The organism is Ruegeria sp. D6 (assembly GCF_056534365.1).
In genome coordinates this window covers 1-57,671 of sequence record NZ_JBQFPH010000009.1, presented here as the reverse complement: position 1 = coordinate 57,671, position 57,671 = coordinate 1, and the positions used below count along the sequence as shown (strand labels likewise).

Sequence of the window (57,671 nt, the reverse complement as noted above, 5' to 3'; positions counted from 1 at the left end):
GCTTGGCAGGCCCATATGGCGGGTCGACCCTTTGCGATCTGGACCGACCGGGTGGAATCTGAGGTAACCCGCCGCACAGCGTCTAGTAACCCGCTCTGGCATCGCCGGATCAGAGCGCGGTTAGAACATCGGCCCATGTGGGAATGGGAAAAATTTATCATCCGACGCGCGGCTCTGGGCCTGTTTCACGGCAAGGAAACCTATGAGACCTATGCCCCCTATTGCCGCCAACCACAACTCGTGCACGACATCCACATCAAGGCCTCGGAGCATCTCCCTCCCGAAGCTCTGAAAGCTAAGGTTGTCGCTGCGAACAATGGGCCCCTGAAGATCGTCTATACAGGAAGGGCGAGCGCGATGAAGGGTCCGCAAGACTGGGTGGAGGTTCTTGAGACACTTGCCAAGCGACAAGTGGATTTCCAAGCCACATGGCTGGGTGATGGACCGGATCTAGCAGACATGAGGGCGCGCGTCGCCAACGCAGGCCTTGAGAGCCACGTCACCTTCACAGGTTTCGTGAATGACCGCGCTGCGGTTTTCGACCACTTGCGACAGGCCCATATTTTCCTTTTCTGCCACAAGACGCCGGAATCCCCGCGATGCCTAATCGAAGCGCTGGTCTCTGGCACGCCGATCGTCGGCTATAGCAGCGCCTATCCCGAGGATCTGATTTCGACTCATGGTGGAGGACAACTCGTTTCACTGAACAATGTCGCTGCCCTGAGTGAAACAGTGCAGTCGATTGCTGGAGATCGGTTACTCCTCGGAGACATGATGGCCCGAGCCTTGCGGGATGGAGAGGGTTATACCGACGATGCGGTCTTCCAGCACCGCTGCGAGATCATTAAGAAGTATCTTTAAACAACGGATTGCCCGGGAAGGTCGTCTTGTGGTGACCTTCCCCCGCAGCCCGGATCAATGGGTAGCTTCACCGGGTTTGTGCGACAAAGCCACGAACATGTTTCATGCAAACATATCATAAGGGTTCGATATGAAGTATCTTTTATTCAATACGTTGATGAGTATGAAGAAGCCATTTTCCGATGCGGCTCGCGAACGTCGCCAAGCTCAGTTTTTGAAGCGTATGAAAATTAAAGGCGGCGAACGCATCATCGACTTAGGGGGAACGGTAGAATTTTGGAGAGGTTTCCCTGTCCCTCTGAAACTGACAATCGTAAATCTGCCAGATCCTGAGAAGACGGTTGATGCAAGTCACGAGTTGCATGAGATTGAAATTTTGGACGGAGACGCATGTGACGTAAACTTTGCCAATGACTTGTCTTATGACATAGTTTTTTCCAATAGTGTGATTGAGCATGTTGGTGCGATCGACAAGCGTAGAGCGATGGCTGAAGAGGTCTTGAGACTGGCGCCAAGCTACTGGGTTCAAACTCCTTCTATTTGGTTTCCAATTGAAGCTCATTGCAACATGCCGTTTTGGTGGGCCTATCCTGAGTGGTTAAAACGCCGATTAATTTCTCGTTGGTATAAGAAATTGCCTGCTTGGACGGACATGGTGGCCGGGACAACTGTCTTACTGAGAGCTGAAATTTTGTCTTTGTTCCCTAATTGCATACTGTGGACGGAATGGAAGTTTGGGTTCCCCAAGAGTTACGTGGCCTACAAACCTCCGTCTAACAGCAAGGGCCGGGTTTCAGAGCAGATGTAGGCGCCGAAAGCCAGTCCATTCATTGCAGCCTAGCTTGAGCTCGTACCGAGACGGAACTCAAATGGTGAAAAACGCGCTTTGGGTTAGAGTTGTGCTGGGGAAAAAGCCCGTTCGCTTAGTCGTAGTCGCCTTGGCAATCAAAATTGCTCGAACCGTTTGGGCTATATTGGCGCACGGGCGAACTTATCATCCATATCGTTCAGAATCGAACTAAATCCAGAAATTTAGAATGACAAAATAGGATTTGAGACGATGCGTCCAAAACCCGGAACATCCCTCGTTGTTCATTTCACTCCGGGGTGCGTCAAGAGTTTAGACCCAGTTTATCCCGCCGGTGCAAACCGAGGCAATGGCGGTTCAATCGCCATCAGCGCATCCAGCAGCCTTTCTTCCGCTGCTGCATCACTTTCACCTGGTCTAATCGGCGTGCTCAACCGGATGAGTGCCCCATCTGTCCGCCCTTCTCGGATGCCGTCCACCATCAGCCAGAACTTTGCTGCTAGATCCCATGCTACCTTTCGGCCTTTTTGGTCGAACCAGTAGAAAACCATCATCCGCGCCTCGCCGTGCTGAACGATCGCGCGATTGATCATGAAGGGCGTCGCGCTGCCGACTTCTGCAGCGATGTCGGTTCGTTCCAGCCAGGCGATCTCCCAGCCGCTACCGGGCAGGCATATCTCAGGCGAATGAACGCCACCCCGACCCTGATCGGCATACCAGGCCATGAAAAGTCCGACCTCAGCGCCATCCGCTCGGGTCATATTGACCTGGCGGTAGTCGTCGGCGCCAAGCGTCTCCTCCACAACTGGGTCAAGCCGCTGATGGGGGGTTGTGCGCCAGTCGCCGAGGGTTCGGGGAAAAAGTGCAAAGCGTTCACGGGCCACTTCGATCTGGCCGCGTTCGGGGATCATCTGCCATGTTGCGACGGCCCCGACGGCCAGAATGGCGGCCGTGATTAGTGCGGCTGAAGGCTGAACCAAACGTATGCGTTTGGCTTGAGTCCAAAGCCCGTCCGTTTCCAGATCCAGAGCCTCGGCAAGGCTCATCTTCACGGGGTTAAAGAACAGCATGATCCGGGCAAGCACAAACAGAAGCAACACACAGGCAACAAAGATCACCCATCCTTCGAAGAAATGGGTAAACCCGTCCAACCAGTCGAGCCCGTAGTAGTTGACGACGGTTCCCGCGATGGCGATGCGGACCGAGTTCATGATGACGGTGATCGGCGCGGCCGCGATCAACAGTATAGCTTTGTGCCACATCGGGCCCTTGTAAAGGATGGCAAAGATGTAGCTGAAGCTGAGGATCGGAAAGAGGTATCTGAGCCCAGAGCAGGCCTCGGCCACATGCAGTTTGGTGACGCCCAAATCAATGATGTTGCCGTCAAGAAAGACCGGTACGGACAGAAGCCCTAGCATCCATACGCCCAATTCGGATGAGATCAGTTGCAGCCAGGTAGACATCTTGTAATAGAGCGTGTCGGGCAGCGGTAGCATGTAGACAAGATGCAGTACCGGCGGCCAGAAGTGTTTTCCGGTGGACCAGCCAAAGCTGATCAAAAGAATGCCGCCGACCCAAAGGATCAGCGCATAGGCGGCCATGTCGTCGATATTAGCCAGCCGTGCCAACGCACCAAAAACGAGTGCCAATGCCACGACTGCCACTCCGACCCAACGATCACCAATGGGTCCGGGCCGTTCGGGGTAGTCTTTGAGTTGGCGGAGGAAAAGAAGCCCGGACAGAACCGGGATCAACGGAGCGTGTGAGTACTCTGGCAGGCCCCAGGCAATGCGCAGCGCATCAAGTCCTGGTGATAGAAATATGAACGCCCCCACCGTCGCCACCAAAAGCCATAAAAGGCCCAAGTGCAGGCTTTTACCTACACGGTGGTTCAGAACGGTTTGGGCTGCGGATTCAGTCATGAGGATCTGTTTATCTGGTCGGGCCGGGTTGCCGTATCTTGCGGAAGCTATGTCATCCTAAGCGTAGTCATTAAAGCTTTTCAAACGCCCACCAGACAAAATCATGTCATAGATCTTCATCGTCTAGGCGGCTTTTGTGTTAGAAGTACATAGATTGACAGTATAGCCTTCGCGGCGGTGGAGAAATGTTTCAATGGCCTTGAGCTTGGTTCGAGGCTACGATTTACTCAGCACATGGCGAAATTTGTTCCTCATTGCCGGAGAGGTCACCATTGCGCGCGAGTATTTGTATCCGACCGCCGGTAATGAAGGCCATATAAAGTTACAGTCTCCTGCAAGGATCAGAACACGGGGGCGAGATATAAAAGATTTAATAAACCTATATACCTCACACATTATGGATAGGCCGGACAAAACGCTGAAAGATTTTGCAAACTGCCTGATTGTTTATGACTGACCGCACCTATGTCCTGATCTCTCCATGCCGGAACGAAGCGGCCTATATGCGGCGCACGCTCGACAGTGTGGTGGCGCAAACCGAGACGCCGTCGCTCTGGGTGATCGTCGATGACGGCTCAACCGATGGGTCGATGGATATTCTTACCGAATATGCCGCAAAGCATGACTGGATACGCATCGTCTCCGCGTCCGACCGCGGGCATCGGGCCGTTGGTCCTGGTGTGATTGACGCGTTTTATGCAGGGTTAGACACTGTTTCGCTGGAAAATTATGCCTATCTTTGCAAGCTCGACGTCGATCTGGACCTGCCGCCGCGCTATTTCGAATTGCTGATCGAACGGATGGAGACTGACCCGCGGCTCGGCACCTGTTCGGGCAAGCCCTATATTCGTCAGGATGGCAAGCTGATCTCGGAGCGCCGTGGTGACGAGATGAGTGTCGGTATGACCAAGTTCTACCGCCGTGAATGCTTCTCCGATATCGGCGGCTTCGTACGCGAGGTCATGTGGGACGCCATCGACTGTCATAAGGCGCGCCAGTTGGGTTGGATTGCGCGTTCGTGGGATGACCCCGACCTGAGGTTTGAACATCTGAGGCCCATGGGGTCGAGCCAAACCTCAATCTATACCGGTCGCCGCCGCCACGGGTTCGGGCAGTATTTCATGGGGTCCGACCCGCTTTTCTTTTTGGCGACGGCAATCTTTCGGATGACCGACAGGCCATATGTGCTGGGCGGGTTAGCCACAGTGCGGGGTTATCTGGGGGCCTGGTTTCGGGGGGAAAAGCAGCTCGATGACCCCGAGCTGCGCGCTTTCATTCGGGCCTATCAGCGTCGGGCGTTGTTCAAAGGCAAAGCTCGGGCGATTGCAGAGCAGGAGGCCGCAAAAGCCCGGGCGTGGTCGCTCGGCTCAACTTAGTCCGCATACATCTCCAGCCAGCTCTGGAACATCAGCACATTCCACAGCTGATGACCCCAATTGTGGGTCCCAGCTTGGTGTTGGGACCAAAGCTGCCCGACCAGGACGGGGTCCAGGTATCCTTCTCGGGCCAAGCGCTCGGGGGCCAGCAGGGCAGCGGCCCAGTCCTTGAGCCCTCCGCGCAACCATAGGCCGATGGGAACTTCGAAACCCATCTTCGGGCGCTCGATCAATTCTCGGGGGACGTATCGGTGGAGCACCTGTCTGAGCAGCCATTTCGATTGGCCGCCGCGGACCTTCATGTGAAGGGGCAGCCCCCAGGCAAACTCGGCCACTCGATGATCGAGCAGGGGCGCGCGGCTTTCCAGTGCCACAGCCATGGTCGCCCGATCGACCTTGGTCAGGATGTCGTCAGGCATATAGGCCAACATATCCAACTGCATCATCCGTTCGATCACACCCAGATCGCCACGCGGAGGGAGATGATCAGCCAGGATCGAAGGCGGGTTGGAACCGCCAATGACTGCGGCCTCTGGGAAGCGCCAAACCGATACCATCTTGCGGTGCAGTTCATCTACGTTGTGGCTCGCGGCATAATTGGCCAAGCGATGCAGACGCTGACCGTTGGGTTCCTTGCCTTGCGGAGTTGCGCGGATGGGCTCGATCAACTGGTTCAGAAGCGTTGCGGGGAGAGCGCGAACGGCCCCCGCCCCAAGACGACGTAATTGGGAGGGCATCAATGCCAGCTTTCTGAGCAGCGCCGCGCCTTGCTGATAGCGGTCGTAACCGCCGAAAAGCTCATCTCCACCGTCGCCAGAAAGCGCCACCGTAACGTGTTGGCGCGCCAGTTCGGCAATTAGGAACGTCGGAATTTGAGAACTGTCGGCGAAAGGTTCGTCATAGATAGTAGGCAATCGAGGGATCACGTCGCGCAGGTCTGTGTCGCCTACATAAAGTTCTGTGTGGTGCGTGCCTAGATGTTTCGCCACATCGGCGGCGAATACGGCCTCATTATAGCGGGCTTCGTGGAAACCGATGGAAAAGGTATGTACCGGCTTGTTTGATAGGTGCTGCATCAGCGCCACGATGGTCGAACTGTCGATGCCGCCCGACAAGAAGGCTCCAAGCGGCACGTCTGACATCATCTCGTTGCCGACAGCATCCAGCAGGAGTGCTTCAAGCTGGTTGATGGCCTCAGCATCAGTTGGCACCGGGCCGCGGGGAGCGGCAGCAATGGCACCCCCGTTCCAGTAAAACTTGCGGGCGAAGCCGGGGGCTGTCAGCGAGACTTCGGCCATCTCGCCCGGACGCAGCTTCATCAGCCCTTCATAGATCGTCAGGTCTTCGGGGACATGACCGTGGCGCAGCATCGCCACCAGCGCGTCGCGGCGCACTTCGGCGCGGAACGCGGGATGCGTGCGCAGTGCTTTGAGTTCTGACCCGAACAGGAATAGTGCGTCTTTTCCAGTGCCCTGCCAGCCATAGTAAAGCGGTTTTTCCCCCAAACGGTCGCGCGCCAGCAGAAGCTTCCTCTCCTCGCGGTCCCACAGCGCGATGGCAAACATGCCTTGGGTACGCCGGATCGTTTCTTCGAACCCCCAGACCTCGAAGCCACGCAGCATGACTTCGGTATCGGATGTACCGCGCCATTCCGGCGCCTTACCTGTGTCTTCCAATTCGGTTCGCAGGGCTCGGTGGTTGTAGATCTCGCCATTGTAGACCAGTTGGTAACGCCCGGTTGACGACACCATCGGTTGGTGTCCCGCAGGTGACAGATCGACGATGGCCAGTCGCAGATGGCCCAGGGCAACGCCTACCTCCTCATCGACCCAATGGCCCTGGCTGTCAGGACCGCGATGAGCAATGGCACTCATCATCGCCTGAACGCAGGTCGGAGCGTCCTGTACCTGAGGGCGACCCGGAGGCCAGAGAAAACCGGTGATACCGCACATAACGTGGTCTTAATACCTTAACAAATTTCCCTAGTCTTAATGCCGGGGCGGAGAACATGAGGCAAGCGTACAGTCTCTTGCGCGGAAAAACTGTTTTTATGATGCTTCTTGCGCGCCGCGAGACGGGTATTGTGGTCGCTGGTTGCCAAAAAAATCATCATAAGCGATAGGTTGGGTTTCATCGGCGTCACCAAGCGCCGAGGAGCCGGGCAGGGGGGCATAAGTATCAAACATACCGGGGGTATTTAGTGTGGCTGTTTGTGCGCGAAGATCGACTGTAGATGACTGATAGCCTCTCTCGCGGGGAGTGAAGAAAACATTGACAGAACTGGAAAGTGGGGCGTCACCGATCATTGGGTCATCAGTTCCCGTTTGATAGACAACATTGTTGGCGACCGTGATGTTATTGAAATGGTCCTGCCAGTTCACAAATATTGCCATATTGTCAGCAACATCCCATTGATATGCGTCTCGTCGGAGCCGGTTCACGAACGTATTATTTAAAATAGAAATCGGAGCGGAGTTGTTGTCTGGGGATGTGGAAGAACCGCCATTATGTCCGTCCAATAAAATAAATGCATGAGGGTTCGTGGTTCCAAGAGATTGTTCAGAATCCGGCAGAACAAAAACGTTGTTTCGGATGGTGGTGCCCCCAAAACCGAAATTTACGAGATTGGCAGTTTGATACCCTCCAACCACGTAATTTTTTTCAAACAAAGCATTTATGGGACGCTTTTTCTGACCTTCACCCGGCCCCATTGTCACAACATTGTAACCTCCCTCAAAGGCATTCGCCTGGCAGTTGATTTTGGCGCCTTCGAAAGAGCTTGCATTCAATCGTAAGCACGGCTGCGTCGCAATAATTTTGCCATTTCCAGACCATCCTTGTCGAATAAAGAAATCAGAATTTTGAATGATCGAAACAACAGCATTTCCCGCCAATCGAGCCCCCCATCCTCCATTGCCGGTTGAATCGATCAGAGCATTGACATCAGATATGATTGAAGAGCCGGTGATGGCAAACCCTTCAAAGCTGGCGTCTAGAACCGCCGTACCAAAGTTGGTGACAACCGTATCGTTCAAAACGACAGAATGACCACCTTCGGTTTGGCCTACAATAATTGCAGCCAGAAGACCTGAAACGGAGCACCCATCCAACAATGCCAAATGCGGTGGGTTATTAAACCAAGTGAACAGGATGGGGTGCTCTCCGCCCAGAACCGAGGTTGAATCAAACCCGGACTCAAGAACCACATTTTGCCAAACCATATCTTTGGAAGGGTTTGGGATTCTTGGGGCGATGTCGTTCCAGAAAACCCCTCCTGTACAAAAAACCAGCGGCCTGTCAGCATTGCCGTCTCCTGCGACAATATGGAAGGATGGGGTATGTCCGCCAAACCCAGGCGAAATGCCGGAGAAGGTATATTCTTCGCCCCGATTTAACACGATCCTTTTGGGTGCCGCTTCTTGCCCTGCAATATTGTCGTTAAAAACGCTGCTGATATCGCCAGTTTTAAGGCGCCGAGCCCGAGGCGGAGAATGTTCGAAATTACCGGAGGGGCTGAGAAAAAGCGTGTTTCGGGCTGGAAATACGGCGCCAGGGTCTTCGATCACGATATCGGTTGATGCTGTGGCTGTCTTTCCCGAAGCTGGTTCGATGACGAAAACCGAAACGCGATAGCTGCCCGGAGTGCGAAACGTATGTGAGACCCAAGGGCCATATGCGACACCGGCGTTTAGGTGTTTACCAGGCAGGTTCTCTGGCGCCTGGAAATCGTATGGATCATCAAAGTCCCAAAAATAGTATAAGTCATGAAACCGGCTGTCATAGATTTGACCAGCGGTTGGCGCCACAGCGTCAAAGCCATCGACCGTCACTTCAAAAAAGACGGCATCGGGGGACACCTGCCAAACTGAGCGGCGCATAACGGTAATTTCAGCTGTAGCACCTTCAGACATGTAGGGGACTCCCGGCTGGAAATTTTACCTTGTTAGCAAGCGTTAATCTGATGAGAAACACAACCCTATTTAAGTTGCGGGCTCGTATGAAGCATTTTAAGTGATCGTGTTTCTTGACGGCGCCAGTGCCTGAAATTGTGTCACAAGTTGGATTGGTGACAGACAGGATTGGTGACAGTGTCAAAATCTTCGTGTACCCACTGGGCGTTGCTTTTGAATGCTGGGCGCGGGGCGGCTCCAAAATGTTCGGATATATCGTCCTGTATACTTGGCCGCTAGTCGTATTCGCCTTTTTCCGCGTCTGGTCTCCGGCCGTCGCGTTATTGGCGGCAATCATCGGGGGATATCTGTTCCTACCGACGGGATTGTCTCTTGACTTGCCCGGCTTACCAGCCCTGAACAAAGATACGATACCAGCAACTGCGGCTTTTATAGCTGCAATGATAACTTCAGGAACGACTACACCAACGAGCCTGCCGGGCTGGCTCCCCAAAAAACGTTTGCCAATACTTTTGATCGTTATTCTGATTTTGGGTACATGCTTGACAGTTTTAGCCAACAGACACCCATTGTTCTATGGGCCTCTCGTCTTTCCGGCTCTCCGAGTCTGGGACATTCTTTCGACATTGCTTTCAGCTGTAATGATGCTTCTACCTTTCATTCTCGGACGGAAATACTTAGCACATCCGGAGAAGCAATGGCTTTTTCTGAAGGCGCTTGTCATTGCTGGAACTGGATATTCGCTACTGGCTCTATATGAAATTCGGATGTCGCCGCAGCTTAATTTCATGATTTATGGGTATTTCCCGCACGCATGGGAACAACATATTCGCCCGGGCGGTTATCGCCCACTTGTTTTCGTGCAGCACGGCCTTTGGTTGGCGATGTTCTTCGCTATGTGTGTCTTGGCTGCCGGCGGACTTGCCAAATACGTCAAAGAGAAAAGAGGGCGTGTCTACCTCCTGCTTTGCGTTTGGTTATTGATGACGTTGTTTCTATCAAATTCTCTTGGGGCGTTTTTAATCGCAGCGATCCTGATAGTTGTGATGTTTGTTCTGAACGTCAGATTGCACTTTGCGATTGCTGCAGTGTTTTCTGGCATTGCTCTGCTTTATCCGATGCTTCGTGGTGCTGATCTTGTACCTGTCAATACTATCATTGAATGGGTTACAACCTTGAGCGTTGATCGAGCAGATTCCTTGGAATTTCGGGTAGTTAACGAAAATTATCTGTTGGAGAAGGCGCGCGAACGACCGCTGTTTGGATGGGGCGGGTGGGGTCGCAGTTTTGTGTATGATCCAGCCACCGGTGAAGGCATCAGTCTAATTGCTGATGGGTATTGGGTGGGGGTAATTGGTGTAGGTGGATGGGCGCGATACTTATCCGAGTTTGGATTGCTTTGTCTCCCGGCCCTAGTACTTTTTTTCAGAGCCCGGAGATTGGGTCTGGGACCAGAGACGGCTATTCTTTCGTTGGTTTTGGTCGCAAATGTGATCGACTTGCTTCCCAATGCGACAGTAACGCCAATTACCTGGCTTATAACCGGGGCGCTGTGGGGTAGACTAGAACTCGGCCGTGTCGCAACATCCGACACTGAAATGGCACCAGTAGCTGAGCCCAAGCATGCCCTTGCCCGTGCCCGCCCACGGGCACCCCTGCCGCCATCATCACCTGTGCCGGGACCGTCGGCCATGAAATCACGACCTACCAGCCGCTACACCCGGCAAACCAACCGGATCATCCGGAACGGTCGCGGAAGGAAAGGAACTGACGCATGACAGGGCAACCGACGGTTGGGGCCGTCGTCATAGGCCGTAATGAAGGGGATCGATTGGTGCGGTGCCTGGCCTCAGCCACTGAACAAGCAGATAGGGTTGTTTATGTGGACAGCGGTTCAACTGATGGCAGTCAACAGGCCGCGAAAGCCGTAGGCGCAACATGTGTCGAATTGGACCAAAGCCAACCCTTCACAGCGGCGCGCGCACGTAATGCCGGGTTCGATATCTTGCAAAAAGACCCGGTGCCGGTGCAATTTGTGCAATTCATCGACGGAGATTGCGAATTGCAACCAAGTTGGATCGAAGCCGCACGATCCTTTCTGGCGGAAACGCCGACTGCGGCCGTCGCCTGTGGTCGCCGCCGTGAACGCTTTCCCGAAGCGTCGGTTTACAATCGACTTATTGACCAGGAGTGGGATACGCCGGTGGGACAGACCAGAGCCTGTGGTGGAGATGCGCTGATGCGCAGCAAAGCCTTGTCGGCTGTTGGCGGTTTTGATCCGGCCCTCATAGCGGGGGAAGAGCCTGAATTATGTGTCCGCCTGCGCGCAGCGGGTTGGTCGATCTGGCGGCTTGATGAGGAAATGACGTTGCACGACGCGGCTCTGACCCGGTTTGCGCAATGGTGGAATCGGAACCGGCGTGCGGGCCACGCATATGGGGAAGGGGCGGCCATGCACGGGTCTCCGCCCGAACGCCACTGTGTGCGGGAGACCCGATCAGCTCTCGCCTGGGGGGCTGTGTTTCCCCTGCTTGTTGTGACGGGTACACTTGTGACATCTTGGTCGCTCGCGTTACTTTTAGTCTGGCCCGCTCAGGTGCTGCGCCTGGTATCGCGTGGTATGGACCCGACCCGTGCCCTGTTTATAACACTGGGTAAGATCCCTGAGGCACAAGGTGTCCTGGGCTATTGGTGGGACCGGTTCCGCGGACGCCGGGCAAAGTTGATAGAGTACAAATAGGATCTTACCGCCCGGCAAAGGGCAGAATGTCAAAAACGCTTGGGTTCATCCAGATTGTAGCCATTACAATTCCACAGGAAGCAATCAGAAAAGCGAGGTCTTGTTTGGGGTACCACCCACTGTAAGGCCGGATAAAATAGACCAGAAATGGATAGGAAAAAATATCAACGATAACAGGAGCCAAAGCTGCACCGATCAGACCAAACTTGCTGACCATAGGCAACAACACCAAGATACGAGCAATTGCGGTGCCTGTTGTGAATATGGTGAAATCGCGCGAGTTTCCATTCGCCAATAGTATCTTATCGTAGCTCATGATGACCTGCCTTGGGATCATCGCCAGACTAAGAAGCACCAGAATTGGCCCTGCAGCGTGGTAACGGGGATCATAGAGAAAAGTTACAGCTAAAACGCCAACCATAGCCAAGACTGCAGCCATTCCAAGTGTTCCCATGGTCAGTAGCATTCGCGCACGTCCGATACTCTTTCGGTTTGCGTCATTGTCTGCGGGCGGTCGGGTACGATAAAGCGGGAACAATATCCGCTCTAGCAATTGCGTGCTGAGTGTGAGCGGGACAGCGGCAAGCATGAAAGCGATGGTGTAGACTGCAAGATCTTCAAGGCTTACATATTTCCCGAGTACCATTCGGTCACCTTGCTGCACAAAGAAGCCTGCAGCAGTCCCAAGGATAATATACTTTCCGAAATGAAAGATTTCCCTAAAAGCGTCGCGCTCCCAAGCAAGTCTGTTTGCGGGCCCGGGCAAGATTGTATGTGAAAGAACAACACGAACGCTGACCCCAACAAGTGCGCCCATTACAAGCGCCCAAACCGAGTTTAGCCAAAGCGCCATAACAATCATGAATACTGTACCAGAAGTTTGTGACGCTAGTTCCATCGCCGTCAAACGGCCTAACGTGAGATGTCGATTAGCGAGATACATTTTCGTCGACTGGAAACCCTGGATGAATGTTGACATCGCCAAAACCGGAATGATGAGACCAAGTTCAGGTTGTTCATAAAATGCGGCAATCGGATTTGAGATAAGACACGCCACAACCCAAAGCACAGCACCTCGAATGACTTGTAACGTCCAGGCGGTGTTCAGGTACTTGGGATCATCGCCTCGCGGACTCCGTACAACGGACGCACCTATGGCCACGTCAGAAAACATTTCGAGCCCGGCGATGACAACCTGCACCAGGGCCATCAGGCCGAACGCTTCAGGAAAAAGAATGCGCGTCAGGATCAGGTTCGACCCCAGGCGGATCAACTGGCTGCTGCCGAAGCCCATGACACTCAGGGCTGTTCCGCGGATTGCCCGCACCTTCAAACCATCACCGCTGAGAACGGACCGGAGCGCTGCTTTCATGATGGCAGCATCCGGAAATCGGGTTGATTTACCATGCCTTAACCGGTTAGCCGTGTCAGATTGATGGATTCCATGAACCGCAGGTCCAGCGCCTGTTCATACTTTTGTGCAGCCTCTGGCAGCACCTGCCCTGAGTGCAGAAGCACCCAATCTGCAAAGGTTAGCTCGTTGCGGGTCCAGATTGTGTCATAGATGTTGATGAACTCGCGGAAAGTTCCTGTCTGTACTTTGTGCCAGAAGAAATCCGTTGTTGCGTAATCGACGAAGGCAAAGCAGTCGCGATAAGCCGTCCAGCTGTCTTCCAGCGTCCAGTTCAACGGACGTCCAATACGTGTGAGGAACGTTGAAGCGATGTAGCTCTCCGCAGCTCCAATCTGGCAAAGCTCACCGATGGGGATTTGGGCATAGATGTCCGACAACGCCTCGGGCCAGTGTTTGGGCAATGGGTCGGTTCGCAGACCGGGCGTCCAGTAGCGCAGCATATCCTCCGCATGACCAAAGACGGTCTGATCTGTGACGTGATAGGGCGCGAATTTGAGCGTTCCGTGACCTACGCCGATGATCCGGTGCAGCTGTTCAAATCCGCCTCCGGCCGGAAAGCTGCGCGCAATGGCCGCGAGGAATCCCATGACATTGGGCCGGTACAGCCGCTGATCAGTGCGGGTTTTCATGATCCAGATTGCACCATTCTTATGCGCCTGGATGATCCCGGCACCGGCGCTGACCAGTTGCATGTTGATGTTGAAGAGCCCTGGGGCCGCGGGCTTTTCGGATAACACCACATCGACCCCTTCGGCGCGGATGGGGGCAAGATCGGCCTCAGGCGTGTCGTCCCAGGTCGACAGGATTAGCCGCACACCAGGCATGTTGCGGCGATAAATCCGCAGGGTTTCGACAGTGAAATCATCCTGTATGGAGATCGGCCCCTGCATGACGATTGCCATCGGTTCATCCGTGGATTCAGGTTCGGACTGATTGGTGATCTGCCGGCTCAGCTTGGGGCGCTGCGTATATGTTAGGAAATGATCTGATGACCGGGTGATTTGCTTCAGGCTCCACATCAGCAGGCGCCGGGCGACTTTGACCATCACAGTATCGGTCGTATCCATGATGTTTATCCCGCTAGGCCATTGATGGCCTTTTGCGACACTGGTGCCGCCAGGAAGGCATCAAGATCATCCGGTACGCCGATGCCGTGCATCCCGGCGCCAACTCGACCAATGGAATGACAGGCAATCGTCGCACCTTGTTCGATCATTTTCGTGTAAGCAGGAGCCACATAGAACTCTCCGTTCACGCGGATATTGGCGGCGATCATCGCATCTGCGGCAGCCACAAAATCGCGGCCGTGCGCAAAGTTATATATGCCTACCGTCGCCTCGTTCGAAACGATTTCCTTTTCGACCACCTCGGTAACGCGACCGCTGTCATCTCGGCGTATGAAGGACCATTTGTCATCATCAGCCCACATCGTCATAATCAGCCCATCGGCTGTGCCCATATCGACCAAATAGGCATCAATGTCGGCATCAATGTATTGGTCACAATTGGCGATCATCAGCGCATCGTCATTGTTGATGGCAGCACGATTGAGAAGAACGGTGCAGGCCGCCCCTTCAGTCACCGCATCGACATAGGTGATCGTGCAGCCCGGTGCCCAGCCCCGCAGTTTGCCGGCCAAACCATATTCGCTGTCGTGCTCGCGCAGGATCAGGAAATGGAACTGGTGTGGCACAGACGGCGTCAAGTTGGCGATCACAACCTGGATCATTGGAAACCCGTGGATTGGGATCAGGGGCTTGGGCAGATCATAGCCTACATCAGCAAACCGGCTTCCCCGACCGGCCATTGGGACTACAATGTTCAGCATTCGTATTTGTCTCCGGTCACGCTTGGGGTCTTGACGACAACGGTGGTCACATCGGTGAGAGCCTCAAAATCGGTCGCCTCACCCGGTTCGATCAGGATGATGTCGCCAGCGCCGTATTCTATGCCGTTCATTCGGACCCGACCTGTGGCAATCAACGTCACCTCGGGGGCAATCTTGTGCATATGACGAGCTTCTTTCGCGCCAGCTTCGTAGGATTTCATTGCCACTTCGGCATCTCGAGTACGCAGCACCACAGGATCAAAATCGCCGACAAACCACCCCTTGGTCATGTTTTCCAGACGAAATATCTTCATGAAGCTGCCTCTCGCCGGCGGGCGATCAGTTCCTGTTCATAGTCTTCGACCGCCTGCGGTGTTGCCAACGAAATGTATTGCGCGCGATCGACCTGATAGGTGCCGACCGATTTCTGTAACAGGATCAGCTCGTTAAAGGTTGGGCAGACGAAATAGCCTCCGTTCACATCGGCTCCTTTCATGATCATGGTCTGCGCTGCATCCACGAAATCCTGTCCGCGCCTGAAATAATACACCCCCGCCGTGGCATTGCGGCTGATCGGGCGTTTTTCCGCCGCTTCAATGACCATGCCGTTTTCATCGGTTTTCACGAAAGACCAACGGGGATGAACACTGTCGAACACGACCGTCCCGGCGTCCAGCTTGCGCTTGCGGAAATCAGAGATTGCAGCGGCCACGTCGAATGCCAGTATCTGGTCGGCATTGGCGATCAGAAGCTCATCATCATTGGCCACGTGCTCAACCGCCAGCAGTGCCGTGCAAGCCGCTCCAGCGGTGTCACCTTCCGTGCGGACGATATGACAATTGGAGTGCAAAAGCTGCAAAACCTCGCGCAAGTGAAAGCGCAGATCATCTTCCTTGCGAACGATAAAGACAAACTCCACGCCATCGATCACATTCAGGCAGTCAGTGGCATGTTCGATCATCGGGCGTCCGTCGATCTCGATCACCGGCTTGGCAAAAGGAAAACCGTGATTGCGAAACCGCTCATCGCTGCCGGCCATGGGAACCACGATTTTCATACCTCGCCCTCCTCTACACGAGCAATGGCATCCAGGATGCGATCCAGTTGTACATCATAGACGCTTTGTACCACCAGCAGATGGCAACCTGCATCCTCGGCTGCTTTGATGCCGTTTTGATTGTCCTCAACCACTAAACACTGGTCGGGGTGCAGTCCCAACTTGGCAGAAGCCGTCAAATACATGTCAGGATCGGGTTTCGGCTTGGAGACATCTTCGTTCGAAAGCATCACATCAAGATAACCGTCCAGTGCGCTTTTCTGCATCATCAATTCGACGCTGTTCCGCACCGAATTCGAGGCCAGACCCAGTTTGTAGCCACGGGCTTTGAGGTTTGATAGCGCATATTCATGCACAAAGACCGGATGGCAGTTTACATGCACCTGATCGACGGTAAATTTCTGCTTCAGCGTGTTCAGAAACCCGTGCAGTCCTCGCGGCAAACCACGTTCTTTGGACAGCATCTCCAGCTTGGTGCGCGTTGGCAATCCGTCAAAGGTCGACAGGTGATCGGCCCGTGAAATCGTGTAGCCAAAATGCTCTAGCGCGCGGTTTAAAGCATGATAATGCCATTCTTTAGCGTCTATCAACACGCCATCCATATCAAATATAACCGCCTCAATTTTCATGATTAAAATACTCCTTGGCCGCTTCCGGGTAATCAGTGCAAATCAGAACATCTTCATGTCTGGAGACATCCCATACTGCGAGGCGCTCCCATACTGGTTCATAGGTGCGTTTGTGTAAGTCAGGTGAAACAACACACACGCGTTTTCCCGCATCCAAATGTCGTGAGATGTCATCGCGATCCCACCAGTCGGTCCAGAATGCGTCCAGCCAGACGCCTGCGGCCTCTGAATAAAGAGGTGGTTCCGGTTCGGCATCAGAATGGCGGGTGAAAACCGGGACCCCGGCGTTGAGCCAGTGCAGCGTGTCCGGTACCGACATGTCGAAGACGAAAGCATCGCGCACTTCAAATTGATCCAGTAGATCCCGGACCATCACCTGCAGACCGTCCGCCTTAATGTTTAGCGCCAGTGTCAGTCTCGGGTCTGCCTTAGCGTGGATCGCGAACATCTCTTCGGCCTGCATGGCATCGGCCTTTGGCGGATCGTGCGCAATGGCCAGATCGCCGCCCAAATCGCGGAGGTCGGTTTCGGTACCGAATCCCAGTTCGAATGATCGGGTGAAGGCTACCGGTGCATTCTTTTCCGCCTCGGTCTTCCAATAACCTCTATGACTTAAAATTTGCATGTCCTACTCGGATTTCACATGAAAACAAGTCTCTGTCTCGACCTGCGTGGGAGGGGACGCGTTTTTCAGACCAGCGCGCCGTAGCATCCGTGTCATTGCACTCCTTCCTGGGTAAATCGGGCGAGAGGTGGAAAATCTGTTGCGCGCTGGCACAACCCGCTGCCCCAGCCAGGAATAGCTCAGCGTGTTAAGCGTCGTAATCGTCAGACCTTTCAGCTTTCTCGGATTGGAGGGAAGCTCTGCGACAGTTCCAAAGAAATAAGACCAAAGCGTGCCCCCAATGATGATGGCCTCTCCACTGGAAGCTAGCACACGGTTGATCTCGGCAAAAGCTGGCGCCAGATCGAAATATTGATGGGCCGACACGCACAGGACGAGGTCGAACTCACCATCATCAAATGGTAAAGCCTCGGCCGAACCCTGTTGCACTTCCGGCGGGTCCATACCTTCGCGTTCACAGAAGATGGCACCCATCTGAACATAAGCCTCGATAGGTTCGACGCCCATTACCTTGGCCCCCTGCAATGCAAAGGACATCAGGTTTGTCCCCATGCCGGACCCAATCTCGAGCACGCGGCGCCCGCGAAAGCGCTCAATGGCAAGCTGAGGAGCGACCCCTTCGAAAGGCAGTGCCCTTTGGCGTTCGGTCCAAAATTGGTATTCGCGACAAGAATCTTCAGCGCAAATGCCAAGCTCTGTCCTGTGCCCGTCCGATCCGACCCATTCTAACTCACGGGCCTTGGCCCGGGACTCTGCCCCGTGATCCTCTGAGGCCTTTCCGAGCGCGAGATCGTGCATAAAGCGGATCAGATCATCGCCCTCGTGACCCAAAAGTGCTTCGCGGATATTTTCAATCGCTTGCACGTCGAATTTCATTTGATACGCCCCAGAACACCCAAGTTTAGGGCTGTATCGTGCACGAGCACCTCAAAAGTATAGGAAAAGGTCGTGGCTTCCTGATTTTCGATTTCCAGCCAGGTCAATATTCCCTGCCAATCTGCCAATACTTCAATTGGGCTCTCAAGTACGTAGTTTAGCACATGGCCTTCTGTCAGGATCGCCTGAAGTGCCGCAGGATTGACCTTGCCATCCAGATTGATCGTTCGATCGTGCCAGTATCCCAGTGTCCCTGTTTGCACCGCGCCAACCCATGTTTCGGCATGCACGTTTGCAGTCACCCAGTCGACAACCTGAAAGTGCCCCTGATCGCGCACTCCCGGTACAAGGGCACGGCCCAGAAGGCCTAAGCAAAGTGCCAAAGCTGCCAAGCAAAAAAAACTGAACATTGAAGCATGCCGCTCAGGAGTAATACGTCCCACCACTGTCAACAGAACTGATGCCGCAGCGATAATCGTGAAAGGCGCAAAAGGAGCCAGATAGCGACTTAAAAACCAGCCTGCACCGAAATATAGTCCGTAATAGATGCTGAGTACGGTGGCGAATATTAGGAATGCCACGGTCACATACCGCGCCGGACCTCCGCGTTTCCAGGTTTGGATCACAAACACTGCAACGATGAGCAACACCAACAGCAACGCAATGACTTGAAACGCCGGTATAGATTGCAATACCGCCGGGATTGGAAACATCGGAAAAGTATTTTCAAACAGGATAGCGGGCAACAAATCAACGTTCTTGGCAAAGCCGCCACTCAGAGCCTGCGCAGTGCCGCTGACAGGCACGATGGAACCGAAGTTGACATAGTTGTTGATCAGCCACGGTGCCGCAATGATCAGGCTCAGCACACCGGGTGGAAGCAGGTCGGCGACAACTTTAACGAACCTGTCTCGCTGCACGATCAGGTTATGCAGGCCCCAGACAAGGAAGATAGCAGTCACCAGGAAGGCACCGTCATTACGGGCCAGGAAAGTCACGCCGCAGGCCGCGCCCAAGATCATTCGGTCCGCAAAGGTTGCTCCCGGACCCTTTGCCAACACTTCGCCGAACAGAACGAGCGTCAGCGCAATCATAGCGGTGTAAAGTCCGGTCTCCAGCCCGTTCATCGTATGAAACAGCAACAATGGCCCGAGAAACCAAAGGGCCGCCACGAACCAGGGCCAAAGTGGATTGTCGTCTTGCCCCCGCAACAGATCTCGCGCCAATGAGCGAACTGCAAAAAGTCCACCTACCGATATGGCTGCCGCGATCAGGTGCACGCCAGTCAATCCCAAAACCTTGTCGCCGTTGGTCAGCAGATAAGGAACCGAAAACAGGAACGTGGCCAAAGGCTGCACACCATTGCTCGCGGTTGTGCCGTCTGAGACCGACATCCCCAGGCCGATCGCCATATTGCGGGCGATGGTCAGCATCAGATAGCCGTCTTCAGTCATGAAGAATTGGGCCAGCGCTGGGGTGCCCGCCACAACCGGCCACAATCTATAGGCCGTGCCCAGGATCAGAGACGCCACAATAAGGCGAAATGTGGTTTTTTCGGTTAGAATAGTCATGGCCTAGCGCTATTGCCTGAAAAATGTGTCATCAATATTGCTATTGCTTATAACAAACCCAATTTGCGCGAAACCTCACATCCCCACCATCCGCAATCGAAATCTAGCTGTCCCATCATACCGGCCTATACCGATCCGGGGCAGAGCCTGCTGCGGATCGTCAGGCGTCATATGCCTATCCTCCAGGATCGTGGCGCTGACAAAACCCAGATCATAAAGCATTTTCATTAAGTCGGGCGTGTAATTGCCATTGGGGTAGGCGAAATGACGGATCTCTTGCCCGGTCCAGCCCTGCAGCAGATCGCGCGATCGCGCGACGCTGGCGCCTGCGTCATCAAGTGATATCTGGTCCAGCAATTCATGGCTGTGGGTGTGTGATCCGATGGTTACGAGAGGTTCCGCCGAAAGTTCCTGCAACTGTGGGAGGCTCATGGGTTGAAGCGGAGTGAAGCCTTTGGTCTCCTGACCTGTCTGCGCGATAATTTTGTCGGCTAACGCGTCTCTGTCTCTGGTATTTACCGCCTTCAAAGCTTCTAATACCGGGCCGATTTGAGCCCAACGCAGCTTACTGCGGTCAGGTCCGATCTGCCAGGATCCAATGCCATCCAGTTTGATCTTTGTGGTGCCCGCACTCTGCAATGCATTCATCACACGATCGAACCAGAAGGCCCGGCCGGTTTCGATCTGTTTGGTGGCAACATAGACAGTCACCGGCAGGGCTTCAGCTCGGACAATCGGCAACAGGTGCTCGTAGAGCCCCAATTCCCCGTCATCGAAAGTCAGCACCACACGGCGGCGGTCGCTAGTGGCAGGAGCCAATGCATCGTCCAGAGATACGATATCATAGTCCTGCCGCAGCAGATCGATTTGCGCACGAAACGCATCAACCGACAGCGCAGTCCATGCATCCAACTGCTCGCTGGCCGGCCGGAGTGTGTGATAGCACAGGATTGTCACGGGATTTCCGTGAAACGCCCGACGACGTAGCAACCCATAGACTGGTGGCGTGGTCAGCGCCCAAAGCGCTCCCCGTTTCAAAACCGCCTTCATGACCCGAGGGCCTTGAACAAGGCTTTCAACTTGGCAGCTTCGACAGACGCATCGTGGCGCGTACGCACCCGGTCGAATCCGGCTTGACCCATTGCCTCAAGCTTTTCAGCGGGCATGTCTGCGCAGGCCAGCATCGCCATGGTTAGATCCTTCACTTGCCCGGCCGGTACCAACCAACCTGTTTGCCCATCCTGAACCAGTTCCGGAATGCCCGCTATATAAGTCGAAATGACTGGTCGGTACTCGGCCATGGCTTCCATGATCACAACGGGCAAGCCCTCGGTAAAGCTTGGATGCACCAACGCACGGGCACCGCGCAATTCCGCACGCACCTGATCTGATGTCACCCAGCCGGTGATCCTCACCGCTTGCTCAAGGTTCAGCTGTGCAATGTGATCTTCCAGCATCGCGCGCATCGGCCCGTCGCCTGCCAACACCAGCCGCGCCCCGGGGTGAGCGGCATGTACAGCGGCAAAGGCTTCAATCAGCAGTAAATGTCCCTTTTCAGGGCTGAAACGTCCGACGCTCAGGAAAATCGGCGCATCCGGCAAAGGTGTTGCATCGTTGGCAAAGGCCGTGGCCGCCAACCCGCAATGCACAACATTAACTTTTGACCAGAGCGCGGGTGGCACATTGTACATCATCTGGCTGCCAATGTATGCGCAAGAAGTCACCGCAAACCGCGCCCGGTCTACTTTCAGCGGTAGGGCATGGCGTTTGGGATCATCAAAAACTTCTGACCCGTGCGTTGTGAAGCTGAAGCCCGGGCCGCTCAAAGCCTCTACTAAGGCGGCGATTTCCGCTGAATTAGAGCCGAAATGCGCATGCAAATGGCTCACTTCCTTCCCCTCGAGCCAGGTCATGATTCGGCAAGCATGGGCGAGGTAGATCAGGTGATAGGGCCAGGGGCGAATGGCCCCCTTCGACATCAAAAACGCCAACTTCAGGCCGCGCAAGAATGCCTGCGGATGACGCAGGCCCCAGACAAGCGCCCCCAGTATCAGCCGGGCGGTTCCATCTTTCAGTGTGTGACGGGTCCGGGCCATCTCTTCGCGGTCCAGCGTATCAACAACATCGCTGTCCCAGCCCCTGAGCGCAAAACGTTCGACCTCGACTCCCATGTCCTCCAGGGCCCGGATCTCGCGACGGATGAAGGTATGGCTGATCGCAGGGTATTGGTTAATCAGGTAGGCTACGCGCATCTGGGACTACACCTTGCCGTGGCCGGAAAGGCCCCGAATGCTTTTGCTTATGGACCGAAACCCATGCTTCATTGCGAATTCCAGGAGCTCCCAGGTTGGGGAGAAGTCAGCAAAGGATACCGTAGCTCTACCTGACCGACTGTAGATACGCTTTGCCAAAGGTCTTCGTACGGGCATTGGTGTGCAAGTCCAAAACCTGTTCCCCTAATTAAAAGAATGTGTCTGTTCATGATCTATTGTCTTCAAAAATTGCCGGCAAAGCCTGGCGTTGGACCATGCATAGAATGAAGCCTCTGAATCCAGAACCCTTTCAAGACAGAAATTTTGCAACTGATGTTACCTTGCTTTGCAAAGCCTCTGCCATTGCGTCAAAATTGGTCACGACACCGGCCCGAATTCGATCCTCGCACAAAGGTCCTCGCTTGATCCGCTCCAGTCAATTTGATTTCTGTCTATGTGGATGTGAAAATGACCGCTATTTGATGTTTAGGTTAGGTCATGAAACCACCAGCTGATTCCCCTTATGTCGATATCACTATTATTAGTATCGCCGTGCGCATCCCGGGAGTGATCTCGATTGACACCTATTGACAAACCCGCAAGGCGGGATCGAGCCGAGCACGTGTTAGATGAAAAGGTTAGCGGCACTACATGACTGATTTGACTGAATTTAAGCCGCTGAGCTGGGGCCTGTTGATTGCAACTAACAAACGCCCTGATATTCTCCGGACATGTATAGAGTTGGCGCTGGCGCAAACACGGGCGCCATGTGAAATCATTGTCATTGACACCAGCCCTGACTGGGAAACCCACGCAAGTGCAATCAAAGCATTGATCGAACCAGATTCAGGCATCCGGATGGTTTATAGGACATGTGACATTGGCTCGACAGCGGTGCAACGTAACACAGCAGTATCAGAGGCGCGGGCCGACATTGTGTTTCTTATTGACGACGACTCCCTGATGTATCCGACTTGTGCTTCAGAAATCATGAAGATCTATGAGGCGGATACAAAGGAGCAGATAGGCGGCGTGCAGGCCGCGCTGTCAGACGCGCCTCCTCATCTAATGGAGAGTAGGGGTCCGCAAAAGCAAGACAATCGACAGGAAGCAATAAAAAGCCGCTGGTTCTGGGTGGGGCGGATAAAGTACTTCATCTGGCGTAAGGTCTTCCTGATGCATCAGGAAGAAGTATTCATTCCATATGAAGGAAAATTTCCTGACCTACCGATACCTGTTGAGGTTCAGGGAATGTCGGTTTGGCCCGAGCGGCTCTTTCACGGCTGTCGCATGACCTTCCGTCGTGAAAGCATTCTTCGTGAACCTTTTGAGAACCTGTTGCGTTCTTATAGCCCCGGCGAGGATCTTGATGCGAGCTACCGGATTTCCCGAACGCAAAGTCTGGTCACGGCAGAAAAGGCGCTTCTTAATCATTATAATATCGCGACGGGGCGAATTGACCGCTACAAGACAACTGTTCTGAGCAATATGAACCAGGCATTGCTGGTCACAAAACACGGAAACGCATTGGCAAAACGGCGCTTCCGCCCACTTCTCCGACGAAAACTGCTGGCCGAGTTCTTGAAAGATATTCTTCAAAAGCGGCTGACCCTCCCGCAGGCCAGAGGTATCCTGAGCGCAATACGCCAGTCCCGCCAAATTCCGAATATGCCCCCTGGTGAACTGGAAGCATGGTATCCGGTGTGTCAACAGCGCATACTCGAGACTTAAATTTGCTGTGGCCTCTTGCTAGAAATTTGGAACGCAACCTAGATTGCTCTCTGTTCTGAAGTTCATAACTCGGATTTTCTGCCCGAGTTTTCCGCCGTCAGTTTTTCGGAAAGCTGAGGCTGTTTCCTGACGGACACCTCGGCTTGAATCCGGGAATGTCTGCCACCAGCTTTCGAACTGATATATTAGGCAACTTAAATTAGAAGAGCATTAAAGGTCGTAAGCCATCGCCTCCAAATTCCCGGTCAAAATGTACGAGTCATCGGGACCATTGAGAAAGCCATTCTATAAACTGGAAAACGACAGCGTCTATAGCACTGAAAGCAAACGTCTGATATATGTAACATCCTGAAAACAAATAAATCATAGCGCCCAATGACAGAAAAAGTGGTTAGCCTCCAATGGCTTCGAGCTCTAGCAGCCTGGATGGTCGTTTTTCATCATTACATTCAGGTATATCGAGACTTTGAGCCTGAAAACAAAATAGAGGCGTTCTTTACTTATCACGGAAGCCTCGGCGTCGACATTTTTTTTGTTCTCAGCGGTTTAGTTATGGCCATGTCCATTTCTCGCGGCCATGTCTCAGCGGCACGGTTTTGTCGGGATAGAGCGACCCGCATCATACCGGCCTATTGGCTGGCGACAGTGGTCTTTTTGGCGGTTCTCCCGTTCGCGAATTGGGACGCCGTAAGTTTCCTGCATGGGTCAACCTTGAGGGACGTTTTGTTTTCAATGCTCTTTATCCCTCATGAACACGCATCTGGGATAGGTTACATCCCAGTTCTTACAGTGGGCTGGACACTTAATTTCGAGATGTTTTTTTACGCAATCCTGGCCGTTGCCTTATTGATTAACAAAAAATGGTCTTTGGTGATCGCCGTAGCTGTAGTTTTAGCGTTGCCAATTGGTGGCCGTTTCGGACTTCCAGTCGGACCAATTGCATCTAACATCGTACTCTTTAATTTTGCTTTTGGTGTTTTGATATATTTGGTTGGAATTAAACTCTTCCGTATGCAGGAATGGCCAAGAACGCGTCGCTATACCATCGCTGCTATATGCGCCAGCGTCGCTTTAGCGTCGTTAGAGTTAAGGTTCCCTTGGTACAAAGAGGCTTTTTCAGTCGCGATGGTTGTTGGCTTTTTTCTCACTGAGGATGTGTTTCTTAAACTGTCGTCAGGTGTAGGCAAAATTGGGCCTCACTTGGGTGATCTATCGTATAGCACCTACCTGTTTCACGTGCCCGTTTTGCTGTTGGTTGGAGCCCTAATGGATTTTTCACGTGGTAACGATTTTTGGCTGGTCATCGCTGTTTGTACTATAACGTACATTACATCTTTGCTGAGTTATTACATTGTCGAAATGCGTTTCAGAAGGTGGCTAACGACAACCATCGGAAACGTGCACTTTAAAAGTGGTTTTCGTTCTCTAAAATAGCCCGAACCGTCGTCGCGCACAATTTGTTACCCCCCTGCGGTCTTGATCCCGCGCGTATTCACTTTTGCTAAATCTAGAGAAGCGGAGCGGACCCACCAAGGGCTTTTGCTGGCGCGAACTGCACGTGCACAGCGCGTCAAATATCCATCTTCTTAAATACGCCTTCCGGGATCGCACCAATAATCGCCATGATCACAAACCAGATGCGGCGCACGTAGATGATGTTCCGGCCTTTGCGTAAGCCCTTGAAGATCGCATCAGCCACCTCTTCGGGTTCTGCCGTCAGTTTTTCGGGCAGGTCCATACCTGCGGTCATCTGCGTATTCACGAACCCTGGCAGCACCGTCATTACGTGGATCCCGCGTTTGGCCATCCGGTTGCGCAGGCCGGAGAGATAGGAGGTAAAGCCTGCCTTGGCGGAGCCATAGACATAATTCTTGGCCCGTCCGCGATTGCCCGCCACGGAACTGATGCCCACGATCTGCCCGGAACCCCGCGCATCGAACCGCTCCGCCAGAAGACCCAGAATGTGCGCCGGACCCTCATAGGTGCTCCGCATCACGCGGGTAGCAGCCTCGATGTCACGTTCATTCTCGATCTGATCCCCCATCAGTCCGATGGCGCAGATCACCACGTCCGGCAAGACAGGCAGAGCGTCGACGAACCCGGTATGCGCGGCACTGTCCAGCACGTCAAAGTCGTGTAGGCTTACCTCCACGTTGTGACGCAAAGCCATATCCGTCCGGGTCTTTTCCAGCGCGGTACTATCGCGTGCAGCAAGTTGGATGTCATAGCCTTCTTTGGCAAAGCGATGCGCTGTTGCACGACCGATATCGGAGCGCGCGCCGAGAAGCAGGACTGTTCCTTTGCTCATAGATCCAGCCTTTGTGATTGATGTGACTGAAATGCCTCCGCTGCACCAAGTTGCGTTCGCATCTGCCGGAATTGCTCAGTACGGGGATCGGAGGCATGCAATGTCTGTGCGCTCATGCGGCTGTCCTTGGCGAGATAAAAACGCCCGCCATGTTCCAACGTGATCTCGTCCAGCTTGCACATCAACGCGATCATCTTAGGCGTGGCGGGGAAGTCGAGGGCCAGTGTATAACCCAGCATGGGAAAGGAGAAGGCGCTATCCTGCGGCCCAAACCGTTTGAGTACGGCAAGAAAGGAACCGGCTTTTTCCTGCGAGGTAGTCTTGAGCAGCGCGTGAAGTCCCTTGCGCGATGTCTCCAGCGGCAGAACGCACTGGAACTGCATGAAGCCGCGTCTCCCATAGATCCTGTTCCAGCCGTGGATGGCATCGAGCGGGTAGAAATAGCTGTCATAATCGAGAAAGCTGGTCCCGGATTTGCGGCATCCATTCCAGTAATAAAGCGCGTTAAAAGCCCGAACCGTGAGGCCGTTTAACGGGCTGAAGGGCGGCGCGAAGGGGACGCTGCGCCGCATCTTTTTCGGGATTTCGAACGGGTAGCGTGCCGCGTCATCAGACAACTCTTCCGGTATGGCATGCTCCCCCAGCATCAGAATGGCTCGCCCAAGGGCATCACCAGATTGCAGGCAATCGATCCAGGCAACCGAATAGGTGGCCTCATGTGCCGCTTCAAAAGCAGTGATGACGGCGTCGAGATTGGGAAGGGCCTGCGCGGTCTGCCGGATCCATGCAGAGGGTACCGCTCTCAACCGGATTCCGGCGCGCAAGATAATACCCGTGAGCCCCATGCCACCTATTGTCCACTCGAACAGCTCGGGTTTCTCATTGCGGCTGCAGCGATGCACGACGCCTTCGGTATCCATCACGTCCAGCCAGTCCACGAAGTTGCGGAAACTGCCATCTTTGTGATGGTTTTTGCCATGAACATCCGCTGCGATCATGCCTCCGAGGGTGACAAATTTCGTCCCCGGCGTGACCGGGGGGAACCATCCATGAGGCAAAAACGCCGGGATGATATCACTGAGCAGAACGCCCGCCTCAGCCACCAGAATTCCGCTTTGCCGGTCAAAGCTGAGCATGTGGTTGAACCTGTGCATATTGACCGTGCTGCGCAAGCCAATCGCGCTGTCACCATAGGCCCGCCCATTGCCGCGCGCGATCACCGCCCCAGCCGTGACAGCTTCGACCAATGCAGTCTCGTTCACAGGCTCTGTTGCCACCCCGTAATGTTTGGGAAAACCGCCCCAGCCCGAAAGCTCTGTCATACCGCCGCCGCCTTTTGGGTATTCTGAAAGACAAAGCGTCGATCGAGGAAATATTTGACGACATAACCCACCGAGAGCCCCAACACAGCGCCAAGTTCACGCATCATATCCGTGTCCCAGATCAGCCAAAACGCTGTTTCCGTACCCCAAAAGATCGCTGTCGTGACAATTCCCATGATCGTGTAGAGCGTAAATTTCTGGCCGTGCGCTTTGAAACCTGTACTGAAATCGGCAAAAATCCAGCGTTTGTCGAGGGTATATTTGACGACGAGGCCCGCGAGCGTGCCGCAAAAGACCGCCAGCGCAAAGCCAGTTGCGTCACTGTTCCACGACAGAACCAGCCTCTGGACGCCGAGGTTGATCACTGTCGCGATCACGGCAAACAAGGCATAGAGAACCGCTATACGTATGATGCTCACAACAGCGTCCCACCAGCGGCGACGAGGATGATCAATATAGCACAGATCCGACTTTGCCGATCTCGTGCAGCAAAGACGACCGGGTCCTCGTGCATTTGGCCACGATGCGCCAACAGGATGACCCGGGAGATCCAGTAGAGCAGGATGCCGCAGATGGCGCCCAAAAATTTGGGGTTTGTGTAAAGCTCCGAAACCGAAGGCGACTGGATGTAGAGCGCCATAACCAGGACGGCCACATAGCCGGACGCTACAGCCATCATGACCAGAACAGGTAGGTCATCGACAACATAGCCTCTCCCGGCAGCTTTGAGCTTGCCGCGCGCAGCACTGTCCATCAATTCCGCCTGCCGTTTCACGATGGCCAGCGACAGGAAGAAGAAAATCGAGAAGGCCAGAAGCCACATCGACAGCGTAATACCCGTTGCCACGGCGCCTGCGATGATCCGCGTGGTATAGAGCGCAGCCAATGTGCCGATATCCATGATCGCTTTGCGTTTCAGCCAGAGCGAATAGAGCGTAGTGACAACGACATAGAGCAGCATAATCCCAATGAAGGCTCCACCGAGAAACAGGGACAGGATCAGGCCCAGTCCCATCAACGCGGCGATCAGGTAGGTGGCATGAGCGATCGGGATTGTGCCCGCCGCGAAGGGGCGCTTGCATTTCGTGGGATGCGCCCGGTCGGAGCGCAAGTCGAGCAAGTCATTGAGAACATAGATGCTGGAGGCCACGATAGAGAAGACCACGAAGGCCAGAAGGCTTTGCAGAAAGGTCTCGGCGTCGAGCTGGTGGGCCGCCAACATCGGCAGAAAGACCAAAAGGTTCTTCAGCCATTGATGCACCCGGATCGCCTTGAGATAATCCCGCAGGCCGGGTTGGGCGGTGGACAAATGTTCAACTTCCAACCCCAAACCGTCAACACGTTGGCGCAGGGGCGCAGGTAGGTTGACCGTGACCGCCCTATTTGCGCTCTCCCAGACCGGCAGATCCGCCTCCGCATCCCCCATATAGGCATAGCCACCGCGCCCGAATTGGTCGGTCAAAAAGGCGGCTTTTTCACTGGATTTGAGATTGCGGACCCCGTTCGAGCCGTAGACGCCATCAAAAATATCAAGATGCTGGGCAATCTCTTGGGCAATCGTCTCGTCGGACGCCGTGACCAGAAAAACTGTTCCCCCCTCCGACCGCCATGCATTGATATAATCGATGACCTGCGGGTCATAAGGCAGCGTCGTGACATCTATATCCATCCGCCCCGCGAGACTGCGTTTGAGCGCCGCCCGCCCTCCAGCCAGCGCAAATGCAGCACCCAGAGGCGCGTGCCAGTCCCGGCTGGTCGCTGACCAGAAACTTTCAAACAACATGTCAGACCGCAGAAGCGTGCCGTCGAGATCGACAGCAAGTATGCGCTGGTCTTTCAACTGGTCCAGTTCCATACTGTTAATCTCCTGAATACGCCACGAGAACAAGCCTCCATATTAAAGTGACACGAGGTGGTATCTCAGACAAACGGAGCATTCTTGGTATCCGGTACAGAATGAGGCAAAAGAACCTATACTAAGAGAAATGGGGGGCTGGACGCGATCGCGTAATTCCGCAAATGCCTGTAGTATCGCAATGTTTCCCGTAATTTAAACCCAATCATTGTATAGGCCATGCCTTGAAGTCCTGCAAGATTGCGTCCTTTATCATCGCCATACTTCATGACGCTCGCAAAAGACCTCCAGCGCCACGACTCGCGCTCCATTGTGGGCGAGAACATGGTCGATGGGTGCGCCCAAGCGCCCCAAGACGGCAAAGCCCCAAGCGGAAGACGGCCATTACAAGCAGAAGCGCTAACACAAACCACCCGCGGGTGAGATTGTCGAATAAACGTGCTCCAGCGCTCCATACACTATGTTGAGAGGCAAGTTTCAGAACTGTTCCGACGATCAGACCGAGTATCGATAAAGCCGCCATGGCACCAGTCCAGACCGTCAAATGAAATGTGGCTTTGGAAGTGGAACATACTTCTGAAGCGCCACAAAAGCCAGCTTGTGAAGTGCGCTGGCTTTCAATCAGAATATTGCGCTTTTGGTCAGGCGAATTGACGGCGACGATGCATAAACCCGAGCCCACATAACCCTGTCAAAAGCAGTGCGAGACCAGTAGGCAAGGGCACCGCAGACAACACATTGAACGTGATGCTTTGTAGTGCGAAGTTATCACGCCAGCTGTCAGCGCCGAACCCGATGAGCGAGCCTGTGACCTCTCCTGCGCCAAAGTAATGTGTGTAAGGATTAGAGTTTCCGTCACCTAAGTTTTCTTCGTAAATCACGGCTGTGGCCGGAAGCACAGAGCTGTCATAGGTGCCGAATGCGAACGTATCGCGGCGGTCCCAGTAAGAGAAGGTGACCGATGTCACTTCAACTGTCAGGTCGCCGAAATCAATCAGCGCGAATTCGTCCGGGCCCCGCCCGTCGATCAAATGATTGTCCAAGCACCGGTTTTGCCAGCGGCAGTCATAAACGCCCAATCCACTGCGATTGCTGGCCCCATCCCAGCTTGCAGTCCAGAAATTAGAAGTATTGATGATTGTGCCTGAGTTGTTGACCCGAACACCATCCACGCCGACGGTTACTGATCCATCCGTACTGGTATAATTATTAGAACCATTGGTATAGCTGCGGTCAACGTTGAAATTTATCGTTGCTGCGCCCGCAGACGTTGCGCACAACAGAACGATAGCGGCGGCGAATCCCGCCCCGATCTGTTTTGTAAACATTTCAATCATTACCCCCTAAAAAACTAGGTACCAGTCGTGAGTTATGTCATTTCGACATTATTATCCTACTATACTGAATGAAATTAGCTTTTTTACGATCATTTTACAAGCCAGTAGGCTTTGTCGGGTTTTATTGCACAAATGGCCTGAGGTGACACATCTTGCGAAACCAGCGTGATGGCTGGAGCGCATGAGCAGCTGGGGGGCCACAAAGTACAAGACTACGAATTGGTCGTCTTACAATGACGCGTCGAAGCACCGAGGATCGCTGTCGATCTTTAATCATTTCGCTCTGCTTCGGAACTATCGGAAAACATCATCCAATTAACCAAAAACTTGTTTGCGTGCGGCTTGGGAACAATTGAGAATCGTAGCCGATATTCTCAACTCTCCTTTTGTCTCCGCTCGAGCATCAAAAATCGCCAGACGGCCATAAGAGTAGCGAAACCAGAAACATTCATCGCGCCTGGAACTTAGGATTGTTGGAGCGCCGAAAGATTTTTTGATTTGTGGACAATGACTATTTGTGGACCCGAGTTAAAATGTGTTAACGTTGTGGCGTGGCAGAATTTTCGCCATAATTGGGGTCTTTATTGATTTTTTGCGGCCTCGGTTCGATGTGAGTGCTGGTAAGCGTGTTGTAACGAGTATGAATCCACCGTGATTCATGTGTTTGTGAGTTAAAAAGTGACAGTTCAATACACTGATATTCCGAGAGAATCACAACCTGTTATTATTCAGGTCGAACATGGAGTATATCGCTTTCCGCAGGTGGGCGTTTACTCAAACTTCTTTAAACGCATCCTTGATATTGCTCTGATTCTTCTGGCCTTGCCGATCGTCCTGCCGACTCTGTTGTTTTTGGCATTGCTTGTCGCGCGAGATGGAAGCAATCCATTCTACGGACAAACGCGTATTGGCCGTGATGGCAAAGAATTCACCATGTGGAAACTACGCAGCATGGTTCCCAATGCGCATGTTTTGCTGGCAGATCACCTGACGCGAGACCCAACTGCCAAGCGTGAATGGGACGAAACCCAGAAGCTCAAAAACGATCCGCGCGTCACAAAAATCGGTCAATTGATGCGTAAGGCATCATTGGATGAGTTGCCGCAGCTCTGGAATGTTCTGGCCGGTGAAATGAGCCTTGTTGGTCCACGCCCGATGATGCCGGAGCAAAAAAATTTATATCCGGGTAAAGCTTACTATTCTATGCGCCCCGGGCTGACTGGCCTGTGGCAGGTATCTCAGCGTAATGCCAGCAGCTTTGCCAGCCGTGCCGATTTTGACACTTCGTATGCTGGACAACTGTCTTTACGCACTGATCTGGGCATTATATTCGCGACAGTCGGTGTTGTGTTGCGTGGTACCGGATATTGATCCGCACTATTTTTCGGACAAGTGAACCACATACAGGCTGACGTCGGCAGCATCGCGTTTGGACTGTAACTCCTGATGACGTATGATGAAGTCGTCGGTGATATTTTCCGAAGTTGTGGCGAAGTTCCAGCAAACCCGGAACCGCCTTCCCCACTAGCGCTTGAGCAAGTCCGGAAATGCCATCTGAACACGGCGGGATGAGCGCCCCTTGATCCGCTGCATGGCCTTCGACAACGCCAGATGTGGTGGTACCGTTATGAACATATAGGCATGGTCCCGTGCCAAAACGCATTCTACATTATCCACGCGGATGGATTGCAAGTAAGCGGTGCGCCGATCACACGTCTGCAGCGCAATCCCAGGACACCAGACTGCTGATGTCGGATTGCTTATGACCGTTTGCGATGGCGGTCAGGGTGCGAGTGATCCAAGCGACCATCTTCAAGGAACACGGTCAGGCGTCCCAGTGTTGGCAATATAGCTCAGGGCTCTGCCGATGGGGGATTAGGCAGAGACGCAGGGACACTGTTTCTGAGGTTGAGTTGTAAGCCAAGCCCGCTCCGCCGGGGTGCAAATTACTTCTTCCAAATCAGGATCAAAGGGGTGTGTTGGGTTAGATATCGATACTGCGAACTACCTGATCATTAGCGACGACAGCTTTGCAGGTACCCTCATAATGAGTGATGGAGCCTACTAAGCCCGCAGGTCAGATTAAGCTGCGATCAGGGACCATCAGGACAGAGCTTTCATGGTGGCCGATCTCTGCCGTGGTTTGATGGGCCGCCGCACGACCTGCTTTATTTGGGACGGCACGATCTACAGCAGAGGCTTCTTTGGGAAATAACGCGCCTTCGGGCGCCTTGGGATCGGTGACACCGCTCCCAACATCGGGGTCGACCAAGCCACGTAATTCAGCGCGGATCAGATCAAGTTCTGTCACGCCTGCTTTTGACGTCGGGCGCGCATTTCCCGTCGGCGCGACATGGCGTCGCTGCGTTTTGCGGCCTTGTCGGATTGGACAGATCCTTCCGTTGTCGGGGTGGTTTCTGAAGTTGAACCGGTTCCAGCCGCGCCCTCTGTTTTTTCTTCGATCTTGGCAGCTAGTACACCCAACATTGGGAACCGGAAAATATCCGTGATGCTGAGACCCGGAACATTTAGCTCTTTCTTGATTTCCCGATGCGCCTGTACGGCCAGTAGTGAATGCCCGCCAAGGTCAAAGAAATTGTCGCGCGGGCCGATATCCTGAATGCCCAGAATCCGGGACCATATCGCGGCAACCTGTCGAACAGCCGTTCCACCCGATGCTGCTGCGGGTGCGGGGTCGGTGGTTTGCACCACCTGGGTCTGTGTGGTTGGAGCGGCCTTGCGGGGCCGAGGGGCTGGCAACGCCTTACGATCAATTTTCTTGTTGGGCGTCAGTGGAAAGCTGTCCAGCGTAACGAAATGTGCGGGGATCATGAATTCGGGCAGTTGTCCGGTCAGCGTATCCCGCAGCGCCCGTTCATTCAGGTCGCCATCCGCGATCAGATAGCCGACCAACTGGGTCAAGCCCGGAGTGTCTTCGCGGGCCATAACAACGGACTGGCGAATGCCTGATTGGGCATCCAGAACACTTTCGATCTCTCCCAATTCAATCCTGTATCCGCGCAGCTTGACCTGATGGTCCGCCCGCCCCAGGAAATCGAGTCGCCCGTCCGGACGCCAGCGCGCCAGATCTCCTGTCCGGTACATCCGAGCACCGGGTTGGTTGTTGAATGGGTCAGGCACAAAACGCTCGGCCGTTAAGTCTTCACGCTGCCAGTACCCACGGGCAACGCCAGCCCCGCCAATGTAAAGCTCACCCGCGACACCAGTGGGTAGTGGGTTTTGATCTTCGTCCAGAACATAAACCTGAGTATTGGCAATCGGTCGACCGATGTTGACCGTACCCAACACCGGAGTTGCAGTTTCAGTCGTCGACCAGATGGTGGTTTCGGTCGGCCCATACATGTTCTCAACATGTGCCGAGGTGATCTCGGCCAATTCCGAAACCAGTGAGCCGGGTAGCGCCTCGCCCCCGATCATCATGTGCTTGAGGCGCGCCATCGCCTGACGGGCCTCGTCATTCATAACCAGCATCTGCGCCATGCTGGGGGTACACTGCATATGCGTAACCTTGTGGCGATGAATTTGCGCTGCGATCGAGAAATCATCCTCGGCCGGTTCTGTATCCTGATTGGACAGGCGCAGAACTTCGGCCAGAGGTTTAAGCCCCTCAAGCACCTGATCCACCGGGACGCCATAGTCGATCAGACAGGCAATCTCATCCACGCCAATGCGCTTGAGCTCTTCGACGCGCGCCAAGCAGTCTTCGACCGTGCCAAAAAGACCCGAGTCTTCGAAATACCGCAGGAAGGCGAAATCAAGAATGCCCTCAAGTTCTTCTTCTTCAAGCGAGCCCAGGTCCAGTTCGAACGCATTGCTGACGCCCTCGGGTTTCTTGAAGGCGGGGAAGGCCCAGGCATATTGTTTGATCAATCCTGCAGCGGAGCGCAGGTAATCCTTCATCGGTTCGCGCGCCACTTCGCGTACCTCTTCACGATCCGCTCCGACGAATGTATGCAACATCAGGGTGACTGTGTGGTCCTTCGGGTCATGGCCTGCTTCGCGCAATGCGCTGTGGTAGAGACCGATTTTGTCAGCGACTTCATCGACGCTTTGTCCCAGAAGGTGGGTCAGGACATTTGCGCCGATGGCGCCAGCCTCTTTCCAGGTTGCCGGGTTGCCTGCTGTGGTGACCCATACTGGAAGCGTCTTCGAAACCGGCCGGGGCTGAGTGACAACAGCGTGCATTTCTCCGGACTTCTTTGGAAACTCGACGGGCTCTCCCTTCCAGAGTTTGCGCAGGATATCGATGGATTGCAGCATGGCTGGCTTGTTGTCCGGCGGGGTGTTTTCTGGGCGCAGAACGAAATCATCAGGTTGCCAGCCAGAAGCGATCGCCAGCGCCGCACGTCCGTTGGTCAGATTGTCGATGATGGCCCATTCCTCGGCGATCCGGGCCGGATGGTGCAGGGGGGCGACACAGGAGCCCGCGCGGACCGATAGGTTCTCGGTGACGGCTGCGACGGCTGCGCCAGTGACTGATGGGTTCGGATAGGGACCGCCAAAGGCGTGGAAGTGACGCTCGGGCGTCCAGACAGCGCAAAATCCGTGCTTGTCGGCGAATTTTGCCCCCTCTAGCAGGGATTTGTATTTATCGCGCCCGACGCCGTCATCATTACCCCAGTAATAGAGGCTGAAGTCCATGCCACGTCCGGTGCTTCCGCGCGCAGGGGTACTGTCGCCCGCCACAAGGGCGCGGTTATCATCATCGCTCAGAACAACCTTGAAACCGCGGGCCAGTGTCCAGAACAACTCCAGCACGGAAATATCGAAGGACAAGCTGGTGACTGCCATCCAGACACCTGCCGGGTCATGTGAAATACGCCCATCCATGCCGGTGAAGAAGTTCGATACATTGCGGTGTTCGATCATCACGCCCTTGGGTCGTCCGGTCGAACCTGACGTATAGATCACATAGGCCAGATCATCTGCCGTCACGGTGCTGTCGGGGTTGCTGTCAGCCGCAGCAGACAGGCGCGAATCCGCATCGATTGACAGTAGCTGCGCCCCGGATTCCGGCAAGTTCCGGGCGAGATCGGTCTCGGTGATGACAACGGGTGCGGCGCTATCCTGAAGATACAGCGCAGTGCGATCCGCCGGGTAAGAAGGGTCCATCGGCACATAGGCACCGCCAGCTTTGAGAATACCCAGAGCTGCGATCACAAGCTGCGGCGAGCGTTTGACATGCAACCCGACCAAAGTGCCGGGACCAACCCCCATATCCTGCAGAACATGCGCAACCCGGTTGGCCGCACGGTTCAAGGCATCGTAGCTAAAGCTTTGATCTTCGAAAGCCAGCGCAGTGGCGTCGGGCGTCCGGGCGACTTGGGTTTCAAAGTGCTGGTGAATGCAGGTCGTGTGATCATAGTCCGTGTCGGTCGCATTCCATTCCGTCAGGATTTTCACCCGCTCGGCTTCAGACATCAGGGATAGATCGCGGATGGGTTTTCCAACCGTCTCTGGGGTATCCAACTGTGCCATGATGGCCTCAAGCCGGGCGGCGATCAGGGCCAGCGCCTCGGCGCTGATATGGCCACTGTCGGCACAGAGCTGAATCTGACCCTCTACAAGCGACAGGGTCAGGCTGGTGCCGGGGATCAGCTCTGCGTTTGTATCCGTCAAGCCAAGCTGCGGCATAGCAAAATGATCATCTCTGGACCGGGACAGACGCGCGGGCAGGTCAATGGAAAACCCGCCACGTGCCCGGGCCGCAGTGATGTCCTGTGTCAGCCCGGCCTGAAGCTCTACCATGGTATTACCCGATGACACGGTGACTGGCACCCAGTCGCTGATATAGTCTGAGGCCGTTTCGGGCAGAGATAGAGCCAGATTCAGAGTATCACCTCCCCCTTGGCGCAGGAAAAGTGCGGCCAGCGCAGTGGCGGCTTTCTCGAATGTGGCGCTTCCATTTACGATATGTGTAATCACCGCAGATGCGGGCGCATTCCGCTCAATCAGTGGCAGATCGGAATGTTTCAGTGTTTCCAATGGTTTCCGCCAGTGAATATCTGCTTTGGCAGTGGGGGTGAGTGTGGCGGTAAGCTCGGCCCGGTCCGCGGCACTGAACAAGGGGAGCACATTGCAATCCGGGGCGATGTCTGCCGCCGTGATCCCTTTGCCAAAACAGTCTCTAAACTGGCTTAATCTGATGGCGTCCTGTCCGGTGGCGATGGTCAAGCTTTCCGCATCGCGGGCCAGAATTGTACCCGGTGCGGCCGGTTCCGATGATTGAACCTCGGCCTGGCCAACCAGATAGATCTGTTCTCCGGTGTCCAGCTTGGGGCAGGTCAGCGGGTTCCAGTAGTCTCCATGATCAAGGGCACGTACCAGTGTGGCAATCTGTGTGGCCGGGGCGCTGAAATCAATCTGTGCTCCGGCCCCGGGGCGCGCGTCACGGGCAAAATAACTGCGCTGGCTCAGGTCCTGAAAGTGTGGGTTGGGAACGCCCGCCTCAAGCGCTGCGATGACATCGGGAAAACTGTCCATCGCAGCGCCATAGCATTTGGTGTTGAGCGTCAATGCCGTGTCGTTTACGCCGATATCCACATGACGCTGGGTGATAATGTCGCCTTTATCCACTTCGCATGTGATCAAGTGCCAGCTGATGCCGTGCCGAACTTCTCCATTCAAAAGCGCCCAGACCGGCGCGTTCAGTCCGGCATAGCGAGGCAAGGGACCATCATGGAAATTGACCGCCCCTTTGTGGGCCTGATCCAGAAGCGTCTGCGGCAGAAGATCAAGATTGGCGATACTGAGCAGCCAGTCAAACTCGGTATCAGCGACCCGGTCAGCGAGGTCCGCACCCGGCGCGTGAACCGTCAGCGACTGGCCTTCAGCCCAATTCCGCACATCCGGATTTCGGGTTACAACACCTCGAATATTGTGACCGGCCTCAAGCAGCATTGTTCCGCATTGCACAAGTAAGGATTCATGGCCGATCAACAGGGTTGAAAAGGGCATATGTTACTCTCCAGGAATAGGATCAGGCCGATGTTCTCGCCTATTATTGGGCAGGCAAGCGTACAGGCCAGCCTTCAAATCGTGCCAAGCTAAAGTCGTTAGGAAGAAAGGCGGTACGTCGCGTTTCCTGCGGGTAATCAGACAGCGTAGCCAATGCAGAAAACCGCCGCTCAGATGAGCAAGGGTCGCCCCAACCGCATAAAGAGCACCGTGGTTTTTAGTGAAATAGTATAGACGCGAGTCGAACCAATACGTTGGCACTTGGCTCCAGGACTTCATGCCAGTCGATACCGAACCGATATGCATGACGCGACTGTCTCGCAAATAGTATGTCTGATACCCGGCTTTTGCAGCGCGGCGGCATAAATCTGTTTCTTCGAAATACAGAAAGAAGGTCTCGTCAAACAAACCAATTTCATCAAGGAGGCTTTGACGCATCATCAGACTTGCCCCAGCTAGCCAATCGACTGGGCGACTGTGATCGGGGATTGGAATTGGAACAACACGATGCGCCAGAATCCGGCTAACCGGCCCAAAGCGGATTGCGCTTTCAAATTCACTGGCGATCGACGGAAAGCGGAAACTGGTCAGATGCGGATCATCATCTTCGCCGTGAATATAGCTGCCGGCAAAACCAGTTTGTGGGTTGGTATCGAGATGATCACGCAGGATACGGATGGCCTCTTTTTCGGGAAAAGCGTCAGAGTTCAGCACATAAATGTAATCAGGTGCATGCCCATTGCTGAGCTTGGCGCGAATACCAACGTTGTTGCCTGCTCCATAACCACCATTGTGCTCGGATTGCAGTACTCTGACCCTGTTGTTTTTATTCCAACCTTGCGAGGCGGCATGTGCACACATCCGCTCAAATGACCCGTCTTGTGAATTATTGTCGACAAGGATGATTTCGCCTTCGACACCTTCCATTGCCTTGAGGGCTGCTTCGGCTGAGCGCAGGCTCATCTCGGCAGTCTTATAATTCAGAATAATGGTAAGGACGGCAGAACCGGACATTGTTATTCAGCCGCCTCCTGCCGGAGTTGTCGAAGAGGGGTAGAGAGTGCGGATTTGTCTGCGGCTTCCAGACTGCGCCGCATCCGAGCCGCGAGTACTCGTACATTGGGCTCCAACACCATGGAGTCATGATCTCCGGGGACTTCATGTATCTCAAGTTTAGGAGCCCATTCGGTCCAGTCATTATCAGGGCTCAGGTAGTCGCGATCGTCATTGACCAGACGGTCTGGCGCGACCTGCCATTTACCAACAAGTGGCGGGCGGAACAGAGTCAGCGGCCCATCCCAAGGTTTGAGCGGGTAATTGGCGATACTTTCCAAAAACGCAGCTTCAATGGCGGTATCGTGGAAATTTTGACCTGCTGTCGTGGTATCGTCTTCAAGGCGACGCTGTCGTTTCTCGACCTCCCAGGCGATACGGTTTTTTAGCCAAGTTATCGGGTAAGATAACCCCTTCTTCTTCAGCTCAAGCCACTGGATCACCGCTCGATCCCGCGTACTCAACGCCCGGGGGACCGGCAAAGGTGTATCCAGCATGATCAACGCCAGAACTTCCTCACCTGCTTCCGTTAACTGGCGGGCAATCTCGTAAGCGGTAATACCACCGCCGGAAAACCCGCCCAACATATAGGGGCCATGTGGCTGAACCTGACGCATTTCGGCGATATAATCACATGCCGCTTCGCACAGATCACGGTGGGGCTCCTCGTCGCCGTAAAGGCCGCGGGCCTGCAGTCCATAGAAGGGTCGGTCGGATCCGATCAGATGGGCCAGATGGCGCAAGTTGAGCACATTGCCAAACATGCCCGCCACCAGGAAGAAGGGTGTCTTCGATCCACCTTCGCCCGAATGCATCGGCACCAGATGCGTAAAGCGACGTGTAGGTGCGACTGGTGCATTTGCTGGGGTCACTTCCGCAGTGCCCTCGGTGGGGACACCACGTGCGGCGATCAATTCGGCACATTTGCGAATAGTAGGCGCCTCGAACAGCACTGAAATAGGGAAGTCCACATTGTAGGTTTTCCGAATCTGCGCAAAAAGCCGGACGGCGATCAGGGAATGCCCTCCAAGGTCGAAGAAACTGTCCTCGACCCCGATCTGATCAACCCCCAGCAGCTCCTGCCAGAACCCGGCCAATCGACGTTCAATATCATTGTCCGGCGCCACATATTCCCCGTCGAGGTCTGGGCGCTGGAATTTCTGCTCGCTGTCACCGGTGGACGCGCCCGTCTCTGCGGCCTGTTCAATCAGTCCGTTCAGGTCCAATGATGAGAGAATGACCTGCGATTGGTTCAACCTTAGTGCGCGGAAGAAGAGGTCAGCGCCTTCTGTCGAGGAAATACCTTGCGACAAGTTATGACGCAGGCGCTCTTCGGCAGGCGACAGAGGTTGTGCAAGTTCCACATCACCCGTACTCGCGGTGTTTGGTGCTTCACTATGGGCAAAGTCGGCAACGGATTCTATTCGCCGAATGGTGAAGCCTTCGACTTCGACACAGACACTGCCATCAGGCAGGGCAATTATGACATCGAAACTGGCCGTTTCGCCGTCAGCCTGATTGTCACCAGCGCTGCGCACCCAGCTCACGATTTGTGGCCCAAGCGGGTGGTGCACTTTCACCGAGCGATACGAAACGGGCACCCACAGATGGGTAGGTTGATAGCCTTCGATCAACTCCATCGCCCATCCCGTCGCCAAATCCATCAAGCCGGGGTGCAGATCATAGCCTGCGGTCAGATCGTCAGTTAGGCTTCCACGCAGGCTGAGATGGGCGATCCCTTCCTCGGCTCCAAGTGCTGTTTGGGTCAGAACCTGCCAGCGTGGGCCGAACTTCAAATGTGCTTCTTGTGCAGCTGTCAGGCGCGCATTTTCTTCGGCTTTGTACTGCGGAGCGCATCGGGCGATGATAGCAGCAATATCAAGAGGTTCTGGGTTCTCCAGCGGCAAGAGCGACAGGCTGGCCTGCGCGTTCATCTCAAAGCTCGATCCCCCTTCAGGTGCGCTCTGTATCACCAGATCATAGCCCATATCGCTGCGTGGCAGGCGCAGTTGCACTTGTTGCCCGGCATCATCGTCAACAGCCAGCGGACGCAGAAAATAAAGGTCGCGAATTTCGAACGGGCCGGTTTCGCCTTGGGCGCGCAGGGCTTCGGAGGCAAGCTCCAGATAGCCTGTGCCCGGCACCAGCGCCTGACCCGCCTTGGTACGGTGATCATCAAGGAACCAGCGCTCCGCCACTTCATACTCTGCGGTAAAAACCCGATTTCCGGACCGGTCAAAAGTGGCGTTGTCCAACATGGGTTGGTCAATCGGTTCAACCGGCGCTTCTTCGGGCCCGATACGCGTTTCCATGGCGTCCGCGGCCATGCCCACATCGGACCAGATGCCCCAGTTTACAGCCAACACCTGTGTTTGGTCTTCCGAGCGCGCGCGCGCATAGGCGTTGAGATACTCATTTGCGGCCACATAATCTATCTGCCCAATGGGCGCGGTTGCCGTCGAGGTCGAGGAAAACAGAACCAGCCAGTCAAGCGCCCCGTCAGGAAATACCTGATCAAGCACCTGTGTGCCGTGAATCTTGGGGGTAAAGACGTCTTCAATCTCCATCATGGACTTGGTCATAATGGGCGCGTCATCGATCAAGCCAGCGGCATGAATGACACCATGGATTTCTCCGAACTCTTGCGCGCTGCGCGCAATGATGCGCTGCATGTCTTCGACATTGCTGACGTCCCCAGCAATCGGCAGGACCTTCCCACCAGCGGCTTCAAGTGTCTGGATGGCGCGGATGTTCCGGACGGTTCGGTCCTGCGGAGCATTCTGATGCAGTATTTGTTCCCAGCTGTCACGCGCAGGCAGAGGGCTACGGGCCATAAGAACGATGTTGGCTCCGGTTTTGCGGATCAGAGCTTCGGACAACGTGAGCCCAATACCTCCGAACCCACCGGTGATCAGATAAGTGCCCCCGTTGCGCAGAGGTAAATCTGCAATGTCAGGCTCAGGCAGAGGCTGCGACCGGTACCCCTGTACATAGCGTTTGCCGCCGCGAATGGCCGCCGTCAGCGTGGCAGGTTCTGCCAGCAGATCCTCAAGCACCTGACCCACCATGTCGCCGGGCAGCGCCGGGCGGCGGCGTTTGCCTTCGGCTTGAGGCAGATCGATATCGAGCAGGGCACATGTCAGGCCGGGAAACTCGCGCGGGATCACCCGCGTAGGACCTGTCAGCGTGGCTTTTTCCGGGTGCGGTAAATCTTCATCCCGAACCTGTAATGCGCCCGAGCTCAGCACATGCATGTGCAGCGGCATTGGTAGGTCTTCTTCGCCAATCGCCTGCGCCAGGAAAAAGAGACTGTAAAAGCCTTGCTCCAGATTGCGATGGAAGAAACTGCTGCCAGGGCGGAAACTTTCACGGTCTGTCAGGGACCAGCCATGCACGATACGTGTGGGCAGGCGGCTCTGATCCGACAAATCCCTGAGCAGCATGTCATAGCCTTCGCGCCCCCGCTCCGGGGCAAGACAGTAGTGATCTTCATGGATGCGCGCAAAACCGTCGCCAGGAACCACCGTGGTGACGGCATGGCCAGCACCACGCAGGCGCTCAGCCAATTGACGACACAGCCCCGCTTCATCTTCAAAGACAAGCCAGCTTTCTGGTGGCACATCTTCCAGGCCCTGCGCCACGTCGATATCGCAAGCAGCATAGGTAGGGGTCCAGCTGACACGATACCCCCAGCCAGCGGGATCATCGCTGCGCATCAACCATTGAGTTTCAGCATCTGACTGGGCTTTGCCCGGCTCAATGAAATAAGGCGCGCGTTGGAAGGCGTAGCTGGGCAACACGACGCGATTGCGGCGCGCCTCGCCCCAATACTGGCCCCAGTCAAAATCTCCGCCCAACGCCCAGACCCGACCCAGCATCGCCAGGAAATATGCGTCATCAGCGATGTCATCCTTTGGATGGCGCAAGCTGCCGATAACTTGGTTGGCGTCAACCTTGTCATGCTGACCCGTCAACGAGGCCAGCGCTTTGCCCGGACCAACCTCGATGAAAATCCGTTCGGGGTTTTCTGCCAGTGTGGTGATGCAATCGGCGAAATGAACAGTGTTTCTGAGATGCCCAACCCAGTATTCTGGATCAGTTGCTTCCTCGGTTGTGATCCAGGTGCCGCTCCGGTTCGACGGAAAAGGAATTTGCGGAGCGTTCAGGGTGATACTGCGCAGGTAGTCCCCGAAATCCTGCAGGATCGGCTCTAACATGCGGGAATGGGCGGCGATGTCGATCTGGATACGTTGACAGTCGATGTCCTGCGCCTGCAATCGGTCTGCAAGCGCGTCAAGCGCGGCCTGAGGCCCGGTTGCAATACTCAAACCCGGAGCGTTCACCGCGCCCAAATCCAGATCATCCCCCAGCAGCGGGCGCAACTCATCTGCAGGCAGCGGTACGCTCAGCATGCCACCTGCGGGCACAGTATCAAAAAGCTGGCCGCGCAGATGTACAAGGCCGATGCAGTCTTCAAAGGACATGACACCGGCCACACAAGCAGCGGTGTTTTCCCCCATGGAATGACCGACAAGCGCGGCTGGTTCCACACCCCAACTGATCCAGAGCTGCGCCAGCGCATATTCCGTGATCATGATCAGCGGTAATTGCACCGACGGCGTGGTCAGGCGCGCGTCGGCCTCGGCTTCCTGTCCGGGTTCCGGCAGCCACAATGAACGGATGTCATAATCGATCTTGGGCTGCAAAATCTCCAATCCGCGATCCATCCAATCGGCAAAAACAGGCTCTGTTTCATAGAGATCGCGCGCCATGCCGGCATATTGTGCGCCGCCCCCGGGGAACATGAAGACATGATCGGGATTGTCGGAGATGACGGAATGCGTAAAGACCCGGCGAGGGTCGCCGCCTTCCAGAAGCGCCGCGGCTTCCTCATGGCTTTCAGCAGCAATCACACGGCGTTTTTCAAATCCCTGGCGGCCTTCTTTGAGGGTCCATGCAATATCAGCCAGATCTTCATCCTGATGCCGACGCAAATGTGCGGCCAGTGCAGCTGAATTGCCCTCAAGCGCCTTTTTGCTGTGCGCAGAAATAGTTAACAACTGGAACGGCCAATCTGATGACTCAGATGCGGCCCGTGCGGGTGCTTCCTCCAGCACCACATGAGCATTGGTACCTCCAACACCCAGCGAGTTCACTCCGGCGCGTCGTGGCCCTTTGTGAGATGCCCATGGGGTCAACTGATCATTGACGCGAAACGGGCTGTCTTCGAAATCGATCGCCGGATTGGGTTTTTCATAGCCCAGGCTTGGTGGGATTTCCTGATGATACAGGGCCAAGGATGCCTTGATCAGACTCGCCACACCGGCGGCTGTATCCAGATGGCCAATATTGGTTTTCACCGATCCAAGCTTGCAAAAACCCGTCTCATCGGTGGTGTCAGAAAAGGCCTGTGTCAGCGCAGCCACCTCGATCGGGTCACCAAGATATGTACCAGTGCCGTGGCATTCCACATAGTCGAGCGTATCTGCCGTAACATCGGCCATGACATGGGCTTCCGATATGGCGGCGGCCTGTCCTTCGACGGAAGGAGCCAGATACCCGGCCTTGTCAGCACCATCATTGTTGATCGCCGTGCCCCTGATCACACCCCAGATGTGATCGCCATCGGCAATTGCATCTGACAAGCGGCGAAGGATAACGGCCCCCGCCCCCGATCCAAAAACCGTCCCCTGCGCCCGATGATCAAAGGCATGGCAATGACCATCCGGCGACAGGACCTCACCTTCTTTGTAGATATAGCCGCGATTTTGCGGCAGCTCGATGGTGACACCCCCGGCAATCGCCATATCACACTCACCGGTCAACAGCGCTTGCGTAGCATAATGTGTTGCCACCAGTGAGGTTGAACAGGCCGTTTGCACATTCACGCTGGGCCCCTTGAGATCAAGAATATGGCTCAGCCGCGTCGAGAGGAAATCCTTGTCATTGCCGGTATGACGCAACAGGAACATGCCCACGTCGTCCACAAGGTCAGCATTCGAGCAAATGTTGAAATAAAAATAGCTGCCCATACCACAACCGGCGAAGACCCCAATCGGACCTGAAAAGCTCTCGGGTGTATGGCCGGCATTTTCCAGAGCCTCCCAGGACACCTCAAGGAATTGGCGATGCTGCGGATCCATGATGGCAGCTTCCTTGGGGGAGAGGCCAAAAAACTCGGCATCAAAACCCTCAAACCCCTCCAGAGGGGCGGCAAAAGGCACATAATCCGGTCGGTTTAGCAAATGCGGAGCTTCACCCGCTGCGCGTAGATCGTCTTCGCTAAGATGGCGGATGGATTCAATGCCGTCCCGCAGGTTGTGCCAATACTCTTCAACCGAGGCCGCCCCAGGTAAATGCGCGGCCATGCCAACAATGGCAATATCGTTTTCCCGAACGGAACTACTCACTTAAATACACCTATGACTGAACCGCATTGATCTTATGCAGTGCGAACAATGTTGCCAAACAAATCTGGCATTTTAAACACTATACAAATTTTGTGAGGATTTTTATCCCAACAGAATGAGACACATTTTTCATAAGCTAAAGGAACTCTCCAGAAAATGCCTTGGTTTGCGCGACCATAAGACGCGTGAAATCTGTTTAACTCAACGATAGACTGTCTGCAAAATGGATACAGAAAGTCGCTTTAGGGTAGTTTTGTTGCGTTATTGTCTGATGTCAGACGCAGGTTAGCAACTCTATTTCTCAAGCGGTCTGAGCGGACCATTTTTGTCTAGATTTGACGAGAACGTAACGGGCGCAACTCTTCTCTATCTCTTGGCAGATGCTGCAGAATCTTTTTCAGTCCTCCGTGGCGTTGAAGTCTTGATCGACCGTTATCTGGCCTAGACGGTATGTTACCGATAATATTCCTGATCGAGTAATAGAAGAAACATTACAACACGAAACGACCACACAGTGCTCTGGGCTACCGCCCTCCGGTCTCAGCATCCATCATCCAGATGGACCAAACGCCAGTCGTGCACTAACAATCAAATTGGACCACTAAAGTGGGGCTGATCAGGTCAAAACAGCTTCTTTGAAATCCAGACACTCAGCCAATATGCAAAGAAAGACTAAGTAACATGAGTACTAAGAAACTGCGAGTGCTGGTTATTGCTGAAGCCGCAAACCCTGAGTGGGTGAGTGTCCCCCTTGTTGGATGGTCGCTGTACAACGCACTACGAGAAGTTGCGGATGTTCACCTAGTGACGCAAATACGAAATCGCGAAGCAATAGCGCGGGCGGGGCTACAAGAAGGCACCGATTTCACCGCATTAGATTCCGAGGCACTAGCACGGCCCATGTGGAAAATCGCCAGTGTTTTGCGCATGGGAGAGGGAAAGGGATGGACCACCGAGGCGGCGATTAGTGCCATCGCTTATCCCTATTTCGAAAAACTCGTCTGGAGAAAGTTCGGCAGCCGCATTCGGGAAGGATACTATGACATTGTCCATCGTATTACACCCCTTTCACCAACCGCCCCAAGTTCTTTGGCAAAACGATGTTTAAGGGCAGGCGTCCCATTTGTGCTAGGGCCACTGAACGGGGGCGTGCCTTGGCCTGACGGATTTGATGCAGAGCGAAGACGAGAACGTGAGTGGCTATCTTATGTGCGAGGAGCCTATAAACTCCTGCCCGGAAGAACTGCAACATTGGCTTCGGCAAGTGCTATTTTGACGGGATCAAGATACACTGAAAGCGAGATCCCAAAACAATTTCAAACAAAGTGCATTTATATTCCTGAAAACGCTGTCGATATGACGCGCTTTAACCAAGTCGCTTCTCATTCTGGCAATTTACCTTTGCGCGCATGCTTCATTGGGCGCCTCGTACCGTACAAAGGCCCTGACATGTTAATAGAGGCCGCTGCCCCATTTCTTGCTGACGGACGAATGACACTAGATATCATCGGTGATGGCCCGATGATGCCTGATTTGATAGCGACCACTCAAAACCTTGGAGTTACAAGTTCAGTATTTTTTCATGGCTGGGTTGAACACAAGGATGTCCAAGAAACCGCGAGCAAATGCCAGTTATTAACTTTTCCAAGCATCCGCGAATTTGGCGGAGGTGTGGTATTGGAAGCAATGGCAATGGGACTTGTGCCAGTTATAGTAGACTATGCTGGACCGGGCGAACTGGTAATTTCTGGCACGGGCTACAAGGTCCAGATAGGATCTCGCGACGAGATAATCGAGCGGTTTCGAGATGAGTTGGAGAGCATTTTAAACAAATTGGATGAACTAGTGGAAGTATCAGACGTTATTAGAGAATACGTGAGAAACCACTTTACCTGGCAAGCCAAGGCACAACAGATAAGCGACGTGTACGATTGGGTTACCAAACGCTCAATCGAGAAACCCACCCCATTTCCCGTAAAATCACCCATTGTTGAGCAAAAGATGAAGAAACCTCACTTTTCTTCTTAAAGACTAATTCTCAAGTGTTGGACATCCTATCCAGTTATTCGGCTACTGGCAGAGAACCCTCTAAATGGTTAGGCAGGATCTTCCGAAAAGCACCTGTTTCATCTCCTTCCCAACTTTGGGTGACATAGTCGCGCGCGGCATAAAACGACACTCCAGCGTCGCAAAAAAGATCGTAGGTCGCACGGAATCTTTCGGTCTGGGAAATTTGATCAGAGGCCGCATCTAGATACCCGGAAAGCGGCACCCATTCGGACGGGCACGTGCTGTCGGATGGAAAAATCGGCAACACATCTGGCGGACTCTCCCAAAACACGTTGCTGTTGAACCCATGCTGATTGGGCACGTCTGATCGGTAACCATCATCGGGCGCATGGGCCATTTTCGTCCAGTTCAATCCGAGTAAATCCAGGACTTCGTGATCGTAGGTCATGCGAATGGCACCAGCGGCGAACACACCTATGGAAGGTGTGCCCGGAAGTGCGTTCAGCTTGTCTCCAAGCACACGTCCCGCATCCGCGATCGCAAATTCTATGATCATACTGCCTTTTGTTTGCACAAAACGGGCTCCAGCCACCAAGGCAGTCACGACGAATGGTACAATCAGCAAGGTTGAAATCTGCCACTGCGGCCGATCTGTGGGGACCCAGCTCGCCAACCCAGCCACAATGATGGGCAAAGCCAGCGGCAGAAAATACAGAAACTGCCGATGTGATCCGAAGTGGTCTCCGCCAAGTACGGTATAGACCATTACACCGCCTACGATCAGATAGACCGAAAGCCAGAAGGCCCCCCTTTGCGCCCAGCCCCCACGTGACAGCACCATCGCACCAGACAGACAGAAACTGACGAACAACAAGACATTCTGCGGTTCTTGTAAGTAAGACAACACATAGCGCGCGCCGAGTTCAGCTTGCGCCAGAAGATCAGTCGAGGTTTTGGCATAGAAGGTGTTGGGAACCGGATAACCAAAATAACTCAGCCGCCACGCTGTGGCGGCGGCAAAACTCCCCGCGCCTGCCAATCCGATCACAAGCCCGGTCAACAGACCTGGCACAGCAAAAAATAGCCAGCGCAATACGTAAAACCCCGCAAGCGCCATGGTCAGTGCGATCCCTTCAGGTCGCGTCACAGGCAACAGCGCGGCCAGCACCGCTACCCCCAAAACTAGATTACCGCGCGGCCCTGCCCTGTCGATCCGGCATAAGAGCCAAACCATCACTGCGATCACCATGACCCACAGCGTGACATCCATCAGCGACCAGATCATCCAGCCGAAAAACGCCGGGAAGGCCAGAAAGGCCGCCCCGGTCAGAAGCGCGGGGATCGGCCCACTTTCAGCTGTCAACTCCCGGGTGATCCGCATGGCGCTAAAGAGTGTAACCCAGGCAAACACGGCGCTAAGCGCTGCCAGGCCTATTTCAGGCGTGCTTGAGATCCAGAAGGCCACTGCGTTGATCAGAGTCCAGATAAGCGAGGTTGAGCCTTCGACCCGCTCGCCGCCGATATTGTAGACATAGCCATGCCCCGCCGCGAGGTTGCGACCATAAACCTGCGTGATGTTGGCATCGTCAATGCCAACCGTCGGCATCAGAACCCAATATGCCAGAGCGGCACCTAGCATGGTGATCAGAAGCGCCACCAGCGCCGTCAGTCCATGATCCGAACGTGAAGAATAGGCCATATGTCAATGCTCGAGCAAAAGTTCGATATCCTTTGAAATCTCTGCATCCGTCAGAATGCTCAAATCGGGATGGGTCGGGAAATTGATCAGCCGCTCGTAAATGGCACTGACCTGTGGCAGCGGTGCAAGCGGCGGGTACTGCCGGGCGATATCCACACCAAGCTTCAGGGTGGCAAGACGTGCATGATCAATCGGACGTGGCAACAATACAGGTATGCTGTTGGTGACCGGGGCTCCATCCGTTGGCAAAAGCGATGCGGCGCCCGCGTCCGTGAAGAGGGCGGCAATGCGGGTACGCTGTTCGAGATAACCGGGTTTCCACTTAGCGACGTTTGCAAGCCGCGCAATCAGAAACGCACATGAGATGTCAGAGATTTTGCCATTGTTTAGCCAGTATTCTGGCGCCTCTGGTATCCGGTCGTAGTTGATCAGCAGGCGCAGAAACTGGGCCGCCGAAGCTGGCGATAGCACCATCCCCCCTTCACCCAATCCATAGGGTTTCGTGTGGTGCAGGCTGAAAACCTGCCACGGCCAAGGCGGAATGTTGCGCGCCATCCCTGCAGCGTTGTCTATGATGAGCTGCTTGCCAGTTTGCTTGGCAAAAGCGATGAAACGGTCAAAATCTCGTACCAGACCAAAAGGGTTGGTAACGATAATGCCATCATAGCTGTCGGCCTCCAGCGTCAGGATATCGTCGAGGTCCATGACGCCCTGTTCGTCGCAATCGACGAAAGACATGTCCGAGAAATATCCTCGCCCGAGGTTCTTGAAGCTGAAGGCAGACCCAACCCACCTCAGTTTCGGCACTCCTGTGTCAGCCGCCAAGGCTCGTGCAGCCATCTCCAGCGCGATCCCAGCATTGGCACAAGGCGTCAGCGTCAGTTCAGGACCCAGCGACATATGCGTGGAGTAATCGGCGACCAACTGGTCATAAAGAGGTCCAAAGTTGGCCCATTGGTTCATGGCCGAACAGGTTTCCAACAAGCTGGCGACCAAAGGTATGTCTGGATTCTTCGCCTCAACGAATTTCACAGCTAAGTGTGTCGTGGTGAATTTTCGGGCTTTTTTTTCAGCCTTTTCCATCCCAATTCCCTTGAGGGTATTGCTATAATTTAGCCGCTCTTCAATTGTACGTGCATCTCGAGGAATCTGCTTCAAAGCCTTTCCAATAAGCGTTTCAAACTATCCGGTTCAACTTGAAATCCGTTGTCGACCGGGTCTCCGACAAGGAAAGCGTAAGACAGGCCCATCCTGTCAGTAAACTCTTTATATACCATCGAAAAACGATCTGGTGGCTGTATGATCAAAAAGGCACCACCATCGGCAACGGAAAAAAGCGCGTGGGCGATATGGCTGCCTTCGACACCAGCAACGACACGAGCCCCCATAGACAGTCGGGTAATTTCCTCCCCATCCATTTGGTCAGGGTCGATGATCACGAAGCCCTCGGCCTTCAGTTCTTGGGCAATTTCAGCCTCATTAATCAATTCACGACGCTCGCCACCGCGCCCACGCAGGATATAAACGCCCCGTCGGTCCGGAAGAGGTCCATCAGCACACACAAACCGACGCGCCCGCGCCCGCAGCTCCTGATACCTCGCTGCCCGGAATGCATTTTGTCCGACATCTGAGTAAACGGTCAGATTCCTGACACGGCCACGCATAACCACAGGCGGTGCAGCCATACCGAAGACCTTACGATATCCCTCTTCGTGCCAGCGGGGTAACGCGCATAAGGTGATTGGATGATCATTCGGCCCGGGCAACAACTCCATGGGCAGGTTGTCCCACATGAAATGACCGAAATGCTCACTTCCGACCCTGCAGGTCACAAGTTGTGCACTGTCCAACTCCTGCCATTCTCTCTGGGGCTTCCCAAACAATCTGTCGTTGCCCGCCCCATAGCGCCCCCGCAATGCACCCTTATAAAGATACGCGCCTGAAACCAGTACATCTGACATCTCGTAAGACAAGGTCGGCCCGTGGTCCATTGGCGCGCCCTTGATCAAAACCTGTTCGATATCCCAGCTGCGCCAAGGAGCAATCCTTTGCACTTTTTCCAGGTCTACTTCCGAATACACCGCAGGCTGGCTTGAGGAGCGCTCACCTGGGGCCAGTTCGTGAACACGATCTGCCCTACTCAGAAAGTCGCCCCCGCGCCCCCGTGCCAAGCGCGCGGCCATCCAACGCATTTTGATAGTGTCGATCACCACAAAAGAATCCTCTCTGGTTGGGAAGCCGGCACTTTACAACTGTACAGACAAGGCTTGGCAAGGTCATCAAACATACAGCGATCAGGCAAGGCTCAGTCTTTGAAAAAGTGGATCGCGAGCGGATGACGTTTTAATCAAGGATTTGATCTTTTCACTCTATGAGGAAAGAGCACCGTGGTCCGCGTCTGGTGATACCAAATTGCGTTTCATCATAAATTTCGGAGCTTATGCCGTTATTTTTGCCTTCTGGCCAGAAGGTTTTCGAAAACAGATTTCCCTCTCGCTAATTCATCCCTATTCAAAAACGGGGGAGAACAGATGTTGCAAACCCAGGGCTGTGGTTATGGTTACGTGGTTGTTGTCGTGATATGCGGCTCTTCCATCCTTCATCGCTGAACAAATGTCGCCCGTACAAAACTCCGGCCAGGTTTCCAGAAGTGTGACATTCGGGCGACGCAGCACGGGTTCGAGCGCTCGATTAGTGTTGTACATTCGTTGTTTCAAATCTTTGCTTTGAACCAGTGTACGGGCCATAAGTTCGCTGTCATCCATGCCACGTAGCGCCGCATCGCGTGCCAAAAAATATGATAGATAGTTTGAAATTTCTGGCGGATGTTCCAATACGAACACCCTGTCAGATTTATTCTCCAGTTCATCAACGGTAAAATGAAGAGCCTTTGCAAAAAGTTGTGGCTGATCATCCCCAGAAAGCCCGCCAATTGATGGAAACAACTTGGTCGTTGTTCCTTCATCCAAGCCGACGCCCTTACCCTCAACATGATAGGCCCAGCGACTCACTAAAAGCACCGCCTTCAAATCCGGCAATTCTTCCAAGCCTTGCTGAAGAGACGTATTTGCGGTTTCGCATTTCCTGTCTTCTAATTCTGGCTGAAAGCTCTCGTCCTTTCCAATCCCGAACACAGGTGCGCAGCCAAGTTGCCAAACAACCAATGTAGGCACGCCAGCCGATCTTGCGGCAGCCTCTATACCAGCCGACAAAGCAACAAGGTGGCTGTCTCCCCAAATCAATACTTCAGGGTCACCTTCTGGGCCGATGTGGCAAACTGTGCTGCCCGGAAAGGCGTAGCTCTCGGAAAGACGGCAGGTCGGTGTATCCCATCTGAAGTCCTGTGAAGCTTCAATGTGGGTACGTACATCGTGGGGGAAGCGTTCGACTATCCCATCCCCAAGATAGATCACCGCGCCACCGCCTAGGGTGATTATCGAGGCTCCGGCAGCGCCTCCCAAAAGCGCCTGAGGTTTCAGATTGCCAAAACGAACAGGTTTTTCAATGAACCGTAAGGACGCCCAAGCCAATATCACAGAGACGCCGATCAACATCACTCGTACCAGCAGGCTCAATTCCTCACCCGAATAGTATTGGGCCAGCACGATCACCGGCCAGTGCCAAAGGTAGAGGGAATAGGAAATCAACCCGATGAAGACGAGCACCGGATGGTTCAATGCCCAATTGACGGGATTGTCATGTTTACCGTTTCCGATGATCAGAACTGCGCCCAGAACCGGCGCAAGGGGCCAGATCCCCGGGAAACTCTCGTCCGACGGGATCAGCGTCACGGACCCAACAATCAGCAGTAAGCCGATCCAGCTGACAAGCGGATGTATGGACCATCGCCAGCCATAGCGATGCCCAAAGATCGCCAGACAAACACCAGCAAGAAGCTCCCAGGCCCGGAAGGGGAACAGATAGAAAGCCGCGGGCTGAGACAGGGAGGTGAAGCCAATACATGCCACCAATGACACCAGCCCAAGACTAATCAGGATAGCTGGCAGCCATTTTTGGGCACGTCGTAAAAGCAAAAGAAAAAGCGGCAATATGATGTAAAACTGCTCTTCGACCGCCAGTGACCACGTATGTAACAAAAGTTTCTCGTCCGCTGCGGTGTCGAAATATCCCGCAGACAGGTAGAAATAAACGTTGGACAAATAGACCGTAGAAGAGATCAACTCTTTGCCCAGCTCTTGAAACTCGAACGGCAGAAGGACAAACCAGCCGACCACAAGGCAACTGATCGCCATCGTGAAATAGGCTGGTGCCAGTCGCCGTATCCGGCGGAGAAAAAACTGGTCCCATCGGATTCCACCCGTCTGGGTGAGTTCCGACCAAAGCAACCCGCCAATCAGAAAACCGGAGATGACAAAGAAGATATCAACGCCAACAAACCCGCCACCCAGACCGGGGAGCGAAAAATGGAAAAACACAACCGGCAGGATCGCCAAGGCGCGCAAGCCATCGATTTCACGTCTGTAGTCAGATGATGAGACCGTCATCCTTTGTCCCTAGAAGTACTCAATAATCAAATTTACCGATACACCCAACCTTTCGACACAAGATAAACCCAAGCCGCGTTCGTCTGTTATCAGAGCTTTTCAGAACACGTCGGTGATTTCGTACAGTACGATCTGGTTCGGTTTCAGTTTAGGCGACGGCAAATCAGGGCTGCAAGCGTTGTTTTTAGGGTGTCTTTTTCTTGATCTCCTTCCATTTTTAAACTCTGCACAGTTCTGCCGTCGCAGACATCAGCGGGTGTTCGACTGGTGATGTTCTCACTGTGTCGATGAATTGCCTGCAGAAGTCCCTGAGACGACCATAACGAGCATTCGCAACACCGGATGCGCTTTGATATGCGGGCTGAAGTGATCAAATGTTCTCAACACAGAACAGTGTCTATTAGGCGCTTTGGATTTTGAACGACCGTCGCACAATTGCAGCAAGAGCGTCACGGGATCATTATTCTTGCTCCAGCGGCAAAAAAATGTCTCATCCTCTGCGGCCTTCAGCGTGGCCGCCGCTAAACATTTGGCCTAAAACCAAATCCGGCACTGGTTCTTTTGGGGTGTTTCGTAATACTAGCGGCGCAATTTGAGCGGTTATTTTGTATGCAGGCCAAAGATCTATACTACGACTATCTTGCACGAAGGCATTTCGGCTCGCTTGACGGGCTCAGGTGTCTTTGCATCGGCGCAGTACTGTGGCACCACAGCCCGCTCTTTGATCCGGGTCAGGAACCTTTACGCCTGTTGGATCGCGGCTTCCTTGGTGTGGACCTGTTCTTCGTGCTCAGTGGGTTCTTGATTACGACGCTTCTACTGCGCGAAGAGGCCCGTAAGGGGCAATTTTCTATTGCGGGCTTCTACTGGCGTCGGGCGCTGCGGATCCTGCCGGTCTATTTCCTGATCGTGACAGCCTTATCGATCTATTACATCGCGTTGAAAGGCGAGACCCAATATGTGCCGTTGGTCAAGTTCTACTATTTTTTTATGGCCAATTTCCTGACCGAAGAAATCCCGCTTCTAGCACCAACCTGGTCACTTTCGGTCGAGGAACAATACTACCTGCTCTGGCCGCTGGTCCTGCTTTTGACCCTGCATATGCGCCATATCCGCGGCTGGCTTTTGGCGGCGGCCATCGTATTTTGTGCCTATGCCCAACAATGGGGGATGTGGCCAGGCCCGCTGCGTACCGAGAACGCGGTCTGGGCACTACCGGGGGGAGCTTATGAGGCCATCTTGTTGGGCTCATTTCTGGCTGTATTGTTGAATAATCGTCGTGGCTACATGGTACTGTCACGCGGCCTTGGTGGTCGATGGAGCGCGCTGATCTGGCTCGGTGTCTTGATAGTTGCTCTGGAATTTCTACCCGTAAACCTGACAGGTTGGCCACAGCTTGTTGTGCATCTGATCATGGCGCTCCTGCTGGGGTCTTTGGTCGTGCGGGAGGACAACGCATTGTCCCCTGTTCTGTCACTACCACCCGTCGCGCGGGTAGGTGCGATCAGTTACGGCGTCTACCTGTATCATCTGATCGGGTTGGATTTCACAACCCGCGGCCTGGCATTTCTGGGCGTCTCCGCGGGTGATCCAAGCTGGTCGCTTCTGGTCACTCTGGCTTATATTCCGATCTCCATCGCAATCGCTGAAATAAGCTTCAGAACCTATGAAAACTACTTCCTGTCATTCAAGCGCCGAAAGCCATTCCTCGGCCTGCTACAGAAGCCCTGATTTCTGTAGAAAAAGGGCGGTAGAGGAATGCTCAACCGCCCTGAGGATCTGAGTGGCCGGTTCAGCCAATCATATAGACCAATTCGGCTTCGTTATAGATTTCCGTCGGCAGGGTATCGGAATGCGGATCATGACCATCTGTCAAGGCCGCCCAAAGGGCAGCGCCATGGTCGTCCATATCACCCTCTTCACCAACATAGGACATATTCACGGAGCCCGAGCCCTCTGTCACCGACAGGGTGATCGTATCATTGGTGTAATCGACCACCAGATCGGCGTCATGGTTGCCTGCCAAACCATTGAAATACACGTCGGAGAACTCCCCGATTATCTCATCGACGGACAACAGCTCATATGTGCCGACGGAAAGGCCAGAGAGGTCCAGATCAAGCGTACCCAGACCAAGGTTCGCGCCCGAAGCGACGTCCGGGTCGTCACCGAAGGCACCTGAGCGGAACTCCCCGATCCCGCCGATGTCGCCATCCTCGGCCGAGAAGGCCAACGTACCATCTTCGGCAAGGCGCAGCACGGCGGTGTCGCCTGTTTCTCCATCGAAACCGACCTTGGCATCGTTGCCTTCAACATGAAGGATCGCACCAGCCTCGACATCGTAATTGGCACCATCTGTGGCCAAAATCGCCTGACCATCCGTGACGGTGGTCTGGGCACTCCCGCTCATATCACCGGTATTGACGAAACGGCCGCCGTCGACATTGAGCACGAGTGTATCGTCGTCGCCATAGCCATTCATCCACAATTGGCCGACATTGGAGACCTGAATCGTGCCGCCATCTTCGCCGACCGTGGTGTCGCCAGTGACAGTCAGCTTGCCATTACCAACGGTCAACGTACCGCCGTCGCCCAACTCGAGGTTCGCAATGACAGTTGTGCCACCGTAACTGACCCAATTGCCGCCCAGATCGACACTGTCGCCGGCAACGCTGCCAGGCAGGTCTTCGGTCGTCCAGTTGAGCCTGTTGTCCCAGCGGATACCATCCCCCAGATCGCTGGGCACGAACCGCACGGTTTCAGCGATGACGCGCTCCTCGACGGCCAAGCCAAAGCCGGTCTGGAAGAAGTCAATGATCAGGTCGGCGTCCACATAGTGATCAAGTTCGCCGTCGGCCTGAGCCCGCAGAAACGCCACCAGATCCGGAATATCTGCATTCGGATCGCCCAGAAGTTGCTGGGTGAAATTCTGAATCGTGGTCGCGTTAAGAATGTCCGTGTTGAGACCATCAATATTCTGGTCTGGTTGCTCTTCTCTTGAACCATCCCAGTTATATACGATGGTGTCGTCATAGAAAGGGTTCTGGGTGTGACCAACAGCATAGCCTGCCCATTCCTTATAAGCTATCTCTTCCGGATTGTCGGGGTTGGCCAAGTGCGCGATGATATTGTCTATCATCGTTGTGTCCAGACCGTTGTTGTGTATCCCTATAGATGGCGCGCCAGTATGTTCTGCCACGTGATAGCCTGCCGAGGTCACGACGTTGTCTGCAAAAAGTGTATAATTGCCAATGTAGCCCGAACCGTTCCAATTGCCCCCGGCAAAGTTGCCTGCCGCGTTGCTGTTTGCGAGGACGTTGTCCTCGATGAAGCCGCCTGAGCGGATCATCATCGCATTGTTTGCCGCATTCATCACAATGTTGTCGCGGAATGTGACATCCAAGTTGTTGTAGTCAATGTAGACACCGTGACTGAACACACTCGGAGGTTGGCCACCAGAGGTCGACAAATTCGGGTCATAGTCTGGAGCAAACCCATTTTGATCAAACAGAGTATTCTGGATGAGCAGACCATCAGTATTGCTCATTAGAATTCCCGTCGCGCCCTCATAGCCAGTCCAAGACCCGCCCTCCAATGGTGACGTAAGATAAACATCTGTGACTGTTGAGTTATTCAGGGTAAATCCAACGGCACCGTCAACCAGCAGAGTATTGCTGTTGAAATCCACATTGTCGAACAACAGGTGAGATCCAGTTAGAGATTGGACCCCACCGGTCACCTCCAGATCGGAGAAGACAATATAGTCGCTTTGTTCGGCAATGATCGAGATGTTGTCATGAAGGGTTGGGCGGTCTCCGTCACCATAAGCGGTAATATGGATCGGATGCAGGGGGCTCTCACCTTGAGTGCCCCATTCGATGATGCTACCCAGCCCATCATACTCATATCCGCGCTCAAACAGGAGCCAGTGCGAGGACGGCTCGGAGCCGGAACCCGTGATCTGACGCCACAGCATCATCCCGGCCTGACTGTCCAGCGCCATACCTTCACTGCCGCCGTATTCAGGATTGTTGACAAGCCATTGCGCCGTAATCTGGTCAGCACGCAGCCCCTCAATGGCGGCGATATCCGAGATGCTCAGCGCATCATTGCTGCCCGAAACATAGACCTCACGGTGATTGTCACCATGCTCGACAACGACATTCCCGTTCTCATCCTGCTCGAGCATGTAGAAGTCACCTTTTCCCCAGCCATCGCCCTGCGTGGTCGGCTGCACGTTCACAGTGCTACCATGCACTTCGGTGGCACCGCCTGCATAAGTGACTTCATAGGTAAAGTTTATCTGACCCGAAAACTCCTGCTCGTGGCTCATCACCAGCGCCAGTGTATTGTCCGGGTTCACGGTCAGGTTCCCGTGATCCGGGCCTTCCAGAATAGAAATACTTTCAACGGATTCGCTATTTTCCACCTGTAGCGTTGTCACTCGACCGCCGGCCACGGAAAAGGCCGAATCCACGTCTACGGGTGGGATTCCGCCACCATCCGAGTTGTCATCCTGATCACCTGGTGTCGGATCACCTGGTGTCGGATCAACAGGATCATCCTCAACGGGATCTTCGTTCACCGGCGTCT

The 57,671-nt window shown here is 54.2% G+C and carries 39 protein-coding genes and 1 pseudogene (1 of these 40 running past the window's edge); 11 read left to right on the top strand and 29 right to left on the bottom strand.

Going from position 1 to position 57,671, the window contains the following annotated elements; translation table 11 throughout:
- Both ACR0A1_RS20070 and ACR0A1_RS20065 read left to right on the top strand, forming a co-directional pair.
- Positions 1-861, top strand: partial view of a glycosyltransferase gene (locus ACR0A1_RS20070; protein ID WP_480437946.1) — the 3' portion only. Its footprint begins 189 nt before the window's first position; 861 of the gene's 1,050 nt are visible here — the last part of the coding sequence; the start codon falls outside the window, past its left edge; its stop codon occupies positions 859-861.
- Between the two features lie 130 nt (positions 862-991).
- Positions 992-1,669, top strand: a complete 678-nt coding sequence (locus ACR0A1_RS20065; protein WP_170399542.1) for a class I SAM-dependent methyltransferase — start codon at positions 992-994, stop codon at positions 1,667-1,669.
- A 323-nt stretch (positions 1,670-1,992) separates the two neighbouring features.
- On the opposite strand, the gene xrtD is transcribed toward ACR0A1_RS20065, so the two are convergent.
- Positions 1,993-3,591 (bottom strand): VPLPA-CTERM-specific exosortase XrtD, encoded by a 1,599-nt coding sequence (xrtD, locus tag ACR0A1_RS20060; protein WP_480868994.1) that lies wholly within the window; start codon positions 3,589-3,591, stop codon positions 1,993-1,995.
- Between the two features lie 449 nt (positions 3,592-4,040).
- Here xrtD and ACR0A1_RS20055 point away from each other — a divergent pair, with 449 nt between their 5' ends.
- The gene (locus ACR0A1_RS20055; RefSeq protein ID WP_170567789.1) at positions 4,041-4,967 is read left to right on the top strand and encodes a glycosyltransferase family 2 protein; all 927 of its coding nucleotides are present in this window, start codon (positions 4,041-4,043) and stop codon (positions 4,965-4,967) included.
- Here the strand turns inward: ACR0A1_RS20055 and asnB are convergent.
- The gene (gene asnB, locus ACR0A1_RS20050) at positions 4,964-6,919 is read right to left on the bottom strand and encodes an asparagine synthase (glutamine-hydrolyzing) (protein ID WP_480868991.1); all 1,956 of its coding nucleotides are present in this window, start codon (positions 6,917-6,919) and stop codon (positions 4,964-4,966) included. The two genes, ACR0A1_RS20055 and asnB, sit on opposite strands and share 4 nt — an antisense overlap.
- A gap of 96 nt (positions 6,920-7,015) precedes the next feature.
- Positions 7,016-8,878, bottom strand: coding sequence for a PKD domain-containing protein (locus ACR0A1_RS20045; protein WP_170399554.1), 1,863 nt, complete (start codon positions 8,876-8,878; stop codon positions 7,016-7,018).
- Between the two features lie 155 nt (positions 8,879-9,033).
- Between ACR0A1_RS20045 and ACR0A1_RS20040 the strand changes: the two genes are divergently transcribed.
- Both ACR0A1_RS20040 and ACR0A1_RS20035 read left to right on the top strand, forming a co-directional pair.
- Complete coding sequence (locus ACR0A1_RS20040) at positions 9,034-10,656, top strand: hypothetical protein (RefSeq protein WP_480868990.1); 1,623 nt, start codon at positions 9,034-9,036, stop codon at positions 10,654-10,656.
- On the top strand, positions 10,653-11,618 hold the full coding sequence (locus tag ACR0A1_RS20035; RefSeq protein ID WP_170399560.1) for a glycosyltransferase family 2 protein: 966 nt from the start codon (positions 10,653-10,655) through the stop codon (positions 11,616-11,618). Before ACR0A1_RS20040 ends, ACR0A1_RS20035 begins: the two co-directional genes overlap by 4 nt.
- 4 nt (positions 11,619-11,622) lie before the next feature.
- Here the strand turns inward: ACR0A1_RS20035 and ACR0A1_RS20030 are convergent, their stop codons facing one another.
- The 11 genes from ACR0A1_RS20030 to ACR0A1_RS19980 all read right to left on the bottom strand — a co-directional run bounded on the left by ACR0A1_RS20030 (position 11,623) and on the right by ACR0A1_RS19980 (position 21,870).
- On the bottom strand, positions 11,623-12,990 hold the full coding sequence (locus tag ACR0A1_RS20030; RefSeq protein WP_170399563.1) for an oligosaccharide flippase family protein: 1,368 nt from the start codon (positions 12,988-12,990) through the stop codon (positions 11,623-11,625).
- Between the two features lie 38 nt (positions 12,991-13,028).
- Positions 13,029-14,099, bottom strand: coding sequence for a WavE lipopolysaccharide synthesis family protein (locus tag ACR0A1_RS20025; protein ID WP_480868987.1), 1,071 nt, complete (start codon positions 14,097-14,099; stop codon positions 13,029-13,031).
- A 5-nt stretch (positions 14,100-14,104) separates the two neighbouring features.
- Positions 14,105-14,860 carry a glycosyltransferase family 2 protein gene (locus tag ACR0A1_RS20020; protein ID WP_170627122.1) on the bottom strand — a complete coding sequence of 252 codons (756 nt, stop codon included), beginning with the start codon at positions 14,858-14,860 and terminating at the stop codon, positions 14,105-14,107.
- Positions 14,854-15,174 (bottom strand): cupin domain-containing protein, encoded by a 321-nt coding sequence (locus tag ACR0A1_RS20015; protein WP_170399572.1) that lies wholly within the window; start codon positions 15,172-15,174, stop codon positions 14,854-14,856. Before ACR0A1_RS20015 ends, ACR0A1_RS20020 begins: the two co-directional genes overlap by 7 nt.
- A complete protein-coding gene (locus tag ACR0A1_RS20010) occupies positions 15,171-15,917 on the bottom strand; it encodes a glycosyltransferase family 2 protein (RefSeq protein WP_170399574.1) in 747 nt (248 codons plus the stop codon). The genes ACR0A1_RS20015 and ACR0A1_RS20010 overlap by 4 nt, the downstream gene beginning before the upstream one ends.
- A complete protein-coding gene (locus ACR0A1_RS20005; protein ID WP_170399577.1) occupies positions 15,914-16,546 on the bottom strand; it encodes an HAD family hydrolase in 633 nt (210 codons plus the stop codon). The genes ACR0A1_RS20010 and ACR0A1_RS20005 overlap by 4 nt, the downstream gene beginning before the upstream one ends.
- Positions 16,536-17,171: a PI-PLC domain-containing protein gene (locus tag ACR0A1_RS20000; RefSeq protein ID WP_170399580.1), complete on the bottom strand. Its 636-nt coding sequence runs from the start codon at positions 17,169-17,171 to the stop codon at positions 16,536-16,538. The genes ACR0A1_RS20005 and ACR0A1_RS20000 overlap by 11 nt, the downstream gene beginning before the upstream one ends.
- Before the next feature lie 3 nt (positions 17,172-17,174).
- A complete protein-coding gene (locus ACR0A1_RS19995; RefSeq protein WP_170399583.1) occupies positions 17,175-18,047 on the bottom strand; it encodes a class I SAM-dependent methyltransferase in 873 nt (290 codons plus the stop codon).
- Positions 18,044-19,618 (bottom strand): hypothetical protein, encoded by a 1,575-nt coding sequence (locus tag ACR0A1_RS19990; RefSeq protein WP_170399586.1) that lies wholly within the window; start codon positions 19,616-19,618, stop codon positions 18,044-18,046. Before ACR0A1_RS19990 ends, ACR0A1_RS19995 begins: the two co-directional genes overlap by 4 nt.
- A 75-nt stretch (positions 19,619-19,693) precedes the next feature.
- The gene (locus ACR0A1_RS19985) at positions 19,694-20,668 is read right to left on the bottom strand and encodes a polysaccharide deacetylase family protein (protein WP_480868985.1); all 975 of its coding nucleotides are present in this window, start codon (positions 20,666-20,668) and stop codon (positions 19,694-19,696) included.
- Positions 20,665-21,870, bottom strand: a complete 1,206-nt coding sequence (locus ACR0A1_RS19980) for a glycosyltransferase (RefSeq protein ID WP_480868983.1) — start codon at positions 21,868-21,870, stop codon at positions 20,665-20,667. Before ACR0A1_RS19980 ends, ACR0A1_RS19985 begins: the two co-directional genes overlap by 4 nt.
- Before the next feature lie 651 nt (positions 21,871-22,521).
- Here ACR0A1_RS19980 and ACR0A1_RS19975 point away from each other — a divergent pair.
- Positions 22,522-23,601 (top strand): glycosyltransferase, encoded by a 1,080-nt coding sequence (locus tag ACR0A1_RS19975; RefSeq protein ID WP_170399597.1) that lies wholly within the window; start codon positions 22,522-22,524, stop codon positions 23,599-23,601.
- A gap of 375 nt (positions 23,602-23,976) precedes the next feature.
- Positions 23,977-25,035, top strand: coding sequence for an acyltransferase family protein (locus tag ACR0A1_RS19970; RefSeq protein WP_170399600.1), 1,059 nt, complete (start codon positions 23,977-23,979; stop codon positions 25,033-25,035).
- Between the two features lie 136 nt (positions 25,036-25,171).
- On the opposite strand, the gene ACR0A1_RS19965 is transcribed toward ACR0A1_RS19970, so the two are convergent.
- The 5 genes from ACR0A1_RS19965 to ACR0A1_RS19945 form a co-directional block, all read right to left on the bottom strand.
- A complete protein-coding gene (locus tag ACR0A1_RS19965) occupies positions 25,172-25,909 on the bottom strand; it encodes an SDR family oxidoreductase (protein ID WP_170399603.1) in 738 nt (245 codons plus the stop codon).
- Positions 25,906-27,231, bottom strand: a complete 1,326-nt coding sequence (locus tag ACR0A1_RS19960) for an FAD-binding oxidoreductase (protein WP_170399606.1) — start codon at positions 27,229-27,231, stop codon at positions 25,906-25,908. Before ACR0A1_RS19960 ends, ACR0A1_RS19965 begins: the two co-directional genes overlap by 4 nt.
- Entirely contained in the window at positions 27,228-27,650 is a 423-nt protein-coding gene (locus ACR0A1_RS19955) for a GtrA family protein (RefSeq protein WP_170399609.1), read from the bottom strand. Before ACR0A1_RS19955 ends, ACR0A1_RS19960 begins: the two co-directional genes overlap by 4 nt.
- Entirely contained in the window at positions 27,647-29,086 is a 1,440-nt protein-coding gene (locus tag ACR0A1_RS19950) for a UbiA family prenyltransferase (protein WP_170399612.1), read from the bottom strand. Before ACR0A1_RS19950 ends, ACR0A1_RS19955 begins: the two co-directional genes overlap by 4 nt.
- Positions 29,087-29,727: 641 nt before the next feature.
- Complete coding sequence (locus ACR0A1_RS19945; RefSeq protein ID WP_170399615.1) at positions 29,728-30,414, bottom strand: VPLPA-CTERM sorting domain-containing protein; 687 nt, start codon at positions 30,412-30,414, stop codon at positions 29,728-29,730.
- Positions 30,415-31,101: 687 nt separating this feature from the next.
- On the opposite strand from ACR0A1_RS19945, the gene ACR0A1_RS19940 reads away from it, so the two are divergent.
- Positions 31,102-31,794 carry a sugar transferase gene (locus tag ACR0A1_RS19940; RefSeq protein ID WP_370644482.1) on the top strand — a complete coding sequence of 231 codons (693 nt, stop codon included), beginning with the start codon at positions 31,102-31,104 and terminating at the stop codon, positions 31,792-31,794.
- 153 nt (positions 31,795-31,947) lie between these two features.
- Here ACR0A1_RS19940 and ACR0A1_RS19935 read toward each other — a convergent pair whose 3' ends face one another.
- The 5 genes from ACR0A1_RS19935 to ACR0A1_RS19915 all read right to left on the bottom strand — a co-directional run bounded on the left by ACR0A1_RS19935 (position 31,948) and on the right by ACR0A1_RS19915 (position 44,864).
- Positions 31,948-32,100, bottom strand: coding sequence for a transposase (locus ACR0A1_RS19935; RefSeq protein ID WP_255612279.1), 153 nt, complete (start codon positions 32,098-32,100; stop codon positions 31,948-31,950).
- Positions 32,101-32,500: 400 nt separating this feature from the next.
- On the bottom strand, positions 32,501-32,734 hold the full coding sequence (locus tag ACR0A1_RS19930; RefSeq protein ID WP_170399617.1) for a hypothetical protein: 234 nt from the start codon (positions 32,732-32,734) through the stop codon (positions 32,501-32,503).
- Positions 32,731-37,401, bottom strand: a complete 4,671-nt coding sequence (locus ACR0A1_RS19925) for a MupA/Atu3671 family FMN-dependent luciferase-like monooxygenase (protein WP_480868980.1) — start codon at positions 37,399-37,401, stop codon at positions 32,731-32,733. The genes ACR0A1_RS19930 and ACR0A1_RS19925 overlap by 4 nt, the downstream gene beginning before the upstream one ends.
- 3 nt (positions 37,402-37,404) lie before the next feature.
- On the bottom strand, positions 37,405-38,415 hold the full coding sequence (locus tag ACR0A1_RS19920) for a glycosyltransferase family 2 protein (protein WP_480868978.1): 1,011 nt from the start codon (positions 38,413-38,415) through the stop codon (positions 37,405-37,407).
- Positions 38,416-38,417: 2 nt separating this feature from the next.
- Positions 38,418-44,864 (bottom strand): type I polyketide synthase, encoded by a 6,447-nt coding sequence (locus ACR0A1_RS19915; RefSeq protein WP_480563005.1) that lies wholly within the window; start codon positions 44,862-44,864, stop codon positions 38,418-38,420.
- Positions 44,865-45,350: 486 nt separating this feature from the next.
- Here ACR0A1_RS19915 and ACR0A1_RS19910 point away from each other — a divergent pair.
- Positions 45,351-45,449 (top strand): annotated as a pseudogene (locus ACR0A1_RS19910) (integrase core domain-containing protein); the annotation flags it as partial.
- A gap of 96 nt (positions 45,450-45,545) precedes the next feature.
- A complete protein-coding gene (locus ACR0A1_RS19905) occupies positions 45,546-46,892 on the top strand; it encodes a glycosyltransferase family 4 protein (protein ID WP_480868976.1) in 1,347 nt (448 codons plus the stop codon).
- Between the two features lie 34 nt (positions 46,893-46,926).
- On the opposite strand, the gene ACR0A1_RS19900 is transcribed toward ACR0A1_RS19905, so the two are convergent.
- From ACR0A1_RS19900 to ACR0A1_RS19885, 4 genes are all read right to left on the bottom strand, one after another.
- Complete coding sequence (locus ACR0A1_RS19900) at positions 46,927-48,573, bottom strand: hypothetical protein (protein WP_480868974.1); 1,647 nt, start codon at positions 48,571-48,573, stop codon at positions 46,927-46,929.
- 3 nt (positions 48,574-48,576) lie between these two features.
- Positions 48,577-49,656: a DegT/DnrJ/EryC1/StrS family aminotransferase gene (locus tag ACR0A1_RS19895; protein WP_170567817.1), complete on the bottom strand. Its 1,080-nt coding sequence runs from the start codon at positions 49,654-49,656 to the stop codon at positions 48,577-48,579.
- A gap of 71 nt (positions 49,657-49,727) precedes the next feature.
- Positions 49,728-50,783 (bottom strand): glycosyltransferase 61 family protein, encoded by a 1,056-nt coding sequence (locus ACR0A1_RS19890; protein WP_223118735.1) that lies wholly within the window; start codon positions 50,781-50,783, stop codon positions 49,728-49,730.
- Between the two features lie 297 nt (positions 50,784-51,080).
- Entirely contained in the window at positions 51,081-53,078 is a 1,998-nt protein-coding gene (locus tag ACR0A1_RS19885; RefSeq protein ID WP_170399640.1) for an acyltransferase family protein, read from the bottom strand.
- Positions 53,079-53,687: 609 nt separating this feature from the next.
- On the opposite strand from ACR0A1_RS19885, the gene ACR0A1_RS19880 reads away from it, so the two are divergent.
- Positions 53,688-54,809, top strand: a complete 1,122-nt coding sequence (locus ACR0A1_RS19880) for an acyltransferase family protein (protein ID WP_480868971.1) — start codon at positions 53,688-53,690, stop codon at positions 54,807-54,809.
- A gap of 61 nt (positions 54,810-54,870) precedes the next feature.
- Here ACR0A1_RS19880 and ACR0A1_RS19875 read toward each other — a convergent pair.
- A partial coding sequence (locus ACR0A1_RS19875; RefSeq protein ID WP_480868969.1) for a right-handed parallel beta-helix repeat-containing protein occupies positions 54,871-57,671 on the bottom strand: 2,801 nt, incomplete at its 5' end.

Bases quoted from the DNA above. Each gene is read 5' to 3' on its own strand.
- ACR0A1_RS19895 (WP_170567817.1), bottom strand. From the start codon at position 49,656: ATGGAAAAGGCTGAAAAAAAAGCCCGAAAATTCACCACGACACACTTA.
- ACR0A1_RS19885 (WP_170399640.1), bottom strand. From the start codon at position 53,078: ATGACGGTCTCATCATCTGACTACAGACGTGAAATCGATGGCTTGCGC.
- ACR0A1_RS20045 (WP_170399554.1), bottom strand. From the start codon at position 8,878: ATGTCTGAAGGTGCTACAGCTGAAATTACCGTTATGCGCCGCTCAGTT.
- ACR0A1_RS20065 (WP_170399542.1), top strand. From the start codon at position 992: ATGAAGTATCTTTTATTCAATACGTTGATGAGTATGAAGAAGCCATTT.
- ACR0A1_RS19900 (WP_480868974.1), bottom strand. From the start codon at position 48,573: ATGGCCTATTCTTCACGTTCGGATCATGGACTGACGGCGCTGGTGGCG.
- ACR0A1_RS19975 (WP_170399597.1), top strand. From the start codon at position 22,522: ATGACTGATTTGACTGAATTTAAGCCGCTGAGCTGGGGCCTGTTGATT.
- ACR0A1_RS19880 (WP_480868971.1), top strand. From the start codon at position 53,688: ATGCAGGCCAAAGATCTATACTACGACTATCTTGCACGAAGGCATTTC.
- xrtD (WP_480868994.1), bottom strand. From the start codon at position 3,591: ATGACTGAATCCGCAGCCCAAACCGTTCTGAACCACCGTGTAGGTAAA.
- ACR0A1_RS20010 (WP_170399574.1), bottom strand. From the start codon at position 15,917: ATGAAAATCGTGGTTCCCATGGCCGGCAGCGATGAGCGGTTTCGCAAT.
- ACR0A1_RS19970 (WP_170399600.1), top strand. From the start codon at position 23,977: ATGACAGAAAAAGTGGTTAGCCTCCAATGGCTTCGAGCTCTAGCAGCC.
- ACR0A1_RS19965 (WP_170399603.1), bottom strand. From the start codon at position 25,909: ATGAGCAAAGGAACAGTCCTGCTTCTCGGCGCGCGCTCCGATATCGGT.
- ACR0A1_RS19925 (WP_480868980.1), bottom strand. From the start codon at position 37,401: ATGCCCTTTTCAACCCTGTTGATCGGCCATGAATCCTTACTTGTGCAA.
- ACR0A1_RS20005 (WP_170399577.1), bottom strand. From the start codon at position 16,546: ATGAAAATTGAGGCGGTTATATTTGATATGGATGGCGTGTTGATAGAC.
- ACR0A1_RS19990 (WP_170399586.1), bottom strand. From the start codon at position 19,618: ATGACTATTCTAACCGAAAAAACCACATTTCGCCTTATTGTGGCGTCT.
- asnB (WP_480868991.1), bottom strand. From the start codon at position 6,919: ATGTGCGGTATCACCGGTTTTCTCTGGCCTCCGGGTCGCCCTCAGGTA.
- ACR0A1_RS19980 (WP_480868983.1), bottom strand. From the start codon at position 21,870: ATGCGCGTAGCCTACCTGATTAACCAATACCCTGCGATCAGCCATACC.
- ACR0A1_RS19985 (WP_480868985.1), bottom strand. From the start codon at position 20,668: ATGAAGGCGGTTTTGAAACGGGGAGCGCTTTGGGCGCTGACCACGCCA.
- ACR0A1_RS20000 (WP_170399580.1), bottom strand. From the start codon at position 17,171: ATGCAAATTTTAAGTCATAGAGGTTATTGGAAGACCGAGGCGGAAAAG.
- ACR0A1_RS20025 (WP_480868987.1), bottom strand. From the start codon at position 14,099: ATGGATACGACCGATACTGTGATGGTCAAAGTCGCCCGGCGCCTGCTG.
- ACR0A1_RS19920 (WP_480868978.1), bottom strand. From the start codon at position 38,415: ATGTCCGGTTCTGCCGTCCTTACCATTATTCTGAATTATAAGACTGCC.
- ACR0A1_RS19905 (WP_480868976.1), top strand. From the start codon at position 45,546: ATGAGTACTAAGAAACTGCGAGTGCTGGTTATTGCTGAAGCCGCAAAC.
- ACR0A1_RS19995 (WP_170399583.1), bottom strand. From the start codon at position 18,047: ATGAAATTCGACGTGCAAGCGATTGAAAATATCCGCGAAGCACTTTTG.
- ACR0A1_RS20030 (WP_170399563.1), bottom strand. From the start codon at position 12,990: ATGAAAGCAGCGCTCCGGTCCGTTCTCAGCGGTGATGGTTTGAAGGTG.
- ACR0A1_RS20020 (WP_170627122.1), bottom strand. From the start codon at position 14,860: ATGCTGAACATTGTAGTCCCAATGGCCGGTCGGGGAAGCCGGTTTGCT.
- ACR0A1_RS20035 (WP_170399560.1), top strand. From the start codon at position 10,653: ATGACAGGGCAACCGACGGTTGGGGCCGTCGTCATAGGCCGTAATGAA.
- ACR0A1_RS19950 (WP_170399612.1), bottom strand. From the start codon at position 29,086: ATGGAACTGGACCAGTTGAAAGACCAGCGCATACTTGCTGTCGATCTC.
- ACR0A1_RS19945 (WP_170399615.1), bottom strand. From the start codon at position 30,414: ATGTTTACAAAACAGATCGGGGCGGGATTCGCCGCCGCTATCGTTCTG.
- ACR0A1_RS20055 (WP_170567789.1), top strand. From the start codon at position 4,041: ATGACTGACCGCACCTATGTCCTGATCTCTCCATGCCGGAACGAAGCG.
- ACR0A1_RS19960 (WP_170399606.1), bottom strand. From the start codon at position 27,231: ATGACAGAGCTTTCGGGCTGGGGCGGTTTTCCCAAACATTACGGGGTG.
- ACR0A1_RS20015 (WP_170399572.1), bottom strand. From the start codon at position 15,174: ATGAAGATATTTCGTCTGGAAAACATGACCAAGGGGTGGTTTGTCGGC.